Source organism: Nocardioides sp., from assembly GCF_044226305.1.
Lineage (GTDB): Bacteria > Actinomycetota > Actinomycetes > Propionibacteriales > Nocardioidaceae > Nocardioides.
In genome coordinates, this window is record NZ_JBGAHF010000010.1 from 56813 (window position 1) to 111905 (window position 55093).

The following is a 55093-nucleotide window of genomic DNA, read 5'->3' on the forward strand; positions in this document are numbered from 1 at the left end:
GTCCTCCCACTTGCTCCAGTCGTGGATCTTGATCCCCTCGAAGGTGGTGTAGGGGAACAGCTCCTCCTCGGGGACGTAGGACGGGTCCCAGTCGAGGTCACGGGTGAGCGCGGAGTAGCGCTCCTTCATGCTGAGCTTGCGGGCCTTGTCGGGCGTGAGTGTCATCGCCAGTCTCCTTCTCAGTGGTCCCAGGCGATGACGATCTCGTCGTCATCCCATTCCTTGATGTGGCCGAAGTAGCTGATGATCGCGAGCTGGAACTCGTGGGTCTCCCACTCGCGGCCGAGACGCTCCTCGACCCCCTCCCGTCGGATGACGAGGCGACCCGGGGCGGTGACGCGCACCATGCCCGGCATGTGGTTCACGGTCGCGTCGGCGTTGTCGGCCTCGATGGCCTCGATCACCGCGCGGTTCTGCTCGCTCTCCTGGATGTCGACACCCACGGGGCGGCTTGCTGCGTCGACGGTCATGTCAGTTCTCCTCCGTGGTGATGCCGAGACCGGCGAGGTGCGCCCGCGTAGCCGTGACGGCCGCGGCGAGGGCCTCGGTGCACCCGGCCGCGACCAGGGTGTCCGCCTCGGCCGCGAGCGGGCGGAGCGCGGCGTCGGCGGCGGCCAGGGCGTCGTCGACGGTCCGGCGGAGCGTCGCGAGGTTGTCGGCACCGTGCTCGGGGTCGGCCACCCACGCCTTGTCGAGGGCGTCGAACCAGCGGCGCTGGTCGGTGAACCAGCCCGAGAGGTGCTGCGAGACGAGGCTGTAGGAGCCGGCGCCCGCGGTGATGGCCGCGTCGTCGAGGTGGGTGTACAGCAGGCTGTAGAGGACCCGGTCGGTGACGTCGAGGCGCACCATCCCCAAGCCCCAGTCCCGCTCCACGAGGGTCTCCTCCGTGAGCCGGCGCAACGGCTGGAGGGCGGCGTCCTGCAGCCAGCGCTCCTTGGCGGCGGCCAGCGTGTCGGCCGTGCCGCCACCGAACGAGATCCCGGCCCGGGAGAGCAGCTGCGCGTTGCCGATCCGGTCGAAGGCGGCGTACGCCGCGCACTGGGTGATCGTGGTGCCCCACCCGAACCGGGCGGCATGGCTGCTGACCATCTGGGCCGCGGCCTCGTAGTGGCGAACCGGCAGCACGACCTCGGCGAACAGCGAGCGCCACGCCTCGGGCAGCCGCTCGAAGAGACCGCGCTTCTCCAGGTAGCCCAGGGTCGCGGCGAACGACTCGTGCAGGTCGGCGCGCGAGGTCACGTACGGCGCGTAGTAGAAGCCGCGCGGGTCGACGTAGGAGTAGGGGTCGGTCAGCTTCAGCACCGAGTAGTCCGGGCTGTAGATGTCCAGGTCCGGGCCCCAGAGCGGCCGGAAGTGGTAGTTGGCCGTCGCCTGGAGGTCGATCGTGCCCTCCTCGTAGCGCGAGGCGGGCCGGTCGCCGTACCGGTCGACGAGGTGCTGGAAGGTCTTGCGTTGAGGCTCGATGACCTGCGTCCGGAGCTCGAACTGCACGGGTCACCCCCTCCTTTCGATTGGCACTGCCGGTGAGCAGGACTTGCGGACCGAGACGGACGGCCGGGTCAGAGGACCGGGACCGGGTGGTGCGGCAGGCCCGACTCGACGAGGAGCCGGACGAGGAGGTCGGGGAGGGCGTCCGCGCTCTCGAGCTCCACCGGGAGCTCGGACTCGAAGCCGTCGCCGACCAGACGGCCGTAGGCGGTGCCGTCCTCGAACGTCGTGGACACGCGGGCGGCCCGGCCGCGGTAGCCGACCGAGAAGGCCAGCTCGTGGGGCAGGGTCTCGTCGCTGAGCGTGAGGTGGTCGTCGCTGGCGGACAGGACGGCGTTGGCCTCGCAGACCAGCTGCTCGGCCAGCGAGCGGATCGCGACCTGGCGGTCCGCGCCCGTGCTGGTGGCGATGCGGCGGCTGATCCGGGTCTGCGGCATCGGCGTCAGGTCCGGCTCGCCCTCGGCGCCGACCAGCTCGGCGACACGCATCATGAAGGGGGTCATCTCGGTTCTCCTCTCAGTCCCCCGCCGAGACGGCGGGGGCCACCGCGGCCGCGCCGGCCTCGGCGATCTCGCGGTCCTGCTCGGCGCTGCCGCCGGACACCCCGACCGCGCCGACGACCTCGTCACCGATCCGGACGGGGACGCCGCCGCCGAACACGACGAGGCGGTCACGGTGGACGATGCCCTCGCGGAGCGCGGGCTTGTCCTTGATCAGGTCGAACCACGCGTGGGTGGGCAGCCCCTGGAAGGCGGCGACCGTGTACGCCTTGTCCACCGCGATCGGGTAGGACAGCAGCGCCGCGCCGTCCATGCGGGCCGTCGCGAGCACGTCGCCGCTGGTGTCGGCGACGCACACGTTGACCGGTACGCCGATCCGCGCCGCCCGCGCCACCGCGGCGTCGAGCACCGCGCGCGCCCCGGCGTACGTCAACGTGCGCCGGAGGCTGGTGGTGCTGGGCGGGCTCGACACGGCGGTGGCTCCTCGGCAGGCGGGCGTCAGGGACGGATCACGTGTAGACGCTGGTGAACCGCTCGTTCAGCTCACGTGCGTGGTAGAAGATGCCCTTCGCGATCTGGTCGGGCGTCCACTTGTTGATCGGGCGGTCGCGGTAGGCCGGGTAGCCGCCCGCGAAGACCTCGTTGCGGTTGCCCGACGGGTCGAAGAAGTAGATCGTCTGGCCGCGGGTGATGCCGTGCCGCGTGGGCCCGATGTCGATCGGGACGTCGTCCATCGTCATGATGTCCGCCGCGCGTCCGACCTCCGACCAGTCCTGCAGCTTGAAGGCGAAGTGGTGCAGCTTGCTCTGCTCGCCCTCGAGCACCGCGATCTGGTGGATCTGGTTGTTGCTGGTCATCCAGCTCGCGATGAAGTGCGCGTTGTCGTCCTCGAGGTCGGTCTGCACGCGCTCGGTCGGGAAGTAGTCGAAGACCTCACGGAACATGTTCTCCATGAGCCGCACGTCCTCGGCGAGGATCAGCGCGTGGTCCAGCGCGGGCACCCCGACGCCGACTAGGTGGCGGGGGAACGCGTCCGGGTTGTGCGTGCCGACCTCGGTGCCGATCACGGTCTGGCCGTGGTAGACCTCGAGCACGTGCTCGGACGGCGTCGTGAAGCGGATCCCGTCGCTGACCTCGGGGTTCTCGCCGGCGCTCATACGCTCGACCGTGAGGCCGAACTGCTGCGCCTTCTTCTCGATCGCGTCCAGGTCGGCCTCGTACTCGACCTTGAAGCCGAACTTGACGACCCCGACGCCGCCTTCCTCCAGGACGACCGAGTGGTGGTCCCACTCGTCCCAGCCCTTGTAGTAGACCCGCCCGTCCTGCTCGAGGGTCTGGTACAGACCCATCGTGTTGGCGTAGTGGTCCTTGGCCTCCGCCAGGTCGGTGACCCGGACGTGGGCGTAGCCCATCCGCATGATCCCCACTGATCTCACTCCTTGGGTTGAGGCGCCGAGGCTGCGGCTTGCAGCCGGGACTTTTCGTTGAGGGAGCGCAGCAGTGGCTGGACGAGTCGGAGGGATCCCGAGCGGAACCGGACCGTGATGTCGCTGTCCGGGACCGCACGGCAGGTGAGGCAGACGCCGTCCTGCCGCTCCTCGCGGGTGAGCACGTCGTCGGCGACCGGGTGGTCGTAGGTGACCCCGCCCTCGAGCAGGTCCACCTTGCACACCCCGCAGCCGCCGCGGCGGCAACCGATCGTGTAGGCGAAGCCCGCGGCGTAGAGACCACCGAGGACCGTCTGGCCCGCCGGGAGGTAGATCTCCTCGCCGGTCGGGTCCACGGTCACGATCGCCATCCGCCGCCCTCTCCTCGTGTAACCAAGCTGTCGCGGACAGCGTGCGACGGCCGTCACACCCCGGCGAGTGTCGTTCCTCACAGAGGAACAGCGCGGGACCATCGACACCCGCGGCGCGCACGATGACCGACATGTCGACCGTCGACGCTCCGTCGCAGGCCCGCCCCGAGGTGGGTGCCTCGGTCGAGGCGCGCGGCATCACGACCAACTACCTCGAGGCCGGCACCGGCCGCCCGGTCGTCCTCGTGCACGGGTCGGGACCGGGCGTGTCGGCGTACGCGAACTGGCGGCTGACGATGCCGGCGCTGTCCGAGCGGCTGCGGGTGCTCGCGCCCGACATGGTCGGGTTCGGCTTCACCGCGCGCCCCGCCGGGGTCCGGTACGAGCTGCGGACCTGGGCCGACCAGCTGCTCGGGTTCCTCGACGCGTTGGGCCTCGAGCGCGCCAGCATCGTCGGCAACAGCTTCGGCGGCGCGATCGCCCTCGACGTCGCGACGCGGCACCCCGACCGGGTGGACCGCCTGGTGCTGATGGGCAGCGTCGGGGTGCCCTTCCCGATCACCGAGGGGCTCGACACCGTCTGGGGCTACGAGCCCTCACCCGCGGCGATGCGCCAGGTCCTCGACTTCTTCGCCTGGTCGCGCGACCTCGTCGACGACGAGCTCGCCGAGGTCCGCTACCGCGCCAGCATCCAGCCCGGCTTCCAGGAGGCGTTCGGGTCGATGTTCCCGGCGCCGCGCCAGCGCTGGGTCGACGCCATGGTGACCCCCGACGAGGCGATCGCGGCGCTGCCGCACGAGACGTTGCTCGTGCACGGCCGCGAGGACCGGGTGATCCCGCTCGCCACCTCGCTGCGCCTGCTCGAGCTCGTCCCGCGCGCCCAGCTCCACGTGTTCGGCCGGTGCGGCCACTGGAGCCAGATCGAGCACGCCTCCACCTTCAACCGCCTGCTGCTCGACTTCCTCACCCAGGAGTGACCATGACGACCATCGCCACCGACCGTCCGCTCGTCACCGGAGCCGTCGCCGGCTACGGCGTCGTGCGCGGTCTCGAGCAGCACCACGACCACTGCGACCTCGACGTCGAGGACCCGGGCCGGGCGCACACCCTGCTCAGCGTCGCCTGCTCCCCCGACACGGCGGCCGCCGCCGACCTCCGCGAGGAGGGACTGCGTCCGCTCGCGCTGCGGCTGGACCTCGACGGCGCGCAGCAGTGCACCTGCTCCGCGCTCTTCGCCTCCGCCCACGGTCCCGAGCGTCGCCGGGTCGCCCTGCACACCGCCCTCGCGCTCTGCGCCGACGGCGTGCACACGGTGGTCACCCGGGTGCGCTGAGACGGCACGCCCCGCGGACCGCGGCACGCTGCATCGAGCCGACCTCCGGTGGGTACCTGCCACTGCCTGGTCCGAGCCGCTGCACCGTGCCGCGACCTGACCGGGCACCGCCGTACCCGTGGGAAGAGGACGAGTTGAGGATCCTGGTCACCGGCGCGACCGGCTACGTCGGAAGTCGTCTGGTGCCGCTGCTGCTGGACCGCGGCCACCAGGTGCGCACGACCACGACCGACCCCGATCGTGAGCAGCCGTGGTGGGGCGACCGCGTGGAGACCGTCGTCATGGACGCGCTCGATGCCGACCAGGTCGCCGCCGCCTGCGAGGGCGTCGACGCGGTCTACTACCTGATCCACGGGATGGGCGGGGACGACTTCGCGCGGACCGATCGCGAGGCGGCCACCAACTTCGCACGGGGTGTGCGGGCCCACGGCGTGAGCCGGATCGTGTACCTCTCCGGACTCGTGCCGGACGTCGCAGACGACGACCTCTCGGAGCACATCAGGTCCCGCCGCGAGGTCGAGCGGATCCTGGGTGATGCCGCCCCCACGGTCGTCGTGCTGCGCGCAGCCGTGCTCCTGGGGAGCGGGTCCACGTCGTTCGAGATCATCCGGCAGGTCAGCGAGCGGCTCCCGGTGCACACCATCCCGACCTGGATGGACTCCCTGGTCCAGCCGATCGCGGTCGTCGACGCGCTCGAGGCACTGGCCGGCGCGCTCGACCACGCCGGACCGTCGCGCCACTTCGACGTCGGTGGACCCGACGAGCTGCGCTATGGCGCGCTGCTCGACACCTACACCTCGATCGCGGGACTGGCGCGCCCCCAGGTCGACGTCCCTCTGCTGCCGACGGCCCTCGTGGGGACGCTGGTCGGCAGCCTCACCGACGTGCCGAGCCAGACCGTCGCGGCGCTGGTCGAGAGCCTCCGTCACGACATGGTCGCGGCCGACGACGACTGGACGGCGCTCCTCCCCGAGGAGCACCGTCTGGTGGGGCTCGACGAGGCGATCCGCCGCTCCCTGGCACCGGCGACGACCGGGCCCGAGGACGCCGACCCGATGGGACCGTTGCCGCACGACCCGGCCTGGGCCAGTGGCGGCGACGACCGGCCGGCGCTCGCCAAGGTCGTCGACGCGGTCAAGGAGGTCGTGCCGGGCGTCTGAGGGGCGCGGGGTCGGTGGCGGTGGCGGTTGGCGGTGTCGATGGCGGTTCACCATGGGACCCAGGTGAACCGGCACATCAACCGACCACCGGCGCCGGAACACGTCCGATCCGACGGTCAGAGCTCCTTCATCCCCCAGGGGCTGCCGTACTCGGTGAGCAGCTCGAGGAACGGGACCGCGTCGAAGGCCTCCGGGCCGAGGACGCCGGCGCCGGACCAGGTGCCACGGGCGAGCAGCTCGAGCGCCACGACCGGGTTGATCGCGGTCTGCCACACCACGCACTGGTGGCCGTACTCGCGCATCGTCCACTCGTTGTCGACCACGTGGTAGAGGTACGTCGAGCGGTCGGCGCCGTCCTTGCCCTTGCCCGTCACCCAGAGACCCGCGCAGGTCTTGCCCTTCATCCGCGGACCGACGGTCGCCGGGTCGGGCAGCACCGCCGCGACCACGTCGCGGGGGCTCACCTCGACGCCCTTCACCCGCACCTTCTCGGTGCTGTCCAGGCCGAGGGTGTGCAGCACCTTGAGGATGTTGATGAACTCGTCGCCGAGCCCGTACTTGAAGGTCGCGCGCTTGCAGTTCACCCACCGCGGCATGAGGAGCACCTCCTCGTGCTCCACGTTGACGCACTCGACCGGGCCGATGCCCTCGGGGAAGTCGAAGACCTCGGGCTCCGAGAACGGCGGCGTGGTGTGCCAGTCCCCCTGCCCGGTCCCGTCGCCGGCCCAGATGTCCGGCGGGTTGAGGCACTCCTCGATGGTGGTCCACATCGAGAACGACGGCGCGAAGATCTCGTTGCCCTCGTCGTCGGTGACGACGAGGTTGGCGCCGTCGCGGGTGCCGAGCTCGTCGATCTCGCTGAAGAGGTGGTCGGCGGCGTACCGCGCGAACACGTCGGACAGGCCGGGCTCGACGCCGATCCCGACCAGGGCGAGGCGACCGGCCGACTCCCAGTCCGAGGCGACGGCGAACTGCTCGTCGCCGAGCTTCACCCCGGTCTTCTCGTACGGCGCCTCGGGATGCGGCTTCGACAGGGACATCGCCATGTCGAGGTAGTCGGCGCCGGCCGCGAACGCGCCGTCGAAGATCGACATGTTGAAGACCGGGTCGACCGCGTTCATCACGTGCGTGACGCCGTGCTCGCGGCACAGCGCCGCGACGGCGTCCGCCGACGAGGCGTCGACCTGCGCGGCGACGTACCGCGCGTCGGCGCTCGCCGCCTTCTCGGCCCTCCCGAGGTCGTAGTCGGCGACCACGATCGTGTCGAAGAAGTCACGGCGGGCCGCGATGGCCGCGAAGGCGGCGCCGACACCGCCGGCGCCGACGAGCAGGATCTTCATGTCACTCACCGATGTAGCTCATGACGTGCTTGATGCGGGTGTAGTCCTCGAGGCCGTACATCGAGAGGTCCTTGCCGTAGCCGGAGTGCTTGAAGCCACCGTGCGGCATCTCGCTGATGAACGGGATGTGGGTGTTGATCCAGACGACGCCGAAGTCGAGGCCGCGGGACATCCGCATGGCGCGGGCGTGGTCCTTGGTCCAGACGCTCGAGGAGAGGCCGTACTCCACGCCGTTGGCCCACCGCAGCGCCTCGGCCTCGTCGGTGAACTTCTGCACGGTCATGACCGGGCCGAAGATCTCGTTCTGGATCTGCTCGTCGTCCTGCTTCAGGCCCGAGACCACCGTGGGCTCGTAGAAGTAGCCGCGCTCGCCCTTGCGGGCGCCGCCGGTCCGCAGGTCGGCGTGGTCGGGCAGCCGGTCGACCATGCCGGAGACGCGGTCGAACTGGTTCTGGTTGTTGAGCGGCCCGTAGTACGTCGCCTCGTCGTCGGGCATGCCGGTCGGCATCCCCTTCGCGGCCTCGGTCAGCGCGGCCACGAACTCGTCGTGGATGCCGGGGCCCGCGAGCACCCGGGTCGCGGCGGTGCAGTCCTGGCCGGCGTTGAAGAGGCCGGCGCCGGCGATGCCCTCGGCGGCGGCGGCGATGTCGGCGTCGTCGAAGACGATGACCGGCGCCTTGCCGCCGAGCTCGAGGTGGACCCGCTTGAGGTCGTGGGAGGCCGACTCGGCGACCTCCATGCCGGCGCGCACCGAGCCGGTGATGGCGACCATCTGCGGCGTCGGGTGCGCGACGAGCGCGCGCCCGGTGTCGCGGTCACCCGTGACGACGTTGAGGACGCCCGGCGGGAGGAACTCCTGGGCGAGCTCGGCCAGCAGGGTCGAGCTGGCCGGGGTGGTGTCGCTCGGCTTGAGGACGATCGTGTTGCCGCCGGCCAGCGCCGGGGCGATCTTCCAGATCATCATCAGCAGCGGGTAGTTCCACGGCGTCACCTGGCCGACGACGCCCACCGGCTCGCGGCGGATCCAGGAGGTGTGGTCGGCCATGTACTCGCCGGCCGAGCGGCCCTCGAGGATGCGCGCGGCACCCGCGAAGAACCGGAAGTGGTCCGAGGCGTAGGGCATCTCCTCGCTCATCGTCAGGCCGAGCGGCTTGCCCGTGTCCTTGCACTCGACGGCGTTGATCTCGTCGACCCGGTCCTCGATCGCCGACGCGATCTTCAGCAGCGCCTCGGAGCGCTCCTTGGGGGTGGTGCTCCCCCACGACTCGAACGCCGCGGCGGCCGCGGCGTACGCGTGGTCGACGTCCTCGGCGCCCGACCTCGGGGCCTGGGCGTACACCTCACCGGTGGTCGGGTCGACGATGTCGTAGGTCTCACCGGAGACGCTGTCCACGAGCTCGCCGTTGATGACGTTCTTGAATACCTGGTCGGCCATGGCGGCGAGCCTAGTGGACGAGGCAACGAAATCTGTAGGGGTTGCCCGCCCCTGATGACGGATTCCGTTGCTCTAGGCGGTGTAGACGGGGCTTCCGTCGATCCAGGTCGAGGTGACCTGCGCAGATCCGACGTCCGCGGGCGCCCCGGCGAACGGGTCGCGGTCGAGGACGACCAGGTCGGCCACCGCCCCGGGACGCAGCACCCCCGCGCTCGCCTCGTCGTCGGGGCCACGGCCGTTGGCCCACGCCGAGCCCGAGGTGTACGCCGCAAGGGCGGTCTCGAGGTCGAGCGCCTGCTCGGGCAGGAACGCCTCCCGGTCGCCGCCGGGCTCGCGCCGGGTCACCGCGACCTGGATCGCCTGCAGCGGGTCGGGCGTGCTGACCGGCCAGTCGCTCCCGGCGACCAACCGGGCACCGGCGCGGTGCAGGTCGCCGAAGGGGTACTGCCAGCGGCTGCGCTCCTCACCGAGGAACGGGATCGTCAGGTCCACCATCTGGTCGTCCGCGCAGGCCCAGAGCATCTGCAGGTTGGCCGCGACGCCCAGGCGTGCGAACCGGGGGACGTCGTCGGGGTGCACGACCTGGAGGTGGGCGACGTGGTGGCGCCGCACCGGGTCGGTGCCCTCGAAGGCGTCCAGGGCCTCACGGACGCCGCGGTCCCCGATCGCGTGCACGTGCACCTGGAAGCCGGCGTCGTCGAGCGCCTGCACGGCGTCCCGGATCGCCTCGGCGGTGAGGAAGGAGTGCCCGTCGTTGTCGGTCGGGTGCCCACACCGGTCGAGGTACGGCGACAGCATCGCCGCCGTGCCGTTCTCGGCCACCCCGTCCTGCATGATCTTCACCGTCGTGGCGCGGAACCGGCCACCGGTCATCGCCCGGCGCCGGCCGACGAGGTCGGCGACCTGCTCGGTGCCGAGCCGCCGCTCCCACCACAGCGCGCCGACGACGTACGAGCGCAGGTCGCCGTTGGCCGCTGCGGTCTCGTAGGTCGAGGCCGGGTCGTCCATGCCGGAGTAGGAGCCGACGATCGCGTCCTGCCAGGACGTGACGCCGACGGAGTGCAGGTAGGCCTGGCCGGCCATCAGGGCCGCGTAGTAGTCGGCGCCGGTGGTGCGCGGGAGGTGACGCGCGACCAGCGCGGTCGCGCCCTCGTGGAGGGTGCCGCTGGGCCGACCCTCGGCGTCCCGCTCGATCCGGCCGTCGGGCGGGTCCGGGGTGTGGACGTCGACCCCGGCGATCTCCAGCGCGCGGCTGTTGACCCAGGCGCCGTGGTGGTCACGGTTGGGGAGGAACACGGGGCGGTCCGGGACCACCGCGTCGAGGTCCGCCGCCGTCGGAGTACCGCCCGGGAAGGCCGGCATCGCCCAGCCGCCGCCGAGGATCCACTCCGCCTCGGGGTGCGCGTCGGCGTACCGTCCGACCTCGGCGAGGTACTCCTCGCGGGTGCCGAGGCCGGACAGGTCGCAGCGCAGCCGCTCCAGGCCGCCCTGGATGGGGTGCACGTGCGCGTCGGTGAACCCGGGCAGCAGCAGCCCGCCCCCGAGGTCCACGACCTCCGCTCCCGGGTGGTCGAGCTCGTCGGGGCCACCGACCGCAGCGATCCGGCCCTGGTCCACGAGGACCGATCCCGCGCCGACGTACCGGTGCCCGTCGAAGAGTGCGCCGCCGGTGAAGAGGGTCGCCACTCAGCGGCCCTCGAGCAGCGGGCCGGCGGGGTCGTGGGAGATGCCGTGCTTGCGGACCGCCAGGCCCGAGAGCGCCTCGAGGCAGACCCGGTTGGCGAGGTACGCCGTGATCTCGGCGTGGTCGTAGGGCGGGGACACCTCGACCACGTCGATGCCGGCGACCGGGAGCTCGATGCAGATGCGGCGCACGGCGTCGAGGAGCTGGCGGCTCGAGAGACCGCCCGGCTCCGGCGTCCCGGTCCCGGGGGCGTGGCCAGGGTCGCAGACGTCGATGTCGACGGAGAGGAAGACCGCGTCGCACTCGTCCAGCGCGATCTCGAAGGCCTCGTCGAGGCAGACCTCGAGCCCGCGCTTGCCGATCTCGGTCATCTCGTAGGAGCGCATCCGCTGCTCGGCCATCCAGCCCAGCGTCTCGGGGCCGGGCCAGTAGCCGCGCAGCCCCATCTGGAGGAACCGGTCGCCGCGCAGCGCGCCCGACTCGATCAGCCGGCGCATCGGCTGGCCGTGGCCGTAGAGCGACCCGAACTCGATGTCGCCGGTGTCGGCGTGGGCGTCGAAATGGATCATCGAGACCCGGCCGAACCCGTGGTGCCGGGCGACGCCGGTGGCGTCGGGCAGGGCGATCGAGTGGTCGCCGCCGAGCACCAGCGGGACCGCGCCGGACCGGGCGACGGCGTACACCGCCTCCTCGAGGTTGCCGAGCGCCCGCTCGATCTCGCCCGGCGGCATCTCGACGTCGCCCGCGTCGACCACGCGCAGGTCCTGGAGGGCGTCGACCCGCAGCGCGAGGTGCGGCCGGGAGCCGTCCTGCGGGAGGTAGTCGGTCTGCCGGATCGCGGTCGGGCCGAACCGGGTGCCGGGCCGGTGCGAGGTGCCGCCGTCGAACGGCGCCCCGACCACGACGACGTCGGCGGCCGCCAGGGCGGCGTCGTCGGCCAGGTCGACCGGGTCCACGCCCAGGAAGGTGATGTCGGGACCGAACTGCGCGCCGTACCTCGTCATGTGGACATCCTGTCACGGTCGATTGCTTCGGAATCCGCGCAAATCAACCGCCACGGCGACGGATTCACTTGCATCGGACCGGCCTGACCACGCACCATAGGGCCATGGACCCGGACTACGACCACCTCCAGCGCGCCGCCAAGGACCACCTGTGGATGCACTTCACGCGGCACTCGTCCTACGACAACGCCGACGTGCCGATCATCGTCCGCGGTGAGGGTGCCTACATCTACGACGCGCAGGGCAAGCGCTACCTGGACGGCCTGGCCGGGCTGTTCGTGTCCCAGCTGGGACACGGTCGCACCGAGCTGGCCGACGCCGCCGCGGCCCAGGCGCGCGAGCTGGCCTTCCACCCGCTGTGGTCCTACGCCCACCCGAGCGCGATCATGCTCGCCGAGCGGATCGCGTCGTACGCCCCGGGCTCGCTGAACCGGGTCTTCTTCTCCAGCGGCGGTGGCGAGTCGGTCGAGACCGCCTGGAAGCTCGCGAAGAACTACTTCAAGCTCACCGGCAAGCCGATGAAGCACAAGGCGATCTCGCGCGCGATCGCCTACCACGGCACCACCCAGGGCGCGCTGTCGATCACCGGTCTGCCGCCGCTCAAGCAGCAGTTCGAGCCGCTGGTGCCCTCGACGTTCCGGGTCCCCAACACCAACATCTACCGGGCCCCGCTGCACGGCGACGACCCCGAGGCGTTCGGCCGCTGGGCCGCCGACCAGATCGCGGTCGCGATCGAGAACGAGGGCCCCGACACCGTCGCCGCCGTCTTCCTCGAGCCCGTGCAGAACGCCGGCGGCTGCTTCCCGCCCCCGCCGGGCTACTTCCAGCGGGTCCGCGAGATCTGCGACGAGTACGACGTGCTCATGGTCTCCGACGAGGTCATCTGCGCCTTCGGCCGGTTGGGCCACATGTTCGGCGCCGAGCGCTACGGCTACGAGCCCGACATGCTCACCTGCGCCAAGGGCATCACCTCCGGGTACGCCCCGCTCGGCGCGATGATCGCCAGCGACAAGCTGATGGAGCCGTTCCTCGAGGACGGCGCGATGTTCGCCCACGGCTACACCTTCGGCGGTCACCCGGTCTCGACGGCGGTCGCGCTGAAGAACCTCGACCTCTTCGAGGAGGAGAACATCCTCGAGCACGTCCGCGACAACGAGGACGCGTTCCGCGCGACCCTCGAGCGGCTGCGCGACCTGCCGATCGTCGGCGACGTCCGCGGCGACGGCTACTTCTACGGGATCGAGCTGGTCAAGGACAAGGCCACCCGCGAGACCTTCAGCGACGAGGAGTGCGAGCGGATCCTGTTCGGCTTCGTCTCCAAGCAGCTGTTCGCCGAGGGCCTCTACTGCCGCGCCGACGACCGCGGCGACCCGGTCATCCAGCTCTCTCCCCCGCTGATCTGCGACCAGCAGCACTTCGACGAGATGGAGCAGATCCTCCGCGTGGTCCTCGACAAGGCCGGCGCGATGCTCTGACCGCTCGGTCCGCACGACGTCAGACGCCCCGGTTGCTCCGGCAGCCGGGGCGTCTGACGTCCGGGCGCGGGACGCTCGGGCACCAGCCGGTCAGGTCAGGGCGCGCTGGCGGCGGCGGGAGTTCACCTCGCCGGTGACCACGATGAGGATCGAGATCACGAACATCAGGGTGCCGACCACGTTCACCTGCATCGGCACGCCGCGCTGGGCGGCGCCCCAGACGAACATCGGGAACGTCGTCGTGGTGCCCGCGTTGAGGTTGGTGATGATGAAGTCGTCGAACGAGAGCGAGAAGCTCAGCAGCGCCGCGCCCAGGATGCCGGGGAAGACCAGCGGGAAGGTGACCCGCCAGAACGTCTGCTGCGGCGTGGCATAGAGGTCCATCGCCGCCTGTTCGAGGTTGTCGTCGAGGCCGGCCAGCCGGGACCGCACCGTGACGATGACGAACGACAGGCAGAACATCACGTGCGCGACGAAGATGGTCCAGAAGCCGAGCTTGCCGCCGAGGCCGGAGGCCACGAACAGGGCGAGCAGCGAGGAGCCCATCACGATCTCGGGCGAGGCCATCGGCAGGAAGATGAGCAGGTTGCTCGACGAGCGGCCCACGAAGTCGTGCCGGACCAGCGCGAACGCGGCCAGGGTGCCCAGGACGGTCGCGACCAGCGTCGACAGGAGACCGATCTCGATGCTGCGGCCGACCGCGGAGCACATCCCCTCGGGAGCGCACGGGTTCAGCCAGTTGTCGAGCGTGAACCCGTCGAACTCGTAGACGTTGCGGCTGGCGGGCGCGTTGAAGCTCATCAGGACGACGACCGCGATCGGCACGAAGGTGTACGCCAGCACCGCCAGGCCGAGGAGCAGGACGAGGTTGTTGCGGACCCAGCGCCCGATCACAGCAGCTCCTCCGTCCCGGCGCGGCGCACGTAGACGAGCACCATGGCGACGATCAGGGTCATCAGGATCACCGACAGCGCCGCGGCCGCCGGGTAGTCGTTCGCATCGGTGAACAGGCTCTGGATCACCGAGCCGACCACCCGCGTCTTGGCGCTGCCGAGCAGCTGGGCGTTGATGTAGTCACCGACGGCCGGGATGAACGTCAGCAGCGTCCCGGAGATCACGCCCGGAAGCGACAGCGGCCAGGTGACCTTGAAGAACCCCACGACCGGGTTGGCGTACAGGTCGCTGGAGGCCTCGATCAGCCGGTGGTCGATCTTGTCGATGCTCGCGAACAGCGGGAGCACCATGAACGGGAGGAAGTTGTAGGTCAGCCCGGCCACCACCGCGATCGGCGTGGCCAGCAGCCGGCCGTCCGCACCGAGGATGTGCAGGAACTGGAGGGTGTTCACGATGAACCCGTCGTCGCCGAGGATCAGCTTCCAGGCGAGCGTGCGGACCAGGAAGCTGGTGAAGAACGGCGCGATGACCAGCACCAGCATCAGGTTCTTCCAGCGGCCCGCCTTGAACGCGATCGCGTAGGCGAGAACGTAGCCGAGGATCAGGCAGAAGAACGTCGCCAGGCCGGCGTACCAGAGGGCGCGGACGAGCGGGACCCAGTAGTCCTTGACGGCGTTGGAGTAGTTGCTCCACTCGTAGGTCATCTCGTAGCCGCGGAAGTCCGACCCGGCCGGGTCGTAGAGGCTGGTCGCGAGCAGCGAGTAGAGCGGCAGGACGAAGAAGATGATCAGCCAGGCGGCGGCGGGCAGCAGCAGCAGGTACCCGAGGTACCCCCGCTTGCGCCCCGACTCCGCGGACGCCGGCGCCGCGGTGATCGCCGCGACCTCGGCGGCCTCGGCGGTGCTCGCCATCAGAGGGCGTCCTGGTCGGCCCCGGCGTGCGCGTCCTGGGCGTGGTCGAGGAGGAAGGCGTACTCGGGGCGCCAGCTCAGCTCGACCTGCTCCCCCACGCGGAACAGGCGCCGGTGGCCGGTGTTCTGCTGGAAGACCTGGAGCTCCTGGCCCCACGGCATCCGCACGAGGTACTGGGTGCTGACGCCGACGAAGCTGACGTCGCTGACCACGCCACCCGGGATCGAGTTGCCGGGCGCGTCGAGCTCCTCGCCCAGCTCCCCGATCAGCACCTTCTCCGGCCGGATGCCGACCCAGCCGCGGTCGCCCTCGGCGTGCGCCCGGTCTGCCGGGATGGACACGTCGACACCGTGCATGTCGACGACGACCAGGTCGCTCGCGCGGGACTTGATCGTGCCGTCGAGCAGGTTGGACTGGCCGAGGAAGTTCGCGACGAACGTCGTGCGCGGGTTCTCGTAGAGCGCCGCCGGCGGGCCCATCTGCTCGATGACGCCGTGGTTCATCACGGCCACGGTGTCGGCCATGGTCATGGCCTCCTCCTGGTCGTGGGTCACGTGGATGAAGGTCAGCCCGACCTCGGTCTGGATCCGCTTGAGCTCGATCTGCATGGCGCGGCGCAGCTTGAGGTCGAGGGCACCGAGAGGCTCGTCCAGCAGGAGCACCTCGGGCTGGTTGATGAGGGCCCGGGCGAGCGCCACGCGCTGCTGCTGTCCGCCCGACAGCTGGGTCGGCTTCTTGCGCGCCTGGGTGCTCAGCTCGACCAGGTCGAGCATCTCCTTGACCTGGGTGTCGACGTTCCCGACCTTGCGGCGCTTGAGGCCGAACGCGACGTTCTCGTGGATGTCGAGGTGCGGGAAGAGCGCGTAGCTCTGGAAGACGGTGTTGACCGGCCGCTTGTAGGGCTTGGCGAAGGTGATGTCCTTGCCGGCCAGCGTGATCGACCCGCGGGTGGGGACCTCCAGCCCGGCCACCATCCGCAGCGTCGTCGTCTTGCCGCAGCCCGACGGGCCGAGCAGGGCGAAGAAGGACCCCCGTGGGACGTCGAGGTCCAGCTCGTCCACGGCGGTGAACGCTCCGAAGGACTTCGTCACCCCCCGCAGCCGGAGCCCGTCGTACGACGACTCGTCGCGAGCGGTCGCCTCCTCCACGTCAGCCGCCTGTGACATCGGCCCAGTCTCCTTCGTACTCGATCTGCTGCTGGTCGTCGAGGGGCATGAAGTCGAAGGTCACCGACAGCGTCTCGTCGTCGGGGAAGATCAGCGGGTTGTCGACCAGCGAGGGGTCGATCTTCTCCATCTCCTGCTGGGCTCCCTTGACGGGACAGATGTAGTTGACCCAGGCGGCCAGCTTCGCCGCGACCTCGGGCTCGTAGTAGTAGTTGATCCACTTCTCGGCGTTCGCCTGGTGGGTCGCGAGGTTGGGGATCAGCATGTTGTCGCTCCAGAGGGACAGGCCCTCCTCCGGCGTCACGAACTTGATGTCGGGGTTGTCGAACTGCAGCTGGATCACGTCGCCGGACCAGGCCTCACAGGCGAGGATGTTGCCGGCCGCGAGGTCCTGCGTGTACTCGTTGCCGGTGAAGGCCCGGATCTGCCCCGACTGCACCGACTCCTTGAGCTTGTCGATGGCGACGCCCCACTCGTCGTCGGTGAACTCCCTCGGGTCCGCACCGGTGACCTTGAGCATGAAGCCCATCGTGTCGCGCATCTCCGAGAGCAGCGTGACCCGGCCGCTCAGGTCGGAGCGGGTGAGCAGCTCCTCGAAGCTGCCGACCGCGTCGGTCTTCGACGCGTTGTAGGCGATGCCGGTCAGGCCGCTCTGCCACGGGGCGTGGAAGTCGAGGTCCTTGTCCCACTGCTTGTTGCGGAGCGGGTCGATCAGGTTCGCCTGCAGGTTCGGCACGTTCTTCTTGTCGAACGGCTGGATCCAGCCGAGCCCGATCATCCGCGCGGCCATCCAGTCGGTCAGCACCATCATGTCGCGGTCCACGGGCTGGCAGGAGCCGAGCTGGTTGCGCACCTTGGCGTAGAACTCCGAGTTGTCGTTGACGTCGTCGGTGTAGTGGACGGTGATGCCGGTCTGCTGCTGGAACTGCTGGAAGGTGCTGTCGGGGTTCTTCCGCGGGTCGATGTAGGCCGGCCAGTTGGAGACGATCAGCTCCTTCTGGCTCGCCGACAGGTCGGTGGCCCGGCAGGTCGCGGGGTCCTGCGACGCGCCGTCGGTGGCGAAGAACGGGAGCTTGAGGGCCGCCAGGCTGACGCCGGCGAACGCCACGGCCCCACCGCCCTTGAGCAGTCCTCGACGGGAGAGCCCGGTGCGGTGCGCGGGCGGGTCCGGCGGCATGCGGGTCCTTCCGGGTCGGGGGCCGGTTCGGGGTCCGGCTCGTCGTCCGGTCGACGACCGGAGTGCTCGGATCGTGCCACGATGACGGCCCTCGAACAAGCGATCCCGTCGAACTGAAACATCCCCGCAACGAAATCCTTCGTCCACACGCCGTCCAGGCCTTTGACCCGGGTGCCCGGGTAGGGAACCATGCCGCCATGACGAGGAAGTCCGGGAGCCCCTCCCCGCTGGACGAGGTGTCCAAGGCGATCATCGAGCAGCTCCAGCAGGACGGACGCCGCTCGTACGCCGCCATCGGCAAGGTCGTCGGCCTGTCCGAGGCGGCGGTGCGCCAGCGGGTGCAGCGGCTCATCGAGAGCGGCGTCATGCAGGTGGTCGCGGTGACGGACCCGCTGGAGCTGGGCTTCGCCCGCCAGGCGATGGTCGGCATCCGGGTCACCGGCGCGCTGGACCCGGTCGCGGACCGGCTCGCCGAGCTCGACGAGGTCGACTACGTCGTCATCACCACCGGCTCCTACGACCTGCTCGTCGAGCTGGTCTGCGAGAGCGACGAGCACCTCCTCGAGCTGATCTCCGACCGGATCCGCTCGATCGAGGGGGTCGTGTCGACCGAGACCTTCATGTACCTGCGCCTGCGCAAGCAGACCTACTCGTGGGGTGTGCGCTGACTCCCGATCCGCACTGGGAGCGGCTCTCGCTCTGGCACGACACCGTCGAGACCGACTGGACCCCCCGGCCGGCGCTCGACGGTGACGTCGACGCCGACGTCGCGATCGTCGGCGCGGGCTTCACCGGCCTGTGGACGGCGTACTACCTCGCGGACGCCGACCCGACGCTGCGGATCGTGGTGCTCGAGGCCGAGACCGCCGGGTACGGCGCCTCCGGCCGCAACGGCGGCTGGTGCTCGGCCCTGTTCCCGGCGTCACTCCCGACCCTGGCCGCGCTGGCCGGGCGTCCGGCCGCGCTGGCGCAGCACCGCGCGATGCGCGACACGGTCGACGAGGTGGCCCGGGCGGCCGCCGCGGAGGGCATCGACGCCGACCTGGCCAAGGGCGGGACGGTGGTGCTCGCCCGCAGCCGCGCCCAGTGGCGGCGGGCGCGCGCCGAGGTCGCGGAGGCCCGCGAGTGGGAGCGCGACGAGGACGACCTGCGCCTGCTCGACCGGGCGGAGGCGACCGAGGTCCTCCACGCGACCCGGACCCTCGGTGCGACCTACACCCCCGACTGCGCCGCAATCCACCCGGCCAAGCTGGTCCGCGGCCTCGCCGCGGCCGTCGAGAGGCGGGGGGTGACCGTCCACGAGCGCACCCGCGTCCGCGAGGTCCGGCCGGGGCTCGCGCGCACCGCGACCGGCGACGTCCGGGCCACGACGGTCGTCCGGGCCACCGAGGGCTACACCCCGGGGCTGCCCGGCCACGACCGCACCCTCGTCCCGGTCTACTCCCTCGTGATCGCGACCGAGCCGCTCTCCGCGGCGGTCTGGGACGAGATCGGCCTGGCCCGGCGCGAGACGTTCAGCGACCACCGGCACCTGATCGTCTACGGGCAGCGCACGGCGGACGACCGGCTGGTCTTCGGCGGGCGCGGGGCGCCGTACCACCTCGGGTCCCGGGTCCGGCCCGAGTTCGACCGCGACGAGCACGTCTTCGCCCGGCTGTACTCGACGCTCACCGACCTGTTCCCCGTCCTCTCCGGCACCCGGGTGACGCACGCCTGGGGCGGCCCGCTCGGGATCCCGCGCGACTGGTGCGCCTCCGTCGGCCTGGACCGGGAGACCGGCCTGGCGTGGGCGGGCGGGTACGTCGGCGACGGGGTGAGCACGACCAACCTCGCCGGGCGGACGCTGCGCGACCTCGTGCTCGGCCGCGACACCGACCTGACCCGGCTGCCGTGGGTCGGGCACCGCTCCCCCGCCTGGGAGCGCGAGCCGCTGCGCTGGCTCGGGATCAACGCCGGCCTGCGCGCGATGACGCTCGCCGACGCCGAGGAACGGGTCACCCGGATGCCGAGCCTGGTGGCCAAGGCGGTCGCACCCCTGCTGGGATGACCCCATGAGCAGACGTGCCCTGGTCCGCCCGCCCGGCCCCCGACTCGCCGACGGCCTCCTCACCCACCTCGAGCGCACGCCGGTCGACGTCGACTTCGCCCGCCGCCAGTGGGAGGGGTACGTCGCCGCGCTCGAGGCCGAGGGGTGGGAGGTCGTCCACGTGCCCGCTGCCGACGACTGCCCGGACGCGGTGTTCGTCGAGGACACGGTCGTCGTCCTGGGCGACCTCGCGGTCGTCTCGCGGCCGGGCGCCGACGAGCGCAAGCCCGAGACGGCCGGCACCGAGGCGGTGCTGCGCGACCTCGGCTACCGGATCGCACACATCGAGGCGCCCGGCACCCTCGACGGCGGTGACGTCCTCAAGCACGTCGGCGCGGAGGGGACGACCGTCTGGGTCGGGACCGGCGGTCGCACCAACACCGAGGGGCTCGAGCAGCTCGCCGCGCACCTGGCGCCGCTGGGCGCCCGGACCGTCGGCGTGCCGGTCTCCCGCGTGCTGCACCTCAAGTCCGCCGTCACCGCGCTCCCCGACGGCACCGTCGTGGGTCACCTGCCGCTGGTCGACGACCCCACGGTCTGGTCGCGCTTCCTCCCGGTGCCCGAGGAGCCGGGGTCGCACGTGGTGGTGCTCGACGAGGAGACCGTCCTGATGTCGAGCGCCGCGCCACTGAGCCGGGCCCTCTTCGAGGAGCGCGGGCTGCGGGTGGTCGCCGTCGACCTCTCGGAGTTCGAGAAGCTCGAGGGTTGTGTGACCTGCCTGTCGGTGCGGCTGCGCGGCTAGCGGGTCAGCCCAGCCCGTTCGCGGCCGTGTCGGCCGGCTTGGTCGTGCTGTGCACCCAGGCGTCGAAGAAGCCGTCGAGGTCCAGGCCGGTCACCTCCTCGGCCAGCGCCTGGAACTGGGCGGTGCTGCCGTTGCCGCCGGCGCGGTCGGCGGCCCACCTGCTCACCAGCTCGAAGAAGACGGGGTCGTCGTCGACCACGTTGCGCAGCGCCTGCAGGGCCATCGCGCCGCGCTCGTAGACCCAGCTCGCGAAGATGTCGCTGACGCAGCCCTCGTGGCTCGGGCACGGGTCGGCGACCTCGTGGTGCCAGAAGTCGTCGTCGGCGCCGATGCGGGCGTAGTGGTCGCGGAGCCACGCGTCGCCGGACTGGCCGCCGTGGGTCTCGTCGTAGTAGGCCTCGAAGAAGCTCGCGAAGCCCTCGTTGAGCCAGATGTCGGTCCACTTCTCGACGGCGACGGAGTCACCGAACCACTGATGCGCGAGCTCGTGCACGACGGTGTCGACCGCGCCCCGGCCCTCCCCCATGAACGGGTACGTCGGACGGGTCTGGTTCTCCAGCGCGAAGCCTGGCTGGAGGCTCGTGGTGAGTCCACCGGTCACCGAGAACGGGTAGGGACCGATGACCGACTCCAGCCACTGCAGCAGCTCCGGGGTGCGCTTCATCAGCCGCATCGCCTCCGGCTGCGACGCCGTCGGCAGTGCCTTCGACACCGCGACGAGCCACGGCGTCCCGTCCGACCGGCCGCGCGCGACGGCGTACTGGCCGGCGGCGAAGAACGCGAGGTAGGGCACCATCGGCTCGTCGGCGTGCCACGTGGTCGTGGCGAGCCGGCCGTCCACGACCCGGCGGACCTCGCGCCCGTTGGAGATCACCCGGTCGGAGCGCGGGACCGTGATCGAGACCGTGATGTCGGCCTTGTCGAGCGGGTGGTCGTTGGCCGGGAACCACCACGGCGCCATGTGCGGCTGGTTCATCGCCACGACCTCGTGGCGACTGGCCAGCCAGTTGCTCTCGCCCGTGTAGGAGTAGCGCTCCGGCAGCCCGGAGTAGCGGACCAGGACGCGGGCGGTCTGGCCGGCGTCGAGGCGGGTGTCGACGGACAGCTCGTGGTACCGGTCCTGGTCGAACCGGGCGCGCCGCCCGTCCACCTCGACCGACGAGACCGGCAGCAGGAAGTCGAGGTCGAAGCCGGAGAGGTCCTGGGTGGCGGTCAGCCGCACCACGGTCCACCCGGACAGCCGGCGCTCGCCGAATCGGTAGCGGTCGTGGACGTCGTAGGACCGCACGTCGATGCCGCCGTTGCCGTCGAGCGGGAAGTAGGCATCGCCGATCCCGGCCGCTCCGTGCGGCGCCGGCTCGTCCCCGGCGGCGGTCGAGGTGGCCACGAGGGTCGAGGTGGCCAGCACCCCCGCCGCGACCAGGGCGGCCACCGCGGTGCCCGGACGGAGGACGGGACGCAGCCGGCGGAGGGTCACCTCCGCAACGTATCCGACCGTCGTCCTGTGCTATAACACTACTAATTCACTCGACTTAAGGCAGGAGCCGGCATGCAGGTCGTGCCCATCGACGTCCCCGAGCTCGGCAACCGGACCCACCTGGTCCACGACGGCGCCCGGGCCCTGGTGGTCGACCCGCCCCGCGACCTCGCGCAGGTCGAGCGCGCCGCCGCCGAGGCGGGCGTCGAGATCGCCGCCGTCGCCGACACCCACGTGCACAACGACTACGTCTCCGGAGCGCTCGGCCTGGCCCGGCGGCACGGCGCCGACTACCTGCTCGCTGCCGACGAGCAGGTCGAGTTCGAGCGGGTCGGCGTGCGCGACGGGGACGTCGTGCCGGTGGGCGGCCTGGAGGTGCGCGTGCTCGCGACCCCCGGCCACACCCGCCACCACCAGTCCTTCCTGGTCCGCCGGCACGAGGCGCACGACGGTCCCGCCGCGCTGTTCAGCGGTGGCAGCCTCCTGCGTGGCACCGTCGGCCGCACCGACCTCGTCGACGACCGGCTCACCCACGAGCTCGCGCGCCAGCAGTGGGCGAGCGGCCGGCTGCTCGGCGCGCTCGACCCGGCGACGACCCTGCACCCCACCCACGGGTTCGGCAGCTTCTGCGCCGGCTCGGCCTCGACCGGCACCGACGGCGGCGGCACGATCGGCGACGAGCTCCGGTCCAACCCGGTCCTCACCACCAACCGCGAACGGTTCGTCACGGACCTGGTCGCCGGGTTCGGGCCGATCCCGCGCTACTACCCCCGGATGGCGCCGCTGAACCGGGCGGGCGCCGGTCGCGCGCTCCCCCGACCGGCCCGCCGGGTGACCGCCGCCGAGGTGACCGACGCCGTCCTCGGCGGCGCGTGGGTCGTCGACCTGAGGCGGCGCGCGTCGTTCAGCGACGGGCACCTGCCGGGCACGGTCAGCGTGGAGTACGGCACCCAGTTCGCGACGTACGTCGGCTGGCTGGTGCCGTGGGAGGACGACCTGGTGCTGCTGTGCGACCGCCCCGACGACATCGAGGCCGCGCTCCGCGACCTGGCCGCGATCGGCATCGACGGTCCGCGCACCCACGTCCTCGAGCCGCGGACCCCGCTCCCCGCGAGCTACCGCCGCGCCGACTGGCTGGACTTCCGCGAGACCGCGGTCGCGCCGGTCGTCGTCGACGTGCGCCAGCGCGACGAGTACGACGCCGGGCACCTGCCCGGGGCGCTGCACCTGCCGGTGCAGGACGTCGACGTGCGCGGCCAGGACCTGCCCCCGGGTGAGCTGTGGGTGCACTGCCGGTCCGGCTACCGCGCCGGCATCGCCGCCAGCCTCCTGCACCGGATGGGGCGTCGCGTCGTGCACGTCGACGACGCCTGGGACCGGGTCGCCGAGCTGGCGATCCCCACCACGACGGGAGGCGTCGCCGCCTGACCCGTGCCCGCCCGGGAGCCCTCGTTAATTCGGTTGCGCCCGTCGGCCGGGACGCCGGATCGTTGCCCCAGCGTCCGGACCGGCCGGGTGCCCAGCGAGAGGAGCGTGACATGTCCACGACTGTCCTTGGCCTGTCCGCAGACCATCTCTTCTCACGTCCCTGGAGCACCCACACCGATGTCTCACGACTTCACCTCGATCGACCGCACCCCTGACCACCCCGTCGACCCGACGGTCGACCCCACGATCGACCCCGCGATCGACCCCGCGTTCGTCTTCGACTTCCGCACCTACGACGAGGTCGGCGAGGGCCAGCGCTGGTCCACCTGGCTCAGCGTCGAACCGCTGTGCCGCGGCCCGGAGCCGCGGCCGGACTGGCTGGTGACCTCGCAGGCCGCCGTCGACACCGAGCTCGGCGTCCTCAAGACCGGCAAGGAGGCCGACGCCTTCCTGCTCGAGCGGGCCGTCCCCGGCAGCCCGCCCCCTGACGAGGGCGGGCTCGGCGAGTCCGTCGTCATGGTCGCCAAGCGCTACCGCGGCGAGGAGCACCGCGACTTCCACCGCTCGTCGGCCTACACGGCCGGGCGCAAGGTCCGCAACACCCGCGACAACCGGGCGATGGCCAAGAAGTCCGCCCACGGCCGGGCGGTCGCCGCCGGCCAGTGGGCCTGGGCCGAGTGGCAGGCGCTGGTCCGCTGCCACGAGCTCGGGCTCGCGGTCCCCTACCCGGTCCAGATCGACGGCACCGAGCTGCTCATGGAGTGGATCACCGTCGAGGGCGAGGACGGCGTCGAGACCGCGCCGCGGCTCGCCCAGGTGCGGCCCGACCGGCCGCTGCTCGCGTCGTACTTCGAGCAGGTCCGGGAGTTCCTCGCCGAGCTGGCCCGGAACGGCATGGTGCACGGCGACCTGTCGGCGTACAACATCCTCGCCGCGGGCGACCGGCTGGTCGTCATCGACCTGCCACAGACCCTCGACCTGGTCGGCAACCCCTCCGGGCCGGACTTCCTGCTGCGGGACTGCACGAACGTCTGCACCTGGTTCCGGGCGCGCGGGCTGGAGGTCGACGAGCAGGAGCTGTTCGGCGACCTGATGGTGCACGCGTTCTAGCCGGGAGTCAGCACCTAGCATCACCACGTGAAGCGCACCCGCGGCCGGCTCGTCCTCGTCGACTCCCTCGAGGAGCTCGACCGGCGGCTGGCCGCGGGAGCGACCTCGCTGCGGGGCTGGCGCGTGCGGGGGGTCGACCTGCGCGACCGTCACGACGCCCTGGCCGCGCTGACCGTCGCCGGCGCGACGTTCCTGGCCTGCCGGTTCGCCCCCGGCGACGAGGACCGGGTCCGGGCTGCGGGTGGCCTGGTCCTGACCGTGCCCGACGACGTGCCGGTCGAGCCGCGCGGCACGCTCTACACCGCCGCCGAGCTGTACGACACCCGGCGGTACGCCGACTCGGTCGACGCCCAGGCCTACGCCTGGTCGCAGCGCCCGTTCGACGCCGCCGGCGCTCTGGGCCGCGCCCTCCACGACCACACCATCGACCTCGCCCTCGAGGACTGGACCAGTCGACGCCACCTGGTCGGGGTCATGGGGGGGCACCGCCTCGAGCGTGACCACCCCGGGTACGCCGAGGCGGCCCGGCTCGGGGCCGCCCTCGGTGCCCGCGCCGTCGTCGCCACCGGAGGCGGGCCGGGGGCGATGGAGGCGGCGAACCTCGGCGGCCGCCTGGCCACCCGCCCCGACGACCTGGACGAGGCGGTCGCCCTGCTCGCCGAGGTGCCGTCGTACCGGCCGTCGGTCGACCGCTGGGTGCGGCGGGCCTTCGAGGTCGTCGAGCGCTTCCCGACCGACCGCGACACCCTCGGGATCCCCACCTGGCACTACGGCCACGAGCCGCCCAACGCGTTCGCGACGGCGATCGCGAAGTACTTCCGCAACTCGACCCGGGAGGCGATCCTGCTCGAGGTGTGCGACGCCGGGATCGTCTTCCTGCCGGGCGCCGGGGGCACCGTCCAGGAGGTCTTCCAGGACGCCTGCGAGAACTACTACGCCGGCGCGACCGCGGTCGCGCCGATGGTGCTGCTGGGTGCGACGTACTGGACCGAGACGCTGCCCGCGTGGCCGTTGCTGCAGCGGCTGGCCCGGGGCAAGCCGATGGAGCACCACGTGCACCTCGTCGACTCGGTCCCCGATGCTGTGGACCTCCTGAATTCGGGGACGTGAACACCGGGTGACGCCTAGATTGCGTTCGTGCAGCTCTCCCGTCGTGACCTCTTCCGCTCCTCCCTCGTCGTCGGTGGCGCCGCCGCCCTCGGCGGCCTGGGATCCCTCTCCGCCGACGCGGTCGCCGGCACCGGCGTCCACGGCGCCGCGGCCCGGTCCGCCGGCCGCACCACCACCCGGACGACCGTGCTGGGCAAGGGCCCGGCCGGCGCCGGCGGCTGGCGTCCCGTCGTGGCGCTCCCCGGCGAGTCGTGGGTGGTCCGGACCGGCCTCGGCGCGAACGCGAAGAAGGGGCGGGCGGCCCGTCGCAAGGCGGTGCTCGCGTTCGCCCAGCTGAGCGACGTGCACGTCGTCGACGCGCAGTCGCCGATCCGTGTCGAGTACGGCGAGGGCGTCAGCAGCAGCGCGTACCGCCCGCAGGAGATCCTCAGCGGGCAGGTCATGGACGCGATGGTCCGCGAGCTCAACACGATCGGCGCCGCACCGGTGACCGGACGCCCCCTCGCGTTCGCGATCCAGACCGGCGACAACTCCGACAGCACCCAGTACAACGAGATCCGCTGGAACATCGACGTCCTCGACGGTGAGACGGTCCGCGTGGACTCCGGCGACCTCACCAAGTACGAGGGCGTCATGGACCAGGTCCCGGCGTTCTACGACACGATGTTCTGGCACCCCGACGGCACGCCCGAGGGCAAGGAGGACGACGTCGCCCGGGCCCAGTACGGGTTCCCCACCATCCCTGGCCTGCTCGACGCCGCGCGGCAGCCCTTCGACGCCGAGGGCCTCGCGATCCCGTGGTACGCCGCGATGGGCAACCACGACGGCCTGGTGCAGGGCAACTTCCCGGCGACCGACTCCCAGCGGGCCAAGGCGATCGGCGACAAGAAGCAGACCTCGAAGGGCGAGCGCACCGTCACGGCCGACCCCGACCGTCGGCTGCTCGAGCGGGTGGAGTGGGTCCAGGAGCACTTCACCACGACCTCCACGCCGGTCGGGCACGGGTTCACCGAGCAGAACGTCGCCGACGAGACCGCCTACTACACCTTCGACCAGGGCAAGGTCCGCTTCATCGTCCTCGACACCGTGTCCCCGTTCGGCGACAAGGGCTACCTCGACGCGACCCAGCTCGCGTGGCTCAAGAAGCTGCTCGGCGCCAGCCGGCGCAAGCTCGTCGTGATCGCCAGCCACCACCCGCTCGCGTCGTTCTCGGACAAGACCCTCGCCGCCAAGATCGAGCGTCTGCTCGTCGGCTACGACAACGTCATCGCCTGGGTCAACGGGCACACCCACACCAACAACATCTGGCCGCACGTCCGCAAGGAGAAGGGCAAGGCCGTCGGCGGGTTCTGGGAGATCAACACGGCCTCCCACATCGACTGGCCGCAGCAGTCGCGGCTGCTCGAGGTCACCGACAACAAGGACGGCACGGTCTCGATCTTCGCCACCATGGTCGACCACGGCGCGCCGCTCGAGTTCAACGGCGACCTGGACGACCCGGCGCAGCTCGCGGGCCTGTCCCGCCTGCTGGCGGCCAACGACTGGCAGGAGCGCGACAACCACCGGCTCGGCAAGCGGACCGACCGCAACGTCGAGCTCCTGGTCGTGGCGCCGAAGTTCCTGCGCTGACCCGCTGAGGGCTCAGGCGGCGCGCTGCCAGGCCCGCCGGCCTGCGACGACGTCTCGGTAGTGGTCGACCAGCTGCGCGTTCACCCCTGCCCAGGAGCGCTCCCGGACGCTGCGCCGGGCGGCCAGCCCCATCCGGCGCCGGTGGAGCCGGTCGGACACCGGCCGGTCGACGTGCGCGGCCAGCTCCGCCCGGTCGCCGGGCTCGTAGAGCAGGCCGGCGACGCCGTCGGCGACGACGTCGACGGGGCCGCCCGCTCGCGGCGCGACCACGGGGACGCCGGAGGCCAGCGCCTCCTGGGCCGACTGGCAGTAGGTCTCGTGCCTGCCGGTGTGGACGAACACGTCGAGGGAGGCGTACGCCGCCGCCAGCTCGTCACCGTGCAGCACGCCGAGGAACGCCGCGTCGGGGAGGAGCCCGCGCAGGTACCGCTCCTCCGGTCCCCCGCCGACGAGCACCAGCCGGTGGCGCGGGTCCGCGGCCAGGCCGTGCAGCAGGTGCAGCTCCTTCTCGGCGGCCAGCCGGCCGACGTAGCCGACCAGCAGCCGCCCGTCCGGTGCGAGCCGGTCCCGCAGCGGCGCCGAGCGCCGGACCGGGTGGAACTGCTGCAGGTCGACCCCACGCGGCCACAGCGCCGTCGCGTGCACCCCGAGGTCGGCGAGCTGCTGGAGGCTCGCCGACGACGGCGCGAGGGTCCGGTCGACCCCGAGGTGGATGCGGCGGGTGAGCGACGCCATCGCCCGGGCGCCGCCGACCACGCCGTAGCGCTCGGCGAAGCCGACCAGGTCGGTCTGGTAGATCGCGACCACGGGGACCGCGAGCTCCTCGGCGGCGCGGACCGCCTGGTAGCCGAGGGTGGCCGGGGACGCGACGTGCACGACGTCGGGAGCGAAGCGCCGGATCACCGACCGGATCCGCCGCCGCGTCTCCAGGCCGATCCGGAAGTCACGGTAGAACGGCAGGCTGGCGCCGCGGGCCCGGGTGACCGGGAAGCCGGCGTACGTCGGCGGGCCGGTCGGGGCGACCAGCTCCGCGTCGTGACCCTCGGCGGCGAGGTGCTCGAGGACCCGGCGCACCGAGCTGGTGACGCCGTTGACCTGCGGCAGGAAGGACTCGGAGACGATCAGCACCCGGAGCTTGTCCACGGCTCCTGACGCTAGGGACCGCGTCTAACGGACACCGAGGTCGACGTGGCCCCGGGGTGAACGTCTCATGCCCGCGAGGCCATCGTGGCGATCTCCTCGACCACGTCCGCCGTGCCCATCCGGGCCCGAGCCGCCGGGTCGGCCACGCAGCGCCCGACCACCGCGGCGACGACGACCGGGTCCGCGGCGAGGTAGCGGCTGTCGACGGCGAGGACACCGGGGCGACCGCGGGGCTCGCGCTGCCAGAGCACCCGGGTCCGACGGGTCGGCTCGGGCGACGGCCCGGTCAGGGGCAGCGCGAGGGGCTCCCCCGGCACCACCCCGGCGACGGCCGACCACGGCACCGACCAGCTGACCGCCTCCTTGCGCTGCTCGATCCCGCCGGGCGTCAGGTAGAGACCGCCCGGGGCGACGCGGCCGCGCAGGACGGCGACCAGTGGCGTGAGGAGGCCGAGCGCGACCAGCAGCAGCACGACCCGGGCCGCGACCTGGTGGACCACCAGGCTGCCGACGGTCGCCCACAGCGCGAGCAGCACGGGCACCACAGCGGACATCGTGGTCGGCACCGGCGACCGGAGGAACGCGGTGGCGGGCGCGCCGGACGGCGCCGTCGCGAGGGTGACCCCGGGCCGGTGCCGGACGTGCCAGGCGTCGAAGCCGACGAGCACGAGGCCGGCCGCGGCGAGGACCACGAGCAGCAGACCGAGGAGCAGCCCGAGCGACCGGTCGCCGGTGTAGCCGAGCAGGCCGGCACCGAGGGCGGCCAGGAGCAGGTAGCCGAGTCCGTAGGCCGCGTTGCGGCCGTTGCGTGCGTAGCGCATCAGTCGAACAGTCCTCCGATGCCGTCGACGACCGCGCCCGCACCGTCGGCGATGGCGCCACCGGTGTCGGCGAGCGCGTCGACCCCGGAGTCGAACGCGGCCCCGACGTCGGGCCCGTTCTCGAACAGCGAGTCGATGGCTCCGGAGGTGAAGATGCCGACCCCGGCGCCGACCACCGCCCCGGCCGCGGTGCCGACACCGGGGATCGGGACGAAGGTGCCGACGACGGCACCGGCGCCCGCACCGGCCGCGACCGAGGCGAGGAAGCCGCCTCCCCCCGAGGCGACCGCCTGAACCGGGTCCTCGCCGCCGGCGATGTCCAGCCCGATCCCGGCGACCGCCAGCGCGCCGCCCGCCTTGAGGGGGAGGGACTTGCTGGAGCGCTCGAGGTCGTCGGCGGCACCGGCGACGTCGTCGGCGTTGCGTGCGACGTCGTCCCAGTAGTCCAGGTCGGCGTTCGAGAACCCGCCGGGGTTGCCCCGGATCCGCTGCAGGTAGCTGCGCGAGAGGCTCGACTCGTAGTCGGCCCAGCCGCGCAGGGCCGAGGCGTTGTACTCCATGACCGCGCCCGCGAACCCGCCTGCGATGTCGCTGGCGTTGAGCACCCAGTCCGGCCCCTCGAGCCCGCGGTACTCGTCGGTGAGGCCCTGGGTCGCCGTGGCCAGGTCGGACCGGACCTCGGCGGCGTCGGCCACCGCCTGGTTGTACGCCCGGACCTTGTCCTGGTGGGCGTTCCAGGCCGCGACGGCGGACTCGTAGGCGTGCGCCGCCTCGGGTGGGACGAGACCGGTGGGCGCCGGTCCCGGGTCCGCCGGTCCGGCGCCCGGGTCCTCGATCACGTACGCCGACACGGTCAGCCCGGCGCCCTGCGCCGCGCCCCGGATGTCGGCCATCCGCTGCTGGAGGCTGTCGAGCCGGGAGGCGAAGGCGCCCAGGGCCCCGGCCACGCCGGACGCGGCCGTCGCGAGGGCGTCGGCGCGGCCGACCGCGCTCCCCATGGTGGAGGCGAAGGCGCTGCCGGTCTCGCCCTGCCACTCCGACGCCGCGGTGGAGCGGGCGGCGGCCAGCGCGTCCGCGCCGGAGGCCACGGCCGTGCCGAGGGTGCTGCGCAGCCAGTCGGCGGCAGTCTCGACGGACGTCGACGACCCCGGGATCTCGGTGTCGACCGGCATCACGGTCCCCCGACCTGGAAGCCCTGCTGGACCCCGTGGTCCACGTCCAGGAAGGAGCCCGCCGCGGTACGGACCTTGCTGCTGGCGGCGCCGAGGCCCTCGCTGAGCCCGGCCGCGCTCTCGCCCACGCGGGCGACCAGCGCCGTGACCAGCGCCGTCGCCTCGCCGGCGTCGATCGCGGACGGCGCCGAGCCCGCGGTCTCGTCGAGACCGCTCCGCGCGGTGTCGAGGCTGGTCGCGATCGACTCGGCGGTGGCCCACGCGAGGTCGATGGTCACGAGGCCTCCACCGCGGGTGCAGGCCGCTTGTCCAGGAAGAGCAGGTCGTAGGGCACCGCGTCGTACGCGTGCTGGAGGTCCGCGACGGTCATCAGGACCCACGGCGAGTCGGCCCGGTAGAACTCGACGAGGCGGTCGAGCGCGGAGTACGCGAAGAGCGCGACCCGGCCGTCGTCGGTGCGGTGCATCGCCAGCCGGGGCTCGTCGTCACCGACCGGCTCCACGGTGGGCACGTACACCACCGGAGGGAAGGTCGCCCGAGCGGTCGTCATGCCGGCAAGGGTGCCCACCCGGGCCTAGCGAGAAACCGTCAGGCCTCGGTGGCGGCCAGCTGGCCGCAGGCGCCGTCGATCTCCCGGCCCCGGGTGTCGCGGACGGTGGTGGGGATGCCCTTGGCCTCGAGCCGGCGCACGAACTCGCGCTCGTCGGCGGGGTCGGAGGCGGTCCACTTCGAGCCCGGCGTCGGGTTGAGCGGGATCAGGTTGACATGGACCCAGCCCCAGTCGCCGTACGACTGCAGGACGTCGGCGAGCAGGTCGGCCCGCCAGGCCTGGTCGTTGATGCCGCGCATCATGGCGTACTCGATCGACACCCGGCGCTTGGTGGCCCGCGCGTAGCCCCACGCGGCCTCGACGGTCTCGGCCACCGAGAAGCGGGTGTTGATCGGGACCAGCTCGTTGCGCAGCTCGTCGTCGGGCGCGTGCAGGCTCAGCGCCAGGGTGACCGGGATGCCCTCCTCGGCGAGCTGCCGCATCCGCGGCACCAGACCGACTGTGGAGACCGTGATCCCGCGGGCGCTCATGCCGAGCCCGTCCGGCGCCGGGTCGGTCAGCCGGCGGACGGCGCCGATGACGGCACGGTAGTTGGCCATCGGCTCGCCCATGCCCATGAACACGACGTTCGAGACCCGGCCGGGCCCGCCCGGAACCTCGCCGCGGGCGAGCGAGCGGGCGGCGGCGACGACCTGCTCGACGATCTCGCCGGTCGACATGTTGCGCTGGAGCCCGCTCTGCCCGGTGGCGCAGAAGGGGCAGGCCATGCCGCAGCCGGCCTGGCTGGAGACGCAGACGGTGGCCCGGTCGGGGTAGCGCATCAGCACCGACTCGACGAGGGCGCCGTCGAAGAGCTTCCAGAGCGTCTTGCGGGTGGTGCCGCGGTCGGCCTCCATCGTGCGCAGCGGCGTCATCAGCGTGGGCAGCAGGGCGGCGACCAGCTCGTCGCGCTGGCCGGCCGGGAGGTCGGTCATCGCGGCCGGGTCGTCGGTCAGCCGCGCGAAGTAGTGGGTGGACAGCTGCTTGGCGCGGAACCCCGGCAGCCCGAGCTCGGTGACCCACGCGACCCGCTCCTCGGGCGTGCAGCCGGCCAGGTGCCGCGGCGGCTTGCGGCGGCCGACGGGCTCGTCGAAGACGAGGGGAAGGGGGGTGCGTTGTTCGTCCGACATCAGACGACGATCATCCCATCCGGGTGGGGGGACGGTCGATTCGTCAGCTCTGGTAGTTGACCATGTACCAGAGCACGAGGCCGGAGACGCCGCCGACGACCAGTGCGGTCGTGATCATCCCGATCACCATGTAGATGCCGAACCGGCGGGTCCGCGGGACGATCACCAGACCGATCGGGACCCCCAGCGTCACCAGGACGAACGGGAACAGGTCCTCGGCGGTGTGGTAGTCGAAGACCAGCCCGAGCACCGCGGCGAACAGGCCGGGCACGACGATGACGAACGCCAACCCGGTGAAGAAGCCGGTGATGGCCGTGAAGGTCGGGTGGTCGCGGTGCCACCAGTCGGGCGGCCGCTGGGCGGGCGCCGGCTGCTGGGCGGCCTGGTCGGCGTTCTCCTGGTCGGTCGACATCACCACGATGCTAGGTGCTCCGCACCGGTCCCGGGTGCGCGGCGTGCCGGTGTGACGGATCAGGCGGGCTCGACCACGTCGGGCGTCAGTAGACGAGGTAGTGGAGGAGCAGCCAGATCGGCGCCACCGTCGCGAGCAGCGAGTCCAGGCGGTCCATCAGGCCGCCGTGGCCGGGGATCACGTGACTCATGTCCTTGATGCCGAGGTCGCGCTTGATGACCGACTCGCACAGGTCGCCGAGGGTGGCCATCACCACCGCGATCAGCCCGAGGAGCAGGCCGACCCACCAGTCGCCGTCGAGCAGGTAGACCACCAGGGCCCAGCCGGCGACCAGGCAGAACAGGACCGACCCGGCGAAGCCCTCCCACGACTTCTTCGGGGAGATGACGGGGGCCATCGGGTGCTTGCCGAAGAGCACGCCCGCGGCGTACCCGCCGATGTCGGACGCGATCGTCACCCCGATGAAGGTGATGATGCCCTGGACCCCGGGGTCGTCGAGCCCGGACCCCGTGACGCCGCCCTCGGCCAGCAGCAGTGCGACGAAGGACCCGAGGAACGGGACGTAGACCAGGCTGAACACGGACGCGGTGGCGTCCTGGACGTAGCCGTCCACGCCGCGCCGCAGCAGCCACAGCATCGTGACCAGCGCGGTCACGGCGGTCGCGGTCACCAGTGCCGGCGAGCCGGAGAAGTAGGCGACGACGACCATGACCACGCCGCCGACCATCAGCGGCTGCTCGGGCAGGTCGATGCCCTTGGCCGAGAACCCGCGGGCGAGCTCCCAGATCGCCACGACCACCGCCGCGGCCACGATGAACATGAACGCGGTCTTCCAGAACAGCAGGGAGAGCGCGATCGCCAGCAGCAGCACCACGGCGGACGCGACGGCGGCCGGCAGGTTGCGGCCGGCACGGCCGTGGTCCTTCTGGGGTGGGTTCGCTGGGACGGAGGCGGCCGGCGACGGCGCGTCGGTCATGGGTTCCTCATCGGTCGTCGAGCGGCTCAGACCTCGAGCAGCTCGGCCTCCTTGTGCTTGAGCATCTCGTCGATCGTGTCGGTGTGCTTCTTGGTCATCCCGTCGAGCCGCTTCTCGGCGCCGGTGACGTCGTCCTTGCCGACCTCGCCGTCCTTCTCGAGCTTCTCGAGGTGCTGCTTGGCGGTGCGGCGCAGGTTGCGGACCGCGACCCGGCCCTCCTCGGCCTTGTGGCGAGCGACCTTGATGTACTCCTTGCGCCGCTCCTCGGAGAGGTCGGGGAACACGCAGCGGATCAGCTTGCCGTCGTCGGCGGGGTTGACGCCGAGGTCGGAGTCCCGGATCGCCTTCTCGATGTTCTTCATCGCGCCCTGGTCGTAGGGCGAGATGAGGATGACCCGGGCCTCCGGCGCCGTGAACGACGCGAGCTGCTGGAGCGGGGTCGGCGAGCCGTAGTAGTCGACGACGATCTTGTTGAACATGCTCGGGTGGGCCCGTCCGGCCCGGATCGCCGCGAACTCCTCGCGCGTCGCCTCGACCGACTTGTCCATCTTGTGGTCGGCCTCGTTGAGGATGTCGTTGATCACGGCTGCTCCTGGTTCTCTGCGGTCCCGGTCCGTCCGGTGCGGTGGTGCGTCGGCCCTGCGGGGGTGCGGTCAGCCCGCGCTGACCAGCGTGCCAATCTTCTCACCCTGCACGACGCGCAGGATGTTGCCCTCCGGCTCCATGCCGAAGACGACCATCGGCAGCTTGTTCTCCCCGCACAGGGCGAAGGCGGTCTGGTCCATGATCCGCAGGCCCCGGGTCATCGCCTCGTCGTAGGTGAGCTCGTCGAACTTGGTGGCGGTCGGGTCGATGTGCGGGTCGGCGGTGTAGACGCCGTCCACGCCGTTCTTGGCGACCAGCACCACGTCGCACTTGCTCTCCAGCGCGCGCTGCACCGCGACGGTGTCGGTGGAGAAGAAGGGCATGCCCATGCCGGCACCGAAGATGACGACCCGCCCCTTCTCCATGTGGCGGATCGCGCGCCGCGGGATGTAGGGCTCGGCGACCTGGCCCATCGTGATCGCGGTCTGGACCCGCGTCTCCACGCCGAGCTTCTCGAGGAAGTCCTGGAGCGCCAGGCAGTTCATGACGATGCCGAGCATGCCCATGTAGTCCGCGCGGACCCGGTCCATGCCGCGCTGCTGGAGCTCGGCGCCGCGGAAGAAGTTGCCGCCCCCGGTCACGACGGCGATCTGGACGCCGGCCCGGGCGACCGCGGCGATCTCGCGGGCCACGGTCTGGACGACGTCGGGGTCGAGCCCGACCTCACCCCCGCCGAAGACCTCGCCGGACAGCTTGAGCAGGACGCGCCGGTAACCCGTCACTAGCGGCTCCTTCTGACGTGCAGGGGATGGACGTGCGAGGAGGCCGGTCCGATGATCAGGGTTGCTGTCATCGAACCGGCCTCCTCGTCGTTCGTGTGGCTGAAACCTAGCCTGTCAGGCGCCGACCTCGAAACGGGCGAACCGCTTCACGGTGGTGCCGGCCGCGTCGAGGACGGCCTTGACGTTCTTCTTGTTCTCGGTCACCGACGGCTGCTCGAGCAGGACGACGTCCTTGAAGAAGCCGTTGAGCCGGCCCTCGGTGATCTTGGCGATCGCCTGCTCGGGCTTGCCCTCCTCGCGCGAGGTGGCCTCGGCGATCTCACGCTCCTTGGCGACGACGTCGGCGGGCACCTCCTCGCGGGTGAGGTACTGCGGGCGCATCGCCGCGATCTGCATCGCGGCACCGCGCGCCGCGTCGGCGTCGCCGTCGTACTCGACGAGCACGCCGACGGCCGGCGGCAGGTCGGCCGCACGCTTGTGCATGTAGGCGACCACCGGCCCGTCGAAGTAGACGTACTGACCGAGCTCGATCTTCTCGCCGATCGAGATCGCCAGGCCCTCGACGACCTCGCCGACGGTCTGGTCGCCGAGCGAGACGCCCTTGAGCGCCTCGACGTCGGTGGCGCGGGCCTCGGACGCGGCGTCCGCGATCCGCTGGGCGGTCGCGACGAAGTCCTCGCCCTTGGCGACGAAGTCGGTCTCGCACTTGAGCTCGACCAGGACGCCCGGGGCGTGCGCGACCAGGCCGGCGGAGGCCTCCCGCTCGGCACCCCGCTTGGCGGCCTTGGCCGCGCCCTTGACGCGCAGGATCTCGACAGCCTTGTCGAAGTCGCCGTCGGACTCGTCGAGCGCCTTCTTGCAGTCCATCATGCCGGCGCCGGTCAGCTCACGGAGCTTCTTGACGTCGGCCGCGGTGAAGCTAGCCATGTTCCTTCTTCCTCGAAGTTCTTCGCAGGTGACCCGGAGGTCGTGACGGTGGGGCTCAGGCCTGCTCGGCGGGCTCGGCCTCGGCGGCAGCCGCGGGCTCAGTGGCCTCGGCGGCGGCCTCGGTCTCGGTGGCCTCGGCGGCAGCCGCGGGCTCAGTGGCCTCGGCGGCGGCCTCGGTCTCGGTGGCCTCGGCGGCAGCCTCGGGCTCAGCAGCGGCCTCGGTCGTCTCGGTGGCGGCCTCGGTCGTCTCGGTGGCGGCCTCGGTCGCCTCGACGGCCTCGGTCGCCTCCGCAGCCTCGGTGGACGCGCCGGTCGCCTCGGCGGCCGGGGCCTCCGCGGCTGCGGCGTCGCCACCGGTGGCGTCGACGGCGGCCTTCTCGGCCTCGCCGCCCAGCAGCTCGCGCTCCCACTCGGCCAGCGGCTCCTCGGCGCCCACGGCCTCGGTGCCCTCGGACGCCTTCGCGCCGGAGCGGGCGATCAGGCCCTCGGCGACGGCGTCGGCGACCACGCGGGTCAGCAGGCCCACGGCGCGGATGGCGTCGTCGTTGCCCGGGATCGGGTAGTCGACGAGGTCCGGGTCGCAGTTGGAGTCCAGGATGCCGACGATCGGGATGCGCAGCTTGCGCGCCTCCTCGACGGCCAGGTGCTCCTTGTTCGTGTCGACGATCCAGACCGCCGCGGGGGTCCGGCTCATCTCGCGGATGCCGCCGAGGGACTTGTTGAGCTTGTCCCGCTCGCGGCGCATCTGGAGCAGCTCCTTCTTCGTGCGGCTGCTGCCGGCCACGTCGTCGAAGTCGATCTCGTCGAGCTCCTTGAGACGGTTGATCCGCTGGTGCACCGTCTGGAAGTTGGTGAGCATGCCGCCGAGCCAGCGCTGGTTGACGTAGGGCATCCCGACGCGGGTCGCCTGCTCGGCGATCGCCTCCTGGGCCTGCTTCTTGGTGCCGACGAACATCACGGTCCCGCCCTTGGCGACGGTCTCCTTGATGAACGCGTACGAGCGGTCGATGTAGGACAGCGACTGCTGCAGGTCGATGATGTAGATGCCATTGCGCTCGGTCATGATGAAGCGCTTCATCTTCGGGTTCCAGCGCCGGGTCTGGTGCCCGAAGTGCACGCCGCTCTCGAGGAGCTGACGCATAGTGACGACTGCCATGTGGATCTCCTTGTGCGGAGCCCGCACCCTCGTGGGCCCGACCTTGCGGCAGGTGGGCGAGGGACGTGCTCTCGGTGGTTTTCAGTTGCTGCCTCGGGCGGGTGCCGTCGGCCCTGACGTCCGCGCGCGACCCGACCGGCTGGTTGCTCAGCCGGACTGAGGATCGCGCCCACGGGTGATCGGGTCCTCGGAGGTCCAGGGCCCGTCGCGGTCTGCGAGCGTGCGTAGTCAATCCGCAAGGATTGCGTCGACCAGAGTAGTCGACCGGCGGGGGGCCCGGCGAATCGCCGGACACCGTCCACAGCGCCGCTCCCGACGCGGTCGCCCACAGGCGGGCCGGCGCCGGCTGCGGTCGTCCGCGACAGGACGCACGATCGTCCCATGGCCTCCCGTCTCGCGCTCCTGACCGCGCTCCTCGCGGTGCTGCTCGCACCGCGCCCCGCCTCCGCCGCCGGGGCCGACCCGGCGGGCGTCTGGCCGCTGGTCCCCGAGCCCGCCGTGGTGCGCGGGTTCGACCCGCCCGACGACCCGTGGGGCGCCGGCCACCGGGGGGTCGACCTGCTCGGGAGAGCCGGGCAGCCGGTGCGCTCGGCGCTCCCGGGGACGGTGAGCTGGGCCGGCGCGCTCGCCGGGCGCGGGGTGATCGTGGTCGACCACGGCGCGACCCGCACGACCTACGAGCCGGTCGACGCCACGGTCGCCGTCGGCACGGTCGTCGCGGCGGGCGACCGGATCGGACGCCTGGGGGTCGCGGGGTCGCACTGCCTGCCGCGGGCCTGCCTGCACTGGGGCTGGATCGCGGGGGCCGCGACCTACCTCGACCCGCTCCGCCTCGTCGGCGCGGGGCCGGTGCGACTGCTCCCGCTGTGGCGCGCCGAGCCGGTCGGAGCCCCGGCAGCAGCCCGGGCCGCCGTGCCCCTGCCCGCCGCCCGGTGGCTCGCCCCGATCGCGCTCATGCTCGCGGGTGGGCCTGCTGGTAGGCCCGCCGCAGCCGGTCCGTGGTGACGTGCGTGTAGAGCTGGGTGGTGGCGAGCGAGGCGTGCCCGAGCAGCTCTTGCACCGAGCGGAGGTCGGCACCGCCCTCGAGGAGGTGGGTGGCCGCCGTGTGCCGGAGCCCGTGCGGTCCGATGTCGGGCGCGCCGGGCACCTCCGCGATCCGCCGGTGGACCATCGTCCGCACCGCGCGCTGGTCGATCCGGCCGCCGCGGGCGCCGAGGAAGACCGCCGGGCCGCTGGCCGGACCGGCGAGCCGAGGACGGCCCTGCCGGAGCCAGAAGTCCAGCGCCCGCGCCGCCGGCCGGCCGAAGGGCACGGTGCGCTCCTTGCGGCCCTTGCCGAGGACGCGGACCACGTTGCGCTCCCGGTCGACGTCGTCGACGTCGAGGCCGACCAGCTCGCCGACCCGGATGCCGGTCGCGTAGAGCAGCTCCAGCATCGCGACGTCGCGCAGGCCGACCGCGCTGCCGTCGTCGGCGCGCTCGGCCGCCGCCCGGATCAGGTCGCTCGCCTCGTCGGCACGCAGCACCGGCGGCAGCGTCCGGTGCGCCTTGGGGGACCCCAGGCTGGCGCCCTGGTCGAGCGGGGCCCGCCCGGTGCGGGCCAGCCAGGCGGTGAACACCCGGGCAGCGGTGGCCCGCCGGGCGAGGGTGGTCCGGGACCGGCCGAGCGTCTGCTGCTTGGCCAGCCAGCTGCGCAGGGTGCGCAGGTCGACGGTGCTCGCCTCGACGTGCCCGAGCCGCGCCGCGTGGTCGAGCAGCCCGGCGACGTCCGCGACGTAGGCGCGCACGGTGTGCGGGGTCAGGTCGCGCTCGGAGACGAGGTGCCGCTCGTACTCGCCGAGCACCTGCGACATCGCCTCCGGGAGCTCTCCGGCCGCCTGGTCCTCGCTCACCCGACCACTCTAGGAACTCCCCCACCGCTCACTCGCGAGCCGGCGCGGCGAGCCGCCAGCCGGATCCCTCCCGCTCGACGAGGTCGAGCCGGACGAGCGCTCCGAGCGCCTCCCGCACCGGACCGACACCGAGACCGGCGGTCCGGGCGATCGAGTCGACGACCGCGCCGGCCGCCAGGGGGACGGCGTCGAGCACCTGGAGCTGGTCGTGGCTGAGCCGGTCGCGCGGGCGCTCGGGCCCCCGGGGCTCGACCTGGAGGTGCTCGCCCATCGCCCCGACCACCTCCAGGACGTCGGCCCCGGAGGTGACCAGGGAGGCCGCTCCGGAGCGCACCAGCTGGTGGACCCCCTGCGAGCTGCCACTGGTCACCGGCCCGGGGACCCCCATCAGCGGCCGGTTGAGCCGGCCGGCCCAGTTCGCGGTGTTGAGCGCACCGCTGCGGAGCGCGGCCTCGACCACCACCGTGCCCGTCGTCAACGCGGCGATCAGGCGGTTGCGGGCGAGGAAGCGGACCCGCATCGGGGCACCCCCGGGCGCGGTCTCCGACACGATCGCCCCCTCGGCACCGAGGTGCTCGATCAGCCGCCGGTGGGCCTCCGGGTAGACCCGGTCCGCCCCGCAGGCCAGCACCGCGACGGACGTCCCGTCGGCCGCCAGCGCGCCGCGGTGGGCGGCCTGGTCGATGCCGAAGGCGCCCCCGGAGACGACGGGCCGCCCGGCGTGGGCCAGGTCGGCACCGATGCCGGCGGCCACGTCGGCGCCGTAGGTCGTGGCCGACCTCGACCCGACCACGGCGACCGAGGCCGCCAGCCGGTCCAGACGCGCCGGCCCCCGGACCCACAACCCCACCGGGACGCCACCGCGGCGCTGGAGCGAGGCGACGGCAGCCAGGTCGTCGAGCGACGCGGGCCACTCCTCGTCGCCCGGGACGACGAACCGGAGCCCGGCGCGCACCGCGTCGTCGAGCACCCGCGCGGGCTCCAGGCCGTGGAACCTCGGGGCGAGGGCGGCCTCGGAGCGGAGCCGGTCGAGCACCAGGTCGGCGCCCAGGCGCTCCACCAGCGCGAGGAGCCGGTCGTCGCCGGGCTCGGCGACCACGGACAGGGCGACCCGGGCGAGCCGCTCCCCCTGCCCGGTCACCCGGCCCGCTCCAGCATCGAGAGGAGCAGCGGCTCGCCCAGGCGCAGTCGCAGCGCGGTGTCGACCTCCTCGAGACCGGGGTGGGGGCGCCCGCGCAGGTCCGCCACGGTCCAGGCGAGGCGGTGCACGCGGGTCGCGCCGCGACGGCTGAGCCGGCCGTCGTAGAGGTGCTTGTCGACCGCCTGCTGCCCGGCCTTGGTCAGGGGCCAGCGGTCCCGCAGCACCGGGCCCGACGCCTGGCCGTTGAGCCGCCAGCTCTCGTCGACGTAGCGCTCGGTCTGCCGTGCCCGGGCGGCCTCGACCCGGCGACGGACCCGGGCCGTGGACTCCGGCGGGTCCAGGTCGGCCGGACCGTCGGGCCGGCGCAGGGGCGGGAGGTGGCGGACGATGTCGACCCGGTCCGCCACCGGGCCGGTCACCTTGTTGCGGTAGTCGCGGCGCTGGGCGGCCCGGCAGGTGCAGGTGTTCTGCCGGACGTCGGCGGTGTAGTCGCCGCACGGGCACGGGTTCGCGGCGAGCACGACCATCCCGCGCGCCGGCAGGGTGACCGACTCGTCGCGACGGGCGATCGTCACGTCGCCGTTCTCCAGGGGTTGCCGCAGCGCCTCGATCACGTCGGAGCGAAACAGGGGGAACTCGTCGAGGAACAGCACCCCCGTGTGTGCCTTGCTGACCTCACCGGGGTGGACGACGCCGAGGCCCCCGCCGATGAGGCTGGCCTTGCTGGCGTCGTGGTGCGGTGCCGAGAACGGGGGCCGGGTCGGGAACCCCGTCACCGGGTCGAGCGTGCCGGCCAGGGACTGGATCGCGCTCAGCTCCAGGGCCTCCTCCTGGGTCAGGTCCGGGAGGATCCCCGGGATGCGCTCGACCAGGCTGGTCTTGCCACACCCCTTGGGCCCGGAGAGCAGCAGGTGGTGGCCACCGGCGGCGGCCACCTCCACCGCGAAGCGCGCGTCGGCCACGCCGACCAGGTCGGCGAGGTCGAGCTCGTCGAGACGCTCGCGGCCCCGCCAGGCGAGCAGCCGCGCTCCGGACATCTCGGCGACCGGCGGCGCGTCCGGCAGCTCGTCGTCACCCCGGAGCACCGCGACCACCTGACCGAGCGAGCGGACCCCGATCACGCTCATGTCCGGGACCATCGCGGCCTCACCCGCCTGCGGCTCCGGCACGAAGACGGCGCGGATGCCGCGCTCGGCCGCCGCGAGCACCATCGGCAGCACCCCGCCGACCGCCCGCAGGTTGCCGTCGAGGGTGAGCTCGCCGATGAACGCCGTGTGCTCCAGCGCGACCGGCGACACGGTGCCGGCGGCCGCGAGCACCGAGATGGCGACCGCCAGGTCGAAGTGGGTGCCGCGCTTGAGCAGGTCGGCGGGCGAGAGCAGGATCGTGATCCGCCGCGTCGCCGGCCAGTCGAAGTGGCTGTTGACGATCGCCATCCGGCACCGGTCGCGGCTCTCGTTGATCGTGGTGTCCGCGCGGCCGACCATCGTCACGCCGACCTGGCCCGGCGAGACGTCGGTCTGCACGTCGATGAGGTGCCCGACAGCACCGTGGAGCGAGACGGTGTGGGCGGTGGCGAAGGGCATCAGCCGATCCCCCGGACATGGTCGACCGACGAGGCTCCGCGCCGGGGGCGCACGACGGCGACCAGGTCGATCCGCACGTCGCGCGCGACGACAGCGCGCTCCTCCAGCCACCGGGTCGCCAGGCGGCGGAGCCGCGCGACCTTGATGTCGGTCACCGCCTCGTGCGGGGTGCCGAAGTCGGTGCTGGTGCGGGTCTTCACCTCGCACACGACGAGCACCTCCCCGTCGCGGAGCACCAGGTCGATCTCGCCCGCCTCGCACCGCCAGTTGCGGTCGAGCAGCACCATCCCCTGCCCGACCAGGTGTCGCGCGGCGAGGGTCTCGCCGTAGGCGCCCAGCGCCTGCTTGCTCGCCGCCGTCGTCGTCGTTCGCGTCATGTCGTCGACCTCCTGCGCGCCAGCGTCCTCGGTGGCGGGGACGGCCGGCAGGGTGGCGGCCGAAGGCTGTGGACGACGCTGTCGCCGGGGCGACTTGTGGACGGAGAGCGGGTCGTCAGCCCCGGAGCGCCGGGGTCGAGCAGGTCGGGTGGTCGAGCAGCAGGACGTCGGCCCCGGCGGTGCGAAGGCCGGCCAGGTCGGACAGCGGGCCCACCACCTCCGCGTTGAGCGACGTCACGAGCGGCGCCACCACCGCCCGCGCGACCGCGTTCAGCACATCGTTCGCCTGTGCCGTCGTGAGGCTGCCCGCCCCGATGATCGTGGTGGTCGTGGACGACGGAAGCTGCGCCTGCGTACCGCCGTTGCTGTACGGGGTGTCGTAGGTCTGGGTGGGGACCGCGATCGACACCGTCGAGGCGGGAGCGGATGACGTGAGGCTGACCTTGATGGTGCCGGTCACCGTGGTGACCAGGGGCAGCGGCAGACTCGTCTTGGTCACCGTGACCGACACCGGCACCGTGAGGGTGCCGGACAGGAGACCACCGGAGGTGGCGACCGACACGGACTTCTTCGCCCGGTTGCAGCTCACGTCGGTCAGCGACGAGGTCGCGGTCGCTGACGAGAGCGACAGGGTCACCTGGTTCCCGGAGAGCGGGTTGACCTGCATGCTCACCAGCCCGGTGATGCTGGTGACCAGCGACGTGAGCAGGGACTGGCCGCCGGCCAGCGTGGCGGTCGTGGTGAGTGCCACCTGGTTGCTGGAGTTCGGCGTCGACCCAGCGAAGCCACACGCCGTCTTGGCCGCCTGGACGAGCGTCAGGGAGCTCGTCGACGAGGCGATGCCCGGCACGCCAGCGAGGAGGGTGGGCACCGACACGGCGGAGCTGCCGTTCGCCACCAGCACGGCACCGACGACCAGGTCGGCGAGGTTGACCGCGCCGCTGAGCCCCGAGCCGGCGCCTGTGGCGATGCTGACCAGGTTGCCGATCGCCACCGGCTTCGCCGCGAGCGAGCCGAGACTCGCACGGAACGTGTCCAGCGCGGCGACCTGCGCCGAGCTCGACCCGTTGGTGCCGACGACCTGGGCCACCGCGTTCAGCAGGGTCGCGACCGACACCGACGTCGTCGCCAGCGCCTCGGGCGAGGCGAGGCCGAGCGCGGCCGCGAGGGTCTTGAGGTCCACGTGCGCGCCGGCGAGACCCTGGTAGGTCACCGCACCGACCGACGCCCCGACGCCGTGCGCCGAGAGCACCCGGTAGAGCACGTTGGCGTCAGTGGAGGTGCTCAGCCGGGCGCCCCAGGACCCCAGCTTGTAGCAGGCCTGGGGGTGAGAGGTGGCGATCGCGGTGCGCGAGGCACCGCCGGTGCCGGGCCGGAAGGCGAAGTCGACCGTCGTGGTGGCGGTGACCCGGACCGCGTCGGGCTTGGTGCTCCCACTGACCACGGAGAACACCCCGGTCGGGCTCAGGGTCCCCAGCTCGGGCGTCACCGCGATGCCGTCGCCGGAGGCGGACGCGTTTCGCGCCAGGCTGCGGTCGGCCGCTGCCTGGAGGGTCGAGGAGATCGCGGAGGCGGAGCGGCCGTCCAGCTCCCGGGCGAGGTCGAGGGCGACGACGTCGGCGACCGACTGCATGTCGGTGCGGGCGACCCGCTGGCGACCGATGTCCACCGTGAGCGCGGTGACCGCGATGATGACGGTCAGCATCACCGCGACCAGGGGCACCACCGCCCCCTGCTCGTCCCTGGGCCGCACCTCAGCTCACCCGGGCGACGGCGGAGTAGGAGAGCTCGTCGGGCAGCGGGACGAGCGGCAGGTCGGGCAGCAGCGGGTGGTCGCCGTACCGGTAGTCGACCGCCAGCGTCGCGCACTGCGCGGTGGCGTCGTTCTCGCACGCGGCGACGGTCAGCGAGCAGGTGCCCACGGTGGTGCCGCCCTTGACCAGCGACCCGCCGGAGCACGACACCCCGTAGAGGTCGAGCGCGTCGTCCAGCGCGGACAGGGCGGCGGCGCTCCGGCCCGCGGAGTCCGACGAGGTCGAGACCGCCGCCGCGCGTGCCCCCTCGGCCGCGCCCTGGCTCAGCGCCTGCCGGAAGCTGAGCATGTAGCCGTAGCTGATGACCCCGAACAGGATCAGCAGCAGGAACGGCACCACGAGCGCGAACTCGACCGCCGCGGCGCCCCGCTCGCTCCTGCGAGGACGCCGGGTCACCCCTCCACCCATGCGCGGGTCATACCCAGAAGGGTGAGCGCTCTCCCCCTGGTCTGGTCCAGGAGCCCGATCAGGCCTTGGGCGGGTCGATCTCGGAGGGGCTGAGCTCCTCGACGTTGACGTCCTTGAACGTCAGCACCTTCACGTTCTTCGCGAACCGGGCCGGGCGGTACATGTCCCAGACCCAGGCGTCGCTCATCGAGACCTCGAAGAACACGTCACCGGCCTCGGTGCGCGCCTTCACGTCGACCTGGTTGCAGAGGTAGAACCGGCGGTCGGTCTCGACGACGTACTTGAAGATCCCGACGACGTCGCGGTACTCGCGGTAGAGCGTCAGCTCCATCTCGGTCTCGTACCGTTCGAGGTCCTCGGCGCTCATGCTGTTCCGGGGTCCCCGCGGAAGCGGGCCTCCGCGCACAGCGCCCTCGTCGCGCGATTTCGTGGGGTGTTCACGACGCCGACTCTATCCCGGCGTCGGGGACGGGCAGCGCCACGCCGCTCTCCTCCACCGTCACGGCGTCGAACGGGTCCGGGAGCCGACCCGGCAGGCTCCACGAGACCCGGTGGTGGGGGGTCGGGCCGAGGCGGGCGAGGGCCGCGAGGTGCTCGGGCGCGGCGTAGCCCTTGTTGTCGACCCAGTGGTACTCCGGGTGCTCGGCAGCCAGCCCCACCATGATGTCGTCGCGGGCGGTCTTCGCGAGGATGCTCGCGGCCGCGACCGCCGCGCAGCGCAGGTCGGCCTTGACCATCGTGACGACCGGCGGCACCCGCTCCAGCACCAGCGGCGGCTCGAGCATCGACGCCTGCGCCGGCGGGCTGAGGTAGTCGTGGTTGCCGTCGAGCAGGACCGACCCCGGCTCGGTGGCCAGCTCGACGAGCGCGCGGTGGCCCGCCAGCCGGAGCGCCACGATGATCCCGTAGCGGTCGATCTCCTGGGGCGAGGCGTGGCCGACGCCGTACGCCGCCGCCCAGCGCTGGATCCGCGGCACCAGGCGTCGCCGCGCCTCGGGTGTCAGCAGCTTGCTGTCGCGCACCCCTTGTGGCGCGGTCCGGGTCTGCTCGGTGACGAGCACCGCCCCCACCGTCACCGGCCCGCACAGGGCACCACGGCCGACCTCGTCGGTACCGGCCAACGAGGCCAGGCCGCCGCGCAGGAGCCGGCGCTCGACCCGCAGCGACGGAGGTGGAGCCGGGCTCATGGCACCGACCCTAGCGATGTCGAGACCCGGGCTCGGGCTCAGGATGCGTCGGGGACGTCTGCGAACGTGTCGGGACGGTGGATGAACGTGAAGTGGTCGCTCGGCCAGAGGAGCACGAACACCTTGCCCACGACGTCCGAGACGTCGACGTACGGGTTCTTGGTGCAGTCGCGGTCGGACCTCAGGCACATGTGCACGGTGGAGTCCGCGGAGTTGTTGCGGTTGTCCCCCATCACGAAGACGTGCCCCTCCGGCACCGGCCCGACCTGCCAGTTGCAGTGCGAGCTGCCGGTCGGCATCGGCCCGTAGCAGTCCGCCCCGCCGAGGCGGGCGTACTCCTTCTCGTCGAGGGGCTCGCCGTTGACCATCAGCCGGCCCTGGTCGTCGCAGCACTTGATGGTGTCGCCGGCGACGCCGATCACGCGCTTCACCAGGTGGCCGCCCGAGGGGTAGAGCCCCACCTTGGACAGCACCTTCGCCACGCCGCTGGTCGGCCCGGCCGACTCCTCGGCGTTGAGCCAGCCGCCGGGGTCCCCGAAGACGACGACGTCGCCGCGCTCCGGGCTGCCGCCGAACCAGTAGGACATCTTCTGGACCAGGATCCGGTCGTTCTTGACCAGCCCCGGCTCCATCGACTCCGAGGGGATGTAGAAGGCCTGCACGAACAGCGCCTTGATGACGATCGCGAGCACGAGCGCGATGCCGAGGAGCAGGATCGTCTCCTGCCACACGGGCAGGTGCTTCTTCTTCGGCGGCTCGGTGGTCGTGACGTGCGACGACCGCGGCCCTGACTCGTCGGGTTCGGTGACGGCAGTCGGGTCGCGGTCGTCGGAGCTCACGGTGGCGAGGCTAGCGGCGGTGGCTGAGAGAAGCCTGGAGGGGCCGGTCTCAGGCCTCGCGGCGCTCCTTGATCTTCGCCTTCTTGCCGCGCAGGTTGCGCAGGTAGTACAGCTTCGCCCGGCGGACGTCACCGCGGGTGACGACCTCGATCTCCTCGAAGATCGGGGAGTTCAGCGGGAAGGTGCGCTCGACACCGACGCCGAAGGAGACCTTGCGGACGGTGAAGCTGCGGCCGATGCCGGAGCCCTGGACGCGGATGACGACGCCCTGGAAGACCTGGATGCGGGAGCGGTTGCCCTCGACGACCTTCACGTGGACCTTGATGGTGTCACCGGCCCGGAAGTCCGGGACGTCGGTGCGCTTGATCGAGTTGCCGAGCTCGGCGATGACGTTGCTCATGTCTCTCCTCGCGAGTGCCACAGGTCAGCCGCGGTACGGAACGTTCAGTCGGAGGCCCAGCACTGGTGACCGGCGGCGCCGTGTTCCCCCTGTGGCAGGAACCGGTGCGGACCCCCTCGGACGAGTCTGTCGGGCGATCCGTGTTTGGCCGGCTGGACCGAGGGTCAAGTCTGCCACAGGGCGGTCAGGGCCGGGAAATCCGCTTGGTCATCCGGACGGCGCCGTCGATCGGGCCGGCGCCGGACAGCCGGTAGCCCGCCTTCTTGTACATCCGCTGGTTGCGCGCGCTGCCCGCCCCGGTGAACAGGGCGTACGACGTCGCCGACTCGGGCGCCAGCGCCTCCATCCGCGCGAGCAGGTCGCGGCCGAGACCGCGGCCGGCGAGGTCCGGCGCCACCATCAGCCGGCCGATCTCCCAGGCCTCGCCGTCGAGCCCGCCCCGGACGGCACCGACCAGTCGGCCGGCCGAACGGGCGACCAGGACCGTGTCGCGCAGGATCCAGTCGCGCAGGTCGTCGTACGTCTCGTGCAGTGCGGGGATCCGCACGCCCGGGTTGTCGTGCTGCTCCTGCACCCAGCAGGCGCGCTGGAGGACGTAGAGCTCCCCGGCGTCGGAGGGCTGGGCCGGGCGGACCTCCACGCCGTCGAGCAGGACCGACGGGTGCGCGAGGTCGGGTCGCCGCTCCGTCGTGCGGCGCACGGCCAGGTCGTGGCGCCAGGCGGCGATCGCGGCGTGGTCGCCCGACAGCAGCACCGGCGGGACGTCGTGACCGCGCCAGGACGGCGGCTTGGTGTAGACGGGGTACTCCAGGAGGCCGTCCTCGTGGGACTCCTCGACCAGCGACGCCGCGTTGCCCATGAACCCGGGCAGCAGCCGCACGACCGCCTCGGTGATGGCGAGCGCGGCCACTTCGCCGCCGTTGAGGACGTAGTCGCCGAGCGACACCTCGACGACCTCGGCGCGGCCCGCGACGTCGTCGATCACGCGCTGGTCGATCCCCTCGTAGCGCCCGCACGCGAACACCAGCCGCTCCCGGGTCGCGAGGTCCCGGGCGAGCGCCTGGGTGAACGGCCGGCCCGAGGGGGTCGGGAACACGACGGTCGCTCCGGCGACGTCGAGCGCGTCGAAGGCCTCACCCCACGGCTCCGGCTTCATCACCATGCCGGCCCCGCCGCCGTACGGGGTGTCGTCGACCGTGCGGTGCCGGTCGTGGGTCCACTGCCGTAGGTCGTGGACCCGGACGTCGAGCAGCCCCTTCTCCCGCGCCTTGCCCGCGAGCGAGAGCTCCAGCGGGGCGAGATAGCCGGGGAAGATCGTGACGACGTCGATGATCACGGCGCTCAGCCGTCCTCGGGCAGCGGCGTCACCAGTCCCGGCCGGTCGGCGACGACGAGCCGTCCGGCGGCGAGGTCGACCTCGGGGACCAGGGCCTTGACGAACGGCACCAGCGCGTCGCGCCCGGCGGGGGTCCGGACGGTCAGCAGGTCCTGCGCGCCGCCGTGCACGAGGGACACGACCTCGCCGAGGGCGGTCCCGTCCAGGTCGTACGCCGCGAGGCCGATCAGCTGGTGGTCGTAGTACTCGTCGGGGTCGTCCGGCGTGGCGTCGGCGGGGAGGTCGGCGTACAGGAGGATCCCGCGGGCGGCCTCCGCCGCGGCCCGGTCCGGGACCTCGGCGAACCGGACCAGGAGCACCGACTGGTGCCGGCGCGAGTCCGACACGGTGAGAGTGCGCAGCGGCGAGTGCGAGCCGCGCGGCGGCTCGGCGCGCAGCACCGCACCGGCGGCGAAGCGCCGCTCGGGCTCGTCGGTGCGGACGTCGACGGTCACGTCACCGCGCAGGCCGTGCGGCTTGCCGATCCGGCCCACCAGGACCTCGATGGTCTCCACTGCGGGTCCTCCCTGGAGATGCGAACGGGTGCCGCCCCGGAGGGCGGCACCCGATTCAACCGCGTCTGCTGCGCGTGCGCTGCGTCGGTCAGCGGCGCCGGTCGGTGTCGACGAAGTCGACCCGGGCCCCGCCGCGCCCCGCGAGCGCGGAGACCACCGTGCGGAAGGCGGTCGCGGTGCGACCGTTCCGACCGATGACCTTGCCGAGGTCCTCGGGGTGCACGCGCACCTCGAGGATCGAGCCGCGGCGCAGCTGCTTGTCCCGCACGCTCACGTCGTCAGGGTGGTCGACGACGCCACGCACCAGGTGCTCGAGCGCCTCGGCGAGCATCACGCTCAGGACTCTGCCTTCTCGGACGACTTCTCGGCGTCGACCTCGGCGGCCTCGGCCGTCTCGGCGGCGACGGTGGCGCCCTCAGGCGTCTCGTCGGCCGGGACCGGAGCCGGGGCCTCCTCGGCGGCGGCCTCGGCCGGAGCCTCGGCAGCGGTCTCGGCGGGCGCCTCGCTCTTCTTCTTCGCGGCGGACTTCTTGGTCACGGCCTCGCCCCGGGGCTCGGACTGCGCGTCCTTGAGGGCCTGGTTGAAGAGCTCCAGCTTGTCCGGCTTCGGAGCGGCGACCTTGAGGGTGCCCTCGGTGCCGGAGTGGCCCTTGAACGTCTGCCAGTCACCGGTGATCTTGAGGATCTTCGCGACGGCGTCCGACGGCTGCGCGCCGACGCCGAGCCAGTACTGGGCCCGCTCGGAGACGACGTCGATGTACGACGGGTTCTCCTTGGGGTGGTACTTGCCGATCTCCTCGATCACCCGACCGTCACGCTTCTTGCGCGAGTCGACGACGACGATGCGGTACTGCGGCACCCGGACCTTGCCCAGGCGCTTCAAGCGGATCTTGACGGCCACGTCTGTGGTGTCTCCTCGGAACTCGTGTGTGGGTGAGGGCCGCACCAGGTGGGGAAAGCACCGGCTCGGGTCCTCGATGGGCACTGCAGCGTCCGGATGAGAGGGTCCGGGCGCGCAGGACTCGGCGGCCAAGTCTGCCAGACACCGCGCCGAAGCCAGAAATCGGGCACAGTGAACCCTGTGAGCTCCGCTCCCCCACCCTACGAACCACCCCCGGGCCAGCAGCCGGGGTACCCACCCGGCTACCCCCAGGGTCAGCAGCCCGGCTACCCCCAGCAGCCCGGCTACCCCCAGCAGCCCGGCTACCCCCAGCAGCCCGGCTACCCCCAGCAGCCCGGCTACCCCCAGCAGCCCGGTCAGCCGCCGGGCTACCCGCCCGGGCCGCAGAAGCCGCAGAAGTACCGGCCCAGCGCCGGGTGGTTCGTGCTCGGCTCGGGGCTCATCGTCGTGGCGGTCGTCTTCGGCATCGCGATGTTCGTCTGGCTGCTGGCCGGCTTCCTCGACTTCGACACCACCGTCGACGCCGACGGTCAGCCGCACACCGTGTCGGTCGGGACCGACCGCGACCGGATGCTGTGGATGGACTCCACCACGCAGTCTTGCGAGGTGGTCGACGCCGACACGGGCCAGCCGATCCCGCTGCGCACGGTCGACGGCGAGTTCTCGCGGTCCGACTCCAACGGCGACTTCCAGGGCCTCCAGCGCTTCGACCCGGGGTCGGGGCACCTCGAGATCACCTGCGTGCAGACCGACCAGGGCCCCGCCGGGACCGTGCTCATCAGCGCCTTCCCGCGGATCGGCAGCTTCGTGGTCGCGATCCTCGTCGCCGTGCTGGTGCCGTCGGTCCTCGGCCTCCTCGGCCTGGTCGTCCTCATCTGGACCGGGGTGCTCTGGTCCGTCCGGCCCGCACGCCCGAAGCGGGTCTGACCGGACTGGCCCGACCCGGTCGCCCGACCCGGCGTCGCCGAACTCCCGCTCAGGCGCGGGCCACCACGCGGCCCCGCAGCACGACGGCGGCCGGCCGCAGCAGCACCGAGAGGTCCTCGAGCGGGTTCGTGTCGTAGACGACGAAGTCGGCCGGGGCACCCTCGTCCAGGCCGGCGTTCCAGCCCAGCCACGCGCGTGCGCGCCACGACGCGGCACCGAGCGCGTAGTCGGTCGGGAGCCCCATCGCGGCCATGGCGATCACCTCGCCGGCGATGTTGCCGTGCCGCGTGACGCCGCCTCCGTCGCTGCCGGCGTACAGGGCCACGCCGGCCTCGTACGCCGCCATCAGCGTGTCGCGCCGCCGGACGAACAGGTCGGTCATCGTGCGCGTGTAGCCGGGGAACCTGCGCCGCGCGCCGCTCGCGTGCTCGGGGAACTTGTCGGTCTGCATCACCGTCGGCACCAGCGCGACCCCGCGCTCGGCCATCGCCTCGACCTGGTCCTGGTGCAGCCCGGTCCCGTGCTCGACGCAGTCGATGCCGGCGTCCAGCAGCCCCTGCAGCACCTCGTGGCCGAAGCAGTGCGCCGTCACCTTCGCGCCGTGCTCGTGGGCGACCCGGATCGCCTCGGCGAACGCCTCCGGCGGGAACGACGGCCGCAGGTCGCCGTCCTCCCGCGAGATCCAGTCACCGACGAGCTTGACCCAGCCGTCGCCGCGCTGCGCCTCCTGCGCGACGTACGCCGGCAGGTCGTCGGGCTCCACCTCGTGGGCGTAGTTGCGGATGTAGCGCTTCGTCCGGGCGATGTGTCGTCCGGCCCGGACGAGGCGCGGCAGGTCCTCGCGCTCGTGGACCCACGCGGTGTCGGCCGCCGAGCCGCAGTCGCGGATCAGCAGCGCTCCGGCGTCCCGGTCGGCGACGGCCTGCTCCTCGGTCGCCTCGTCGGAGATCGCCCCGTCGTCGTCGAGGCCGAGGTGGCAGTGCGCGTCGACGAGGCCCGGGACGATCCAGCCGTCCACGGCCCGGTCGGCTCCGGCCACGGGCTCGTGGGTGACGACACCGTCGAGGACGTAGAGGTCGCGGGCCTCCCCGTCGGGCAGCACCGGGCCGGAGAACCTGAGCGCGGACGCAGACATGCCCCGGACGCTACTCGCCGTCCGGGGCACGTCTCCCGCTGGTCGAGGTCAGCGGGCCCGCAGGCCGAAGCCGTAGGGGTAGAGCGGGTCGTAGCCGGGGTCGCCGACGTTGATCGGCTCCTGGTCCAGCGTGCGCGGCCAGCTGACCGGGAGCTTCCCGGTGAAGGGTCGCTTCCCGAACAGCGCGTCCGCGACACCGGCGCCCTCGCTGCCCGGCAGCCAGGACGCGACCAGCGCGTCGGTCTGCGCGAGCAGGTCCGGCGGGATCACCACCGGTCGCCCGGAGACCACGAGCACGGTGCAGGAGGTCGTCGCGGCGCAGACGGTCTCGACGGCCTCGCGGTCCGCGGCGGAGAGCTGCATGGTCTGCGGCTGCCGTGGCACGTTGTGGTCGGCCGGGTCGTAGGCCCACTGCGGACCACCGACGTCACCGAAGCCCTCGGCGTACGGCGTCTCGCCGACGACCACGACACCGACCGCCTTGCGCGGGATCGGCCGCGACGCGTCCTCGCTGTAGCGCACCGATCCCTTCGCGTCCTGCCGGATCCCGTCGAGGATCGTGGTGCCGGGGACGACGTTGGTCGAGCCGCCCTGCCAGGTCAGCGTCCAGCCGCCGGCCTGGTTGCCGATGTTGTCGGCGTTGCTGCCGGCGACGTAGACGTCGGTCCGCGGCGTGAGCGGCAGCGTGTGCCGGGCGTTGCGGAGCAGCACCTGGCTCTCGGCGGCCGCGCGCCGCGCGACCCGGTGGTGGGCCGGGCTGCCGACCTGGGAGAGGTGGCTGCGGTCGGTGAACGGGTGCTCGAAGAGCCCGAGCTCGAACTTCGCGGTGAGGATCCGCGACACGGCGTCGTCGATGCGCTCCTCCGAGACCGTGTGGTCCTCCACCAGGCCGGTGAGGGTCGCGATGAACTCGCGGTAGCCGGTCGCGCTGCCGGAGTAGGGCTCCATGAACATGTCGACGCCGGCGTTGACCGAGGCCGCGACCTGCTGGGCGTAGGTGCCCGGGAGCTGGCGGACCGCCTGCCAGTCGGAGACCACGAAGCCGTCGAAGCCCATGTCCCCCTTGAGCACGTCGGTGAGCAGCTCGTGGTTCGCGTGCATCTTGACGGCGTCGTCGGTGCTGCCGCCGTTGAAGTCGGTGCTGGAGAACGACGGCATGACCGAGCCGACGTGGTGCTCCTGCACGGCCGGCCAGTACGGCGCGAGCGCGAGCCGGTCGAACTCGGCCCGGGTGACCCGGTCGATCCCCTGGTCGATCGGGTAGGCGCCGGTGCCGGCCTTCGTGGCGTCGTACGACGTCAGCCCGTCGCCCGCGAAGTGCTTGGCGGTCGCGAGCACCCGGTCGGCGTGGTCGAGCTGGCCGGGCTTGCCCTGCAGGCCGTCGATCTCGGTCTCCATCGACTCGACCAGCGACGGGGTCTCGCCGAAGCTCTCGTAGGTGCGACCCCAGCGGTCGTCGCGGGCGACGCAGACGCACGGCGCGAACACCCACTGCGGTCCGGTCGCGCGGGTCTCCTCCGCGGTCAGGTGGCCGATCCTCTCGACCAGCCGCGGGTCACGGGTGGCGCCGAGCCCGATGTGGTGGGGGAAGATCGTCGCCCCCTGGAGGTTGCCGTGGCCGTGGACGGAGTCGACGCCGTAGAGCAGCGGGATGCCGAGTGGCGTGTCCAGCGCCGCCCGCTGGAAGGTGTCGACCATGTCGGCCCACGCCTTGGGCGTGTTGGGGGTCGGCACCGAGCCGCCGCCCGAGAGCAGGCTGCCGAGGTAGGCGTCGGTGACGGCGCCCTGGTCGTCGGCGACGTCGGCCCGCTCGGCCTGCGTCATCTGGCCGACCTTCTCGGCCAGCGACATCCGGCCCAGGAGGTCCGCGACCCGGACGGCCGTGGGCTGGCTGGGGTCCTGGTACGGCGGGGTGTCGTCCCCGGCCGCCGGGGCGGTGGGTTGCAGCAGCACCGCGGTGAGGGCACCGCAGGCGAGCGTGGTGAGCGCAGCACGGATCATGGGGGTCTCCTTGCCCGATCAAGAAGTGGTCCCGTCAACGTAGGGAGGCCAATACTCCGGGTCAATGCGTAAAGATCGCCTGACCCGGGCTTTTTAGTGCGGTCCTCGGACGAATGGACGTAGCGTTCCTCCATGCCGCAGGGGAGCTCGCTGGAAAGGCTGCGCGAGACCAACCGACGGGCGATCACCATGCTGCTGGCCGCCGACGGTCCGATGAGCCGCGCCGACCTGGTGCGCGGGACCGGGCTCTCGCGGACCACCGTCTCCAGCCTGGTCGGCGACCTGATCGCCACCGGGCACGTCGTGGAGACCGCGGACCGCGGCCGGCCGCACAAGGGCGGCAGCGGCCGTCCTCCCCTGCTGGTGGCACTGACGACGCCGTCGGGCGGGGTGGCCGGCGTCGACATCGGCCACCGGCACGTCCGCGTCGCCGTCGCCGACCGGCGTGGTGCCGTGCTCGCCGAGGAGACCGTGGTCCTCGACGTGGACCTCGACGGCGAGGCGGCTCTGGACCGGGCCGCCGACATGGTCCGCCGCACGCTGGACGGTGCGGAGGTGCCGCCGGCCGACCTGCGGGCGGTCGGCATGTGCGTGCCGGCGCCACTGGACCGCCGCTCGGCCCGGGTGCGCACCCGGATCCTGCCCGGCTGGCGGGAGCTGTCCCCCGCCGAGGAGCTCCACCGGCGCCTGGGCGTCCCGGTGTTCGCCGACAACGACGCCAACCTCGGGGCCCTGGCCGAGGTGGGCCACGGCGCGGCGAAGGGCGCGACCGACGTCGTCTACGTCAAGGTCGCCAGCGGCCTGGGCGCCGGCATCGTGCTCGGCGGCCGGCTGCACCGCGGCACGACCGGCATCGCCGGCGAGCTCGGCCACGTCCAGGTCGCCGAGGACGGCCAGGTGTGCCGCTGCGGCAACCGCGGCTGCCTCGAGACGCTGGTGTCCGCGTCCCGGCTGATGAGCGTGCTCCAGCCGGCGTACGACGAGGAGCTCTCGGTCGAGCGGGTGCTCGAGCTCGAGGTCGAGGGGGACGCCGGGGTCCGGCGGGTCATCTCCGACGCCGGGCTGGCGGTCGGGCGCGCGCTGGCCGACCTCTGCAACACCCTCAACCCCGAGGTGGTGGTCGTCGGCGGCTCGACCGGCGCCTCCCCCGCGCTGCGCGAGGCGATCCGGGCCGCGGTCGACCGATACGCGCAGCCGGACACCGCCGCCGCCCTGCGCATCGTGCCCGGCGAGCTCGGCAAGCGGGCCTCGCTGGTCGGGGCGGTCTCCCTGGCGAACGCGCGGGTGGCGGTCTGAACCCGCCCGGTCGGATCTGGCCGGTCGGAGCTGGTCGGTCAGAGCTGGTCGAAAAGCCAGGACGGCCCGAGCGCCTGGGCGCCGACGCCGCCGACCCGCGCCTGGAGCATCCGGTCGGCGGTGACCACCGTGACCCGGCGGCCCTGGCCGACGGCGAGCTTGGCCTGGGCGACGATCGTGTCGTCGCCCTCGCCGGGGGCGTGCACCGTGCGGAGGTGGCCGTCCCGGCCCACGCGGGCCGCGCCGCGGGCCTGGCCCTCGAGCACGAGCACTACCTCGTCGTACGGCAGGTCGGCGACCATCAGCCGCTCGTGCAGCCGCCGGGTCGCGCCCGCGCGGTCGTTCCACCAGCCGTCCGGGCGGCTGCCCACGACGTTGGCGGCGTCGACCACCAGGGTGGTCACTTGAGGTACTTCGAGAAGTCGTTGGGCAGGTCGAGGGCGGCCGCGGCCTTCTCGTAGTCGATCTGCTCCTCGCCGGCGGGCCGGCCGAACGGGTTGGCGCCGGCGGCCGCGGCGCGCTCCTTCTGCGCGGCTGCCTGCTGGGCGGCCTTGGCCGGGTTGCCGGAGACCCGGCGGCCCTTGGCCTTCTTCGGCGCCTGCTTGGCCTTCGAGCGCTTGCCGCCGCCCATGCCGGGCAGGCCCGGCATCCCGGGCACGCC

At 72.4% G+C, this 55093-nt stretch carries 59 protein-coding genes and 1 pseudogene (2 of these 60 cut by a window edge); 14 read left to right on the forward strand and 46 right to left on the reverse strand.

Going from position 1 to position 55093, the window contains the following annotated elements; all coding sequences use genetic code 11:
- The 7 genes from ACILQ5_RS12365 to ACILQ5_RS12395 all read right to left on the reverse strand — a co-directional run.
- Positions 1-165: the start of a YHS domain-containing protein gene (locus tag ACILQ5_RS12365; RefSeq protein WP_395658308.1), read on the reverse strand. The gene continues 1371 nt to the left of window position 1, outside the view; 165 of the gene's 1536 nt are visible here — the first part of the coding sequence; its start codon is at positions 163-165; its stop codon lies off the left edge, out of view.
- A 14-nt stretch (positions 166-179) separates the two neighbouring features.
- Positions 180-470: an MmoB/DmpM family protein gene (locus tag ACILQ5_RS12370; RefSeq protein WP_395658309.1), complete on the reverse strand. Its 291-nt coding sequence runs from the start codon at positions 468-470 to the stop codon at positions 180-182.
- A gap of 1 nt (position 471) precedes the next feature.
- Positions 472-1491, reverse strand: coding sequence for a hypothetical protein (locus ACILQ5_RS12375; RefSeq protein WP_395658310.1), 1020 nt, complete (start codon positions 1489-1491; stop codon positions 472-474).
- A gap of 68 nt (positions 1492-1559) precedes the next feature.
- On the reverse strand, positions 1560-1991 hold the full coding sequence (locus ACILQ5_RS12380) for a hypothetical protein (protein WP_395658311.1): 432 nt from the start codon (positions 1989-1991) through the stop codon (positions 1560-1562).
- Between the two features lie 13 nt (positions 1992-2004).
- The gene (locus ACILQ5_RS12385) at positions 2005-2460 is read right to left on the reverse strand and encodes a heme-binding protein (protein WP_395658312.1); all 456 of its coding nucleotides are present in this window, start codon (positions 2458-2460) and stop codon (positions 2005-2007) included.
- Positions 2461-2497: 37 nt separating this feature from the next.
- A complete protein-coding gene (locus ACILQ5_RS12390) occupies positions 2498-3406 on the reverse strand; it encodes a catechol 2,3-dioxygenase (protein ID WP_395658411.1) in 909 nt (302 codons plus the stop codon).
- Positions 3407-3420: 14 nt separating this feature from the next.
- On the reverse strand, positions 3421-3786 hold the full coding sequence (locus ACILQ5_RS12395) for a 2Fe-2S iron-sulfur cluster-binding protein (RefSeq protein ID WP_395658313.1): 366 nt from the start codon (positions 3784-3786) through the stop codon (positions 3421-3423).
- A gap of 131 nt (positions 3787-3917) precedes the next feature.
- On the opposite strand from ACILQ5_RS12395, the gene ACILQ5_RS12400 reads away from it, so the two are divergent.
- From ACILQ5_RS12400 to ACILQ5_RS12410, 3 genes are all read left to right on the forward strand, one after another.
- Positions 3918-4763, forward strand: coding sequence for an alpha/beta fold hydrolase (locus ACILQ5_RS12400; RefSeq protein ID WP_395658314.1), 846 nt, complete (start codon positions 3918-3920; stop codon positions 4761-4763).
- 2 nt (positions 4764-4765) lie between these two features.
- Positions 4766-5119 (forward strand): hypothetical protein, encoded by a 354-nt coding sequence (locus tag ACILQ5_RS12405; protein WP_395658315.1) that lies wholly within the window; start codon positions 4766-4768, stop codon positions 5117-5119.
- A gap of 134 nt (positions 5120-5253) precedes the next feature.
- The gene (locus ACILQ5_RS12410; protein WP_395658316.1) at positions 5254-6279 is read left to right on the forward strand and encodes an NAD(P)H-binding protein; all 1026 of its coding nucleotides are present in this window, start codon (positions 5254-5256) and stop codon (positions 6277-6279) included.
- Between the two features lie 116 nt (positions 6280-6395).
- Here ACILQ5_RS12410 and ACILQ5_RS12415 read toward each other — a convergent pair whose 3' ends face one another.
- The 4 genes from ACILQ5_RS12415 to speB form a co-directional block, all read right to left on the reverse strand.
- Positions 6396-7619 (reverse strand): saccharopine dehydrogenase family protein, encoded by a 1224-nt coding sequence (locus ACILQ5_RS12415; RefSeq protein WP_395658317.1) that lies wholly within the window; start codon positions 7617-7619, stop codon positions 6396-6398.
- 1 nt (position 7620) lies between these two features.
- Positions 7621-9054 (reverse strand): gamma-aminobutyraldehyde dehydrogenase, encoded by a 1434-nt coding sequence (locus ACILQ5_RS12420; RefSeq protein WP_395658318.1) that lies wholly within the window; start codon positions 9052-9054, stop codon positions 7621-7623.
- Between the two features lie 72 nt (positions 9055-9126).
- Positions 9127-10740, reverse strand: a complete 1614-nt coding sequence (locus ACILQ5_RS12425; protein ID WP_395658319.1) for an amidohydrolase — start codon at positions 10738-10740, stop codon at positions 9127-9129.
- Entirely contained in the window at positions 10741-11742 is a 1002-nt protein-coding gene (gene speB / locus ACILQ5_RS12430; RefSeq protein ID WP_395658320.1) for an agmatinase, read from the reverse strand.
- Positions 11743-11846: 104 nt separating this feature from the next.
- On the opposite strand from speB, the gene ACILQ5_RS12435 reads away from it, so the two are divergent.
- Positions 11847-13217: an aspartate aminotransferase family protein gene (locus ACILQ5_RS12435; RefSeq protein WP_395658321.1), complete on the forward strand. Its 1371-nt coding sequence runs from the start codon at positions 11847-11849 to the stop codon at positions 13215-13217.
- 90 nt (positions 13218-13307) lie between these two features.
- On the opposite strand, the gene ACILQ5_RS12440 is transcribed toward ACILQ5_RS12435, so the two are convergent.
- Genes ACILQ5_RS12440 through ACILQ5_RS12455 form a run of 4 tightly spaced genes read right to left on the reverse strand, consistent with a single transcriptional unit; the run spans position 13308 to position 17365 of the window.
- A complete protein-coding gene (locus ACILQ5_RS12440) occupies positions 13308-14111 on the reverse strand; it encodes an ABC transporter permease (protein WP_395658322.1) in 804 nt (267 codons plus the stop codon).
- Positions 14108-15022, reverse strand: a complete 915-nt coding sequence (locus tag ACILQ5_RS12445) for an ABC transporter permease (RefSeq protein WP_395658323.1) — start codon at positions 15020-15022, stop codon at positions 14108-14110. The genes ACILQ5_RS12440 and ACILQ5_RS12445 overlap by 4 nt, the downstream gene beginning before the upstream one ends.
- Complete coding sequence (locus ACILQ5_RS12450) at positions 15022-16188, reverse strand: ABC transporter ATP-binding protein (protein WP_395658324.1); 1167 nt, start codon at positions 16186-16188, stop codon at positions 15022-15024. The genes ACILQ5_RS12445 and ACILQ5_RS12450 overlap by 1 nt, the downstream gene beginning before the upstream one ends.
- Positions 16172-17365 (reverse strand): PotD/PotF family extracellular solute-binding protein, encoded by a 1194-nt coding sequence (locus tag ACILQ5_RS12455; protein ID WP_395658325.1) that lies wholly within the window; start codon positions 17363-17365, stop codon positions 16172-16174. Before ACILQ5_RS12455 ends, ACILQ5_RS12450 begins: the two co-directional genes overlap by 17 nt.
- Positions 17366-17592: 227 nt before the next feature.
- Between ACILQ5_RS12455 and ACILQ5_RS12460 the strand changes: the two genes are divergently transcribed.
- The 3 genes from ACILQ5_RS12460 to ddaH are packed head-to-tail and all read left to right on the forward strand — an operon-like array spanning position 17593 to position 20193.
- Positions 17593-18033: an Lrp/AsnC family transcriptional regulator gene (locus ACILQ5_RS12460; protein WP_395658412.1), complete on the forward strand. Its 441-nt coding sequence runs from the start codon at positions 17593-17595 to the stop codon at positions 18031-18033.
- Entirely contained in the window at positions 18018-19412 is a 1395-nt protein-coding gene (locus tag ACILQ5_RS12465; RefSeq protein WP_395658326.1) for an NAD(P)/FAD-dependent oxidoreductase, read from the forward strand. Before ACILQ5_RS12460 ends, ACILQ5_RS12465 begins: the two co-directional genes overlap by 16 nt.
- Positions 19413-19416: 4 nt before the next feature.
- Positions 19417-20193, forward strand: coding sequence for a dimethylargininase (gene ddaH / locus ACILQ5_RS12470; RefSeq protein WP_395658327.1), 777 nt, complete (start codon positions 19417-19419; stop codon positions 20191-20193).
- A gap of 4 nt (positions 20194-20197) precedes the next feature.
- On the opposite strand, the gene ACILQ5_RS12475 is transcribed toward ddaH, so the two are convergent.
- Complete coding sequence (locus ACILQ5_RS12475) at positions 20198-21670, reverse strand: M1 family metallopeptidase (RefSeq protein WP_395658328.1); 1473 nt, start codon at positions 21668-21670, stop codon at positions 20198-20200.
- A gap of 72 nt (positions 21671-21742) precedes the next feature.
- Between ACILQ5_RS12475 and ACILQ5_RS12480 the strand changes: the two genes are divergently transcribed.
- From ACILQ5_RS12480 to ACILQ5_RS12495, 4 genes are all read left to right on the forward strand, one after another.
- Positions 21743-23098, forward strand: coding sequence for a rhodanese-like domain-containing protein (locus ACILQ5_RS12480; RefSeq protein WP_395658329.1), 1356 nt, complete (start codon positions 21743-21745; stop codon positions 23096-23098).
- Positions 23099-23275: 177 nt separating this feature from the next.
- Positions 23276-24208, forward strand: coding sequence for a serine protein kinase RIO (locus ACILQ5_RS12485; RefSeq protein ID WP_395658330.1), 933 nt, complete (start codon positions 23276-23278; stop codon positions 24206-24208).
- A 27-nt stretch (positions 24209-24235) separates the two neighbouring features.
- Complete coding sequence (locus tag ACILQ5_RS12490) at positions 24236-25318, forward strand: LOG family protein (RefSeq protein WP_395658331.1); 1083 nt, start codon at positions 24236-24238, stop codon at positions 25316-25318.
- Positions 25319-25345: 27 nt separating this feature from the next.
- Complete coding sequence (locus ACILQ5_RS12495) at positions 25346-26947, forward strand: TIGR03767 family metallophosphoesterase (protein ID WP_395658332.1); 1602 nt, start codon at positions 25346-25348, stop codon at positions 26945-26947.
- Positions 26948-26959: 12 nt separating this feature from the next.
- Here the strand turns inward: ACILQ5_RS12495 and ACILQ5_RS12500 are convergent, their stop codons facing one another.
- The 12 genes from ACILQ5_RS12500 to rpsB form a co-directional block, all read right to left on the reverse strand.
- A complete protein-coding gene (locus ACILQ5_RS12500) occupies positions 26960-28090 on the reverse strand; it encodes a glycosyltransferase family 4 protein (RefSeq protein WP_395658333.1) in 1131 nt (376 codons plus the stop codon).
- Positions 28091-28155: 65 nt separating this feature from the next.
- The gene (locus tag ACILQ5_RS12505) at positions 28156-28911 is read right to left on the reverse strand and encodes a hypothetical protein (protein WP_395658334.1); all 756 of its coding nucleotides are present in this window, start codon (positions 28909-28911) and stop codon (positions 28156-28158) included.
- Positions 28911-30083 carry a hypothetical protein gene (locus tag ACILQ5_RS12510; RefSeq protein WP_395658335.1) on the reverse strand — a complete coding sequence of 391 codons (1173 nt, stop codon included), beginning with the start codon at positions 30081-30083 and terminating at the stop codon, positions 28911-28913. Before ACILQ5_RS12510 ends, ACILQ5_RS12505 begins: the two co-directional genes overlap by 1 nt.
- Positions 30083-30361 carry a hypothetical protein gene (locus ACILQ5_RS12515; RefSeq protein WP_395658336.1) on the reverse strand — a complete coding sequence of 93 codons (279 nt, stop codon included), beginning with the start codon at positions 30359-30361 and terminating at the stop codon, positions 30083-30085. Before ACILQ5_RS12515 ends, ACILQ5_RS12510 begins: the two co-directional genes overlap by 1 nt.
- Positions 30358-30633, reverse strand: coding sequence for an SAV_915 family protein (locus ACILQ5_RS12520; protein WP_395658337.1), 276 nt, complete (start codon positions 30631-30633; stop codon positions 30358-30360). Before ACILQ5_RS12520 ends, ACILQ5_RS12515 begins: the two co-directional genes overlap by 4 nt.
- A gap of 38 nt (positions 30634-30671) precedes the next feature.
- Positions 30672-31802: a 23S rRNA (adenine(2503)-C(2))-methyltransferase RlmN gene (gene rlmN / locus ACILQ5_RS12525; protein ID WP_395658338.1), complete on the reverse strand. Its 1131-nt coding sequence runs from the start codon at positions 31800-31802 to the stop codon at positions 30672-30674.
- A 43-nt stretch (positions 31803-31845) separates the two neighbouring features.
- Complete coding sequence (locus ACILQ5_RS12530; RefSeq protein WP_395658339.1) at positions 31846-32214, reverse strand: hypothetical protein; 369 nt, start codon at positions 32212-32214, stop codon at positions 31846-31848.
- A gap of 85 nt (positions 32215-32299) precedes the next feature.
- Positions 32300-33190, reverse strand: a complete 891-nt coding sequence (locus tag ACILQ5_RS12535; RefSeq protein WP_395658340.1) for a phosphatidate cytidylyltransferase — start codon at positions 33188-33190, stop codon at positions 32300-32302.
- A gap of 26 nt (positions 33191-33216) precedes the next feature.
- Positions 33217-33771, reverse strand: coding sequence for a ribosome recycling factor (gene frr / locus ACILQ5_RS12540; protein ID WP_395658413.1), 555 nt, complete (start codon positions 33769-33771; stop codon positions 33217-33219).
- Positions 33772-33843: 72 nt separating this feature from the next.
- On the reverse strand, positions 33844-34557 hold the full coding sequence (gene pyrH / locus ACILQ5_RS12545) for a UMP kinase (protein WP_395658341.1): 714 nt from the start codon (positions 34555-34557) through the stop codon (positions 33844-33846).
- Between the two features lie 114 nt (positions 34558-34671).
- Positions 34672-35484 carry a translation elongation factor Ts gene (gene tsf / locus ACILQ5_RS12550; protein WP_395658342.1) on the reverse strand — a complete coding sequence of 271 codons (813 nt, stop codon included), beginning with the start codon at positions 35482-35484 and terminating at the stop codon, positions 34672-34674.
- A 55-nt stretch (positions 35485-35539) separates the two neighbouring features.
- Complete coding sequence (rpsB, locus tag ACILQ5_RS12555; RefSeq protein ID WP_395658343.1) at positions 35540-36640, reverse strand: 30S ribosomal protein S2; 1101 nt, start codon at positions 36638-36640, stop codon at positions 35540-35542.
- Between the two features lie 381 nt (positions 36641-37021).
- On the opposite strand from rpsB, the gene ACILQ5_RS12560 reads away from it, so the two are divergent.
- On the forward strand, positions 37022-37645 hold the full coding sequence (locus ACILQ5_RS12560) for a murein hydrolase activator EnvC family protein (RefSeq protein WP_395658344.1): 624 nt from the start codon (positions 37022-37024) through the stop codon (positions 37643-37645).
- Here ACILQ5_RS12560 and ACILQ5_RS12565 read toward each other — a convergent pair.
- The 14 genes and pseudogenes from ACILQ5_RS12565 to rpsP form a co-directional block, all read right to left on the reverse strand.
- On the reverse strand, positions 37593-38492 hold the full coding sequence (locus tag ACILQ5_RS12565) for a tyrosine recombinase XerC (protein WP_395658414.1): 900 nt from the start codon (positions 38490-38492) through the stop codon (positions 37593-37595). The two genes, ACILQ5_RS12560 and ACILQ5_RS12565, sit on opposite strands and share 53 nt — an antisense overlap.
- Positions 38493-38559: 67 nt before the next feature.
- A complete protein-coding gene (gene dprA / locus ACILQ5_RS12570; protein WP_395658345.1) occupies positions 38560-39672 on the reverse strand; it encodes a DNA-processing protein DprA in 1113 nt (370 codons plus the stop codon).
- A complete protein-coding gene (locus ACILQ5_RS12575; RefSeq protein ID WP_395658346.1) occupies positions 39669-41258 on the reverse strand; it encodes a YifB family Mg chelatase-like AAA ATPase in 1590 nt (529 codons plus the stop codon). The genes dprA and ACILQ5_RS12575 overlap by 4 nt, the downstream gene beginning before the upstream one ends.
- On the reverse strand, positions 41258-41635 hold the full coding sequence (locus ACILQ5_RS12580; RefSeq protein ID WP_395658347.1) for a YraN family protein: 378 nt from the start codon (positions 41633-41635) through the stop codon (positions 41258-41260). The genes ACILQ5_RS12575 and ACILQ5_RS12580 overlap by 1 nt, the downstream gene beginning before the upstream one ends.
- A gap of 115 nt (positions 41636-41750) precedes the next feature.
- Entirely contained in the window at positions 41751-43358 is a 1608-nt protein-coding gene (locus ACILQ5_RS12585) for a pilus assembly protein TadG-related protein (RefSeq protein ID WP_395658348.1), read from the reverse strand.
- 31 nt (positions 43359-43389) lie between these two features.
- Positions 43390-43845: a TadE/TadG family type IV pilus assembly protein gene (locus tag ACILQ5_RS12590; protein ID WP_395658349.1), complete on the reverse strand. Its 456-nt coding sequence runs from the start codon at positions 43843-43845 to the stop codon at positions 43390-43392.
- Between the two features lie 70 nt (positions 43846-43915).
- Positions 43916-44224 carry a DUF2469 domain-containing protein gene (locus ACILQ5_RS12595; protein WP_331064681.1) on the reverse strand — a complete coding sequence of 103 codons (309 nt, stop codon included), beginning with the start codon at positions 44222-44224 and terminating at the stop codon, positions 43916-43918.
- Positions 44225-44294: 70 nt separating this feature from the next.
- Positions 44295-45044 (reverse strand): ribonuclease HII, encoded by a 750-nt coding sequence (locus ACILQ5_RS12600; RefSeq protein ID WP_395658350.1) that lies wholly within the window; start codon positions 45042-45044, stop codon positions 44295-44297.
- A gap of 38 nt (positions 45045-45082) precedes the next feature.
- Complete coding sequence (lepB, locus tag ACILQ5_RS12605; protein ID WP_395658351.1) at positions 45083-45883, reverse strand: signal peptidase I; 801 nt, start codon at positions 45881-45883, stop codon at positions 45083-45085.
- 49 nt (positions 45884-45932) lie between these two features.
- The gene (gene rplS / locus ACILQ5_RS12610; protein ID WP_395658352.1) at positions 45933-46283 is read right to left on the reverse strand and encodes a 50S ribosomal protein L19; all 351 of its coding nucleotides are present in this window, start codon (positions 46281-46283) and stop codon (positions 45933-45935) included.
- Positions 46284-46467: 184 nt separating this feature from the next.
- Positions 46468-47619 (reverse strand): tRNA (guanosine(37)-N1)-methyltransferase TrmD, encoded by a 1152-nt coding sequence (gene trmD / locus ACILQ5_RS12615; protein ID WP_395658353.1) that lies wholly within the window; start codon positions 47617-47619, stop codon positions 46468-46470.
- A 5-nt stretch (positions 47620-47624) separates the two neighbouring features.
- A complete protein-coding gene (gene rimM, locus ACILQ5_RS12620) occupies positions 47625-48173 on the reverse strand; it encodes a ribosome maturation factor RimM (protein WP_395658354.1) in 549 nt (182 codons plus the stop codon).
- Positions 48174-48261: 88 nt separating this feature from the next.
- Positions 48262-48504, reverse strand: coding sequence for an RNA-binding protein (locus tag ACILQ5_RS12625; RefSeq protein WP_395658415.1), 243 nt, complete (start codon positions 48502-48504; stop codon positions 48262-48264).
- Between the two features lie 131 nt (positions 48505-48635).
- A pseudogene (rpsP, locus tag ACILQ5_RS12630) lies at positions 48636-49073 on the reverse strand (30S ribosomal protein S16); the annotation flags it as partial.
- A 180-nt stretch (positions 49074-49253) separates the two neighbouring features.
- Here rpsP and ACILQ5_RS12635 point away from each other — a divergent pair.
- Entirely contained in the window at positions 49254-50000 is a 747-nt protein-coding gene (locus ACILQ5_RS12635) for a hypothetical protein (protein ID WP_395658355.1), read from the forward strand.
- A gap of 49 nt (positions 50001-50049) precedes the next feature.
- Here ACILQ5_RS12635 and ACILQ5_RS12640 read toward each other — a convergent pair whose 3' ends face one another.
- Positions 50050-51135, reverse strand: coding sequence for an amidohydrolase family protein (locus tag ACILQ5_RS12640; protein WP_395658356.1), 1086 nt, complete (start codon positions 51133-51135; stop codon positions 50050-50052).
- 48 nt (positions 51136-51183) lie between these two features.
- On the reverse strand, positions 51184-53136 hold the full coding sequence (locus ACILQ5_RS12645) for a glycoside hydrolase family 3 protein (protein WP_395658357.1): 1953 nt from the start codon (positions 53134-53136) through the stop codon (positions 51184-51186).
- 132 nt (positions 53137-53268) lie between these two features.
- Between ACILQ5_RS12645 and ACILQ5_RS12650 the strand changes: the two genes are divergently transcribed.
- Complete coding sequence (locus ACILQ5_RS12650; RefSeq protein WP_395658358.1) at positions 53269-54432, forward strand: ROK family protein; 1164 nt, start codon at positions 53269-53271, stop codon at positions 54430-54432.
- Between the two features lie 38 nt (positions 54433-54470).
- Here ACILQ5_RS12650 and ACILQ5_RS12655 read toward each other — a convergent pair whose 3' ends face one another.
- Both ACILQ5_RS12655 and ffh read right to left on the reverse strand, forming a co-directional pair.
- Positions 54471-54836 (reverse strand): hypothetical protein, encoded by a 366-nt coding sequence (locus ACILQ5_RS12655; protein ID WP_395658359.1) that lies wholly within the window; start codon positions 54834-54836, stop codon positions 54471-54473.
- Positions 54833-55093, reverse strand: partial view of a signal recognition particle protein gene (gene ffh, locus ACILQ5_RS12660; RefSeq protein WP_395658360.1) — the 3' portion only. Its footprint extends 1302 nt past the window's final position; the window shows 261 of its 1563 coding nt (coding positions 1303-1563); its start codon lies off the right edge, out of view; the stop codon is at positions 54833-54835. Before ffh ends, ACILQ5_RS12655 begins: the two co-directional genes overlap by 4 nt.

Excerpts from the sequence above, each read along its gene's own strand:
- ACILQ5_RS12370 (WP_395658309.1), bottom strand. The coding sequence starts at position 470 with ATGACCGTCGACGCAGCAAGCCGCCCCGTGGGTGTCGACATCCAGGAG.
- ACILQ5_RS12380 (WP_395658311.1), bottom strand. The coding sequence starts at position 1,991 with ATGACCCCCTTCATGATGCGTGTCGCCGAGCTGGTCGGCGCCGAGGGC.
- ACILQ5_RS12390 (WP_395658411.1), bottom strand. The coding sequence starts at position 3,406 with ATGCGGATGGGCTACGCCCACGTCCGGGTCACCGACCTGGCGGAGGCC.
- ACILQ5_RS12395 (WP_395658313.1), bottom strand. The coding sequence starts at position 3,786 with ATGGCGATCGTGACCGTGGACCCGACCGGCGAGGAGATCTACCTCCCG.
- ACILQ5_RS12400 (WP_395658314.1), top strand. The coding sequence starts at position 3,918 with ATGTCGACCGTCGACGCTCCGTCGCAGGCCCGCCCCGAGGTGGGTGCC.
- ACILQ5_RS12405 (WP_395658315.1), top strand. The coding sequence starts at position 4,766 with ATGACGACCATCGCCACCGACCGTCCGCTCGTCACCGGAGCCGTCGCC.
- ACILQ5_RS12415 (WP_395658317.1), bottom strand. The coding sequence starts at position 7,619 with ATGAAGATCCTGCTCGTCGGCGCCGGCGGTGTCGGCGCCGCCTTCGCG.
- ACILQ5_RS12420 (WP_395658318.1), bottom strand. The coding sequence starts at position 9,054 with ATGGCCGACCAGGTATTCAAGAACGTCATCAACGGCGAGCTCGTGGAC.
- speB (WP_395658320.1), bottom strand. The coding sequence starts at position 11,742 with ATGACGAGGTACGGCGCGCAGTTCGGTCCCGACATCACCTTCCTGGGC.
- ACILQ5_RS12435 (WP_395658321.1), top strand. The coding sequence starts at position 11,847 with ATGGACCCGGACTACGACCACCTCCAGCGCGCCGCCAAGGACCACCTG.
- ACILQ5_RS12445 (WP_395658323.1), bottom strand. The coding sequence starts at position 15,022 with ATGGCGAGCACCGCCGAGGCCGCCGAGGTCGCGGCGATCACCGCGGCG.
- ACILQ5_RS12450 (WP_395658324.1), bottom strand. The coding sequence starts at position 16,188 with ATGTCACAGGCGGCTGACGTGGAGGAGGCGACCGCTCGCGACGAGTCG.
- ACILQ5_RS12455 (WP_395658325.1), bottom strand. The coding sequence starts at position 17,365 with ATGCCGCCGGACCCGCCCGCGCACCGCACCGGGCTCTCCCGTCGAGGA.
- ddaH (WP_395658327.1), top strand. The coding sequence starts at position 19,417 with ATGAGCAGACGTGCCCTGGTCCGCCCGCCCGGCCCCCGACTCGCCGAC.
- ACILQ5_RS12480 (WP_395658329.1), top strand. The coding sequence starts at position 21,743 with ATGCAGGTCGTGCCCATCGACGTCCCCGAGCTCGGCAACCGGACCCAC.
- ACILQ5_RS12485 (WP_395658330.1), top strand. The coding sequence starts at position 23,276 with ATGTCTCACGACTTCACCTCGATCGACCGCACCCCTGACCACCCCGTC.
- ACILQ5_RS12505 (WP_395658334.1), bottom strand. The coding sequence starts at position 28,911 with ATGCGCTACGCACGCAACGGCCGCAACGCGGCCTACGGACTCGGCTAC.
- ACILQ5_RS12510 (WP_395658335.1), bottom strand. The coding sequence starts at position 30,083 with ATGCCGGTCGACACCGAGATCCCGGGGTCGTCGACGTCCGTCGAGACT.
- ACILQ5_RS12520 (WP_395658337.1), bottom strand. The coding sequence starts at position 30,633 with ATGACGACCGCTCGGGCGACCTTCCCTCCGGTGGTGTACGTGCCCACC.
- rlmN (WP_395658338.1), bottom strand. The coding sequence starts at position 31,802 with ATGTCGGACGAACAACGCACCCCCCTTCCCCTCGTCTTCGACGAGCCC.
- ACILQ5_RS12530 (WP_395658339.1), bottom strand. The coding sequence starts at position 32,214 with ATGTCGACCGACCAGGAGAACGCCGACCAGGCCGCCCAGCAGCCGGCG.
- ACILQ5_RS12535 (WP_395658340.1), bottom strand. The coding sequence starts at position 33,190 with ATGACCGACGCGCCGTCGCCGGCCGCCTCCGTCCCAGCGAACCCACCC.
- tsf (WP_395658342.1), bottom strand. The coding sequence starts at position 35,484 with ATGGCTAGCTTCACCGCGGCCGACGTCAAGAAGCTCCGTGAGCTGACC.
- rpsB (WP_395658343.1), bottom strand. The coding sequence starts at position 36,640 with ATGGCAGTCGTCACTATGCGTCAGCTCCTCGAGAGCGGCGTGCACTTC.
- ACILQ5_RS12560 (WP_395658344.1), top strand. The coding sequence starts at position 37,022 with ATGGCCTCCCGTCTCGCGCTCCTGACCGCGCTCCTCGCGGTGCTGCTC.
- ACILQ5_RS12565 (WP_395658414.1), bottom strand. The coding sequence starts at position 38,492 with ATGTCGCAGGTGCTCGGCGAGTACGAGCGGCACCTCGTCTCCGAGCGC.
- ACILQ5_RS12575 (WP_395658346.1), bottom strand. The coding sequence starts at position 41,258 with ATGCCCTTCGCCACCGCCCACACCGTCTCGCTCCACGGTGCTGTCGGG.
- ACILQ5_RS12580 (WP_395658347.1), bottom strand. The coding sequence starts at position 41,635 with ATGACGCGAACGACGACGACGGCGGCGAGCAAGCAGGCGCTGGGCGCC.
- ACILQ5_RS12595 (WP_331064681.1), bottom strand. The coding sequence starts at position 44,224 with ATGAGCGCCGAGGACCTCGAACGGTACGAGACCGAGATGGAGCTGACG.
- ACILQ5_RS12600 (WP_395658350.1), bottom strand. The coding sequence starts at position 45,044 with ATGAGCCCGGCTCCACCTCCGTCGCTGCGGGTCGAGCGCCGGCTCCTG.
- rplS (WP_395658352.1), bottom strand. The coding sequence starts at position 46,283 with ATGAGCAACGTCATCGCCGAGCTCGGCAACTCGATCAAGCGCACCGAC.
- ACILQ5_RS12625 (WP_395658415.1), bottom strand. The coding sequence starts at position 48,504 with ATGCTCGCCGAGGCGCTCGAGCACCTGGTGCGTGGCGTCGTCGACCAC.
- ACILQ5_RS12640 (WP_395658356.1), bottom strand. The coding sequence starts at position 51,135 with ATGTCTGCGTCCGCGCTCAGGTTCTCCGGCCCGGTGCTGCCCGACGGG.
- ACILQ5_RS12645 (WP_395658357.1), bottom strand. The coding sequence starts at position 53,136 with ATGATCCGTGCTGCGCTCACCACGCTCGCCTGCGGTGCCCTCACCGCG.
- ACILQ5_RS12650 (WP_395658358.1), top strand. The coding sequence starts at position 53,269 with ATGCCGCAGGGGAGCTCGCTGGAAAGGCTGCGCGAGACCAACCGACGG.